At 70.2% G+C, this 57671-nt stretch carries 50 protein-coding genes (2 of these 50 cut by a window edge); 30 read left to right on the forward strand and 20 right to left on the reverse strand.

What is annotated here, in order from left to right:
• Positions 1–670: the 5' portion of a hypothetical protein gene (locus tag KGA66_RS01615; protein WP_211463667.1), read on the reverse strand. It extends 479 nt beyond the left edge of the window; 670 of the gene's 1149 nt are visible here — the first part of the coding sequence; its start codon is at positions 668–670; the stop codon falls past the left edge of the window.
• Between the two features lie 266 nt (positions 671–936).
• Here KGA66_RS01615 and purN point away from each other — a divergent pair, with 266 nt between their 5' ends.
• Both purN and purH read left to right on the forward strand, forming a co-directional pair.
• Positions 937–1566 (forward strand): phosphoribosylglycinamide formyltransferase, encoded by a 630-nt coding sequence (gene purN, locus KGA66_RS01620; protein WP_369015784.1) that lies wholly within the window; start codon positions 937–939, stop codon positions 1564–1566.
• Positions 1563–3131 (forward strand): bifunctional phosphoribosylaminoimidazolecarboxamide formyltransferase/IMP cyclohydrolase, encoded by a 1569-nt coding sequence (gene purH, locus KGA66_RS01625; protein ID WP_211463669.1) that lies wholly within the window; start codon positions 1563–1565, stop codon positions 3129–3131. The genes purN and purH overlap by 4 nt, the downstream gene beginning before the upstream one ends.
• A 121-nt stretch (positions 3132–3252) precedes the next feature.
• On the opposite strand, the gene KGA66_RS01630 is transcribed toward purH, so the two are convergent.
• On the reverse strand, positions 3253–3798 hold the full coding sequence (locus tag KGA66_RS01630) for a DUF4190 domain-containing protein (protein ID WP_211463671.1): 546 nt from the start codon (positions 3796–3798) through the stop codon (positions 3253–3255).
• Positions 3799–3955: 157 nt separating this feature from the next.
• On the opposite strand from KGA66_RS01630, the gene KGA66_RS01635 reads away from it, so the two are divergent.
• The gene (locus tag KGA66_RS01635; protein ID WP_211463673.1) at positions 3956–4807 is read left to right on the forward strand and encodes a bifunctional methylenetetrahydrofolate dehydrogenase/methenyltetrahydrofolate cyclohydrolase; all 852 of its coding nucleotides are present in this window, start codon (positions 3956–3958) and stop codon (positions 4805–4807) included.
• Positions 4808–4839: 32 nt separating this feature from the next.
• On the opposite strand, the gene glgB is transcribed toward KGA66_RS01635, so the two are convergent.
• Both glgB and KGA66_RS01645 read right to left on the reverse strand, forming a co-directional pair.
• Entirely contained in the window at positions 4840–7494 is a 2655-nt protein-coding gene (gene glgB, locus KGA66_RS01640; RefSeq protein ID WP_312886693.1) for a 1,4-alpha-glucan branching protein GlgB, read from the reverse strand.
• Positions 7495–7797: 303 nt separating this feature from the next.
• Positions 7798–8079: a LapA family protein gene (locus KGA66_RS01645; protein WP_211463677.1), complete on the reverse strand. Its 282-nt coding sequence runs from the start codon at positions 8077–8079 to the stop codon at positions 7798–7800.
• Positions 8080–8203: 124 nt separating this feature from the next.
• Here KGA66_RS01645 and KGA66_RS01650 point away from each other — a divergent pair, with 124 nt between their 5' ends.
• Complete coding sequence (locus KGA66_RS01650; RefSeq protein ID WP_211463680.1) at positions 8204–8512, forward strand: DUF3017 domain-containing protein; 309 nt, start codon at positions 8204–8206, stop codon at positions 8510–8512.
• Positions 8513–8696: 184 nt separating this feature from the next.
• Positions 8697–9914, forward strand: a complete 1218-nt coding sequence (locus KGA66_RS01655; protein ID WP_211463682.1) for an NADP-dependent isocitrate dehydrogenase — start codon at positions 8697–8699, stop codon at positions 9912–9914.
• A gap of 48 nt (positions 9915–9962) precedes the next feature.
• Here the strand turns inward: KGA66_RS01655 and KGA66_RS01660 are convergent, their stop codons facing one another.
• A complete protein-coding gene (locus tag KGA66_RS01660) occupies positions 9963–10502 on the reverse strand; it encodes an RloB family protein (RefSeq protein WP_312886686.1) in 540 nt (179 codons plus the stop codon).
• Between the two features lie 62 nt (positions 10503–10564).
• Positions 10565–11782, reverse strand: a complete 1218-nt coding sequence (locus KGA66_RS01665) for an AAA family ATPase (RefSeq protein WP_211463686.1) — start codon at positions 11780–11782, stop codon at positions 10565–10567.
• A gap of 284 nt (positions 11783–12066) precedes the next feature.
• Between KGA66_RS01665 and KGA66_RS01670 the strand changes: the two genes are divergently transcribed.
• The 3 genes from KGA66_RS01670 (at position 12067) to KGA66_RS01680 (ending at position 15571) form a co-directional block, all read left to right on the forward strand.
• On the forward strand, positions 12067–13056 hold the full coding sequence (locus KGA66_RS01670; RefSeq protein ID WP_211463688.1) for a malate dehydrogenase: 990 nt from the start codon (positions 12067–12069) through the stop codon (positions 13054–13056).
• Between the two features lie 176 nt (positions 13057–13232).
• On the forward strand, positions 13233–14936 hold the full coding sequence (locus KGA66_RS01675) for a DUF885 domain-containing protein (RefSeq protein ID WP_211463690.1): 1704 nt from the start codon (positions 13233–13235) through the stop codon (positions 14934–14936).
• 188 nt (positions 14937–15124) lie between these two features.
• Positions 15125–15571 (forward strand): cellulose binding domain-containing protein, encoded by a 447-nt coding sequence (locus KGA66_RS01680; RefSeq protein ID WP_246506875.1) that lies wholly within the window; start codon positions 15125–15127, stop codon positions 15569–15571.
• Positions 15572–15629: 58 nt separating this feature from the next.
• Here the strand turns inward: KGA66_RS01680 and KGA66_RS01685 are convergent, their stop codons facing one another.
• Positions 15630–16067 carry an Lrp/AsnC family transcriptional regulator gene (locus KGA66_RS01685; RefSeq protein WP_211463700.1) on the reverse strand — a complete coding sequence of 146 codons (438 nt, stop codon included), beginning with the start codon at positions 16065–16067 and terminating at the stop codon, positions 15630–15632.
• A gap of 243 nt (positions 16068–16310) precedes the next feature.
• Here KGA66_RS01685 and KGA66_RS01690 point away from each other — a divergent pair, with 243 nt between their 5' ends.
• The 5 genes from KGA66_RS01690 to KGA66_RS01710 all read left to right on the forward strand — a co-directional run bounded on the left by KGA66_RS01690 (position 16311) and on the right by KGA66_RS01710 (position 21391).
• Positions 16311–17864 (forward strand): CNNM domain-containing protein, encoded by a 1554-nt coding sequence (locus tag KGA66_RS01690; RefSeq protein ID WP_211463702.1) that lies wholly within the window; start codon positions 16311–16313, stop codon positions 17862–17864.
• A gap of 147 nt (positions 17865–18011) precedes the next feature.
• Positions 18012–19094, forward strand: coding sequence for a tryptophan--tRNA ligase (gene trpS, locus KGA66_RS01695; RefSeq protein ID WP_211463704.1), 1083 nt, complete (start codon positions 18012–18014; stop codon positions 19092–19094).
• Positions 19091–19621: a 2'-5' RNA ligase family protein gene (locus KGA66_RS01700; protein WP_211463706.1), complete on the forward strand. Its 531-nt coding sequence runs from the start codon at positions 19091–19093 to the stop codon at positions 19619–19621. Before trpS ends, KGA66_RS01700 begins: the two co-directional genes overlap by 4 nt.
• 277 nt (positions 19622–19898) lie before the next feature.
• Positions 19899–20819, forward strand: a complete 921-nt coding sequence (locus KGA66_RS01705) for a YihY/virulence factor BrkB family protein (RefSeq protein ID WP_211463708.1) — start codon at positions 19899–19901, stop codon at positions 20817–20819.
• Between the two features lie 38 nt (positions 20820–20857).
• Complete coding sequence (locus tag KGA66_RS01710; protein ID WP_246506879.1) at positions 20858–21391, forward strand: GrpB family protein; 534 nt, start codon at positions 20858–20860, stop codon at positions 21389–21391.
• Positions 21392–21393: 2 nt separating this feature from the next.
• Here KGA66_RS01710 and KGA66_RS01715 read toward each other — a convergent pair whose 3' ends face one another.
• Both KGA66_RS01715 and KGA66_RS01720 read right to left on the reverse strand, forming a co-directional pair.
• Positions 21394–22101 (reverse strand): hypothetical protein, encoded by a 708-nt coding sequence (locus tag KGA66_RS01715; RefSeq protein WP_211463712.1) that lies wholly within the window; start codon positions 22099–22101, stop codon positions 21394–21396.
• A 22-nt stretch (positions 22102–22123) separates the two neighbouring features.
• Entirely contained in the window at positions 22124–22984 is an 861-nt protein-coding gene (locus KGA66_RS01720) for a hypothetical protein (protein WP_211463714.1), read from the reverse strand.
• 132 nt (positions 22985–23116) lie between these two features.
• Between KGA66_RS01720 and KGA66_RS01725 the strand changes: the two genes are divergently transcribed.
• From KGA66_RS01725 to KGA66_RS01770, 10 genes are all read left to right on the forward strand, one after another.
• A complete protein-coding gene (locus KGA66_RS01725) occupies positions 23117–23407 on the forward strand; it encodes an SCO4848 family membrane protein (RefSeq protein WP_211463716.1) in 291 nt (96 codons plus the stop codon).
• 163 nt (positions 23408–23570) lie between these two features.
• Positions 23571–25193 carry an acyl-CoA mutase large subunit family protein gene (locus KGA66_RS01730; protein WP_211463718.1) on the forward strand — a complete coding sequence of 541 codons (1623 nt, stop codon included), beginning with the start codon at positions 23571–23573 and terminating at the stop codon, positions 25191–25193.
• A 196-nt stretch (positions 25194–25389) separates the two neighbouring features.
• Positions 25390–26679, forward strand: a complete 1290-nt coding sequence (locus KGA66_RS01735; RefSeq protein ID WP_211463720.1) for an amidohydrolase — start codon at positions 25390–25392, stop codon at positions 26677–26679.
• Between the two features lie 227 nt (positions 26680–26906).
• Entirely contained in the window at positions 26907–27992 is a 1086-nt protein-coding gene (locus KGA66_RS01740) for a BMP family lipoprotein (protein ID WP_211463722.1), read from the forward strand.
• Between the two features lie 146 nt (positions 27993–28138).
• Positions 28139–29791 carry an ABC transporter ATP-binding protein gene (locus KGA66_RS01745; RefSeq protein WP_211463724.1) on the forward strand — a complete coding sequence of 551 codons (1653 nt, stop codon included), beginning with the start codon at positions 28139–28141 and terminating at the stop codon, positions 29789–29791.
• Positions 29788–31038, forward strand: a complete 1251-nt coding sequence (locus KGA66_RS01750; protein WP_211463725.1) for an ABC transporter permease — start codon at positions 29788–29790, stop codon at positions 31036–31038. The genes KGA66_RS01745 and KGA66_RS01750 overlap by 4 nt, the downstream gene beginning before the upstream one ends.
• On the forward strand, positions 31035–32333 hold the full coding sequence (locus KGA66_RS01755) for an ABC transporter permease (RefSeq protein ID WP_211463726.1): 1299 nt from the start codon (positions 31035–31037) through the stop codon (positions 32331–32333). The genes KGA66_RS01750 and KGA66_RS01755 overlap by 4 nt, the downstream gene beginning before the upstream one ends.
• A 28-nt stretch (positions 32334–32361) precedes the next feature.
• Positions 32362–32799, forward strand: coding sequence for a cytidine deaminase (locus KGA66_RS01760; protein ID WP_211463727.1), 438 nt, complete (start codon positions 32362–32364; stop codon positions 32797–32799).
• Positions 32796–34106, forward strand: coding sequence for a thymidine phosphorylase (locus KGA66_RS01765; protein ID WP_211463728.1), 1311 nt, complete (start codon positions 32796–32798; stop codon positions 34104–34106). Before KGA66_RS01760 ends, KGA66_RS01765 begins: the two co-directional genes overlap by 4 nt.
• A 10-nt stretch (positions 34107–34116) precedes the next feature.
• Positions 34117–35226 (forward strand): adenosine deaminase, encoded by a 1110-nt coding sequence (locus KGA66_RS01770; protein WP_211463729.1) that lies wholly within the window; start codon positions 34117–34119, stop codon positions 35224–35226.
• Between the two features lie 125 nt (positions 35227–35351).
• Here the strand turns inward: KGA66_RS01770 and KGA66_RS01775 are convergent, their stop codons facing one another.
• The 3 genes from KGA66_RS01775 to KGA66_RS31335 are packed head-to-tail and all read right to left on the reverse strand — an operon-like array spanning position 35352 to position 38225.
• Complete coding sequence (locus tag KGA66_RS01775) at positions 35352–35936, reverse strand: hypothetical protein (protein ID WP_211463730.1); 585 nt, start codon at positions 35934–35936, stop codon at positions 35352–35354.
• Positions 35933–37531: an ATP-binding protein gene (locus KGA66_RS31330; protein ID WP_211463732.1), complete on the reverse strand. Its 1599-nt coding sequence runs from the start codon at positions 37529–37531 to the stop codon at positions 35933–35935. The genes KGA66_RS01775 and KGA66_RS31330 overlap by 4 nt, the downstream gene beginning before the upstream one ends.
• Before the next feature lie 7 nt (positions 37532–37538).
• Positions 37539–38225 carry a response regulator transcription factor gene (locus tag KGA66_RS31335; protein WP_211463733.1) on the reverse strand — a complete coding sequence of 229 codons (687 nt, stop codon included), beginning with the start codon at positions 38223–38225 and terminating at the stop codon, positions 37539–37541.
• A 251-nt stretch (positions 38226–38476) separates the two neighbouring features.
• On the opposite strand from KGA66_RS31335, the gene KGA66_RS01790 reads away from it, so the two are divergent.
• Both KGA66_RS01790 and KGA66_RS01795 read left to right on the forward strand, forming a co-directional pair.
• Positions 38477–39115: a SigE family RNA polymerase sigma factor gene (locus KGA66_RS01790; RefSeq protein WP_211463735.1), complete on the forward strand. Its 639-nt coding sequence runs from the start codon at positions 38477–38479 to the stop codon at positions 39113–39115.
• Between the two features lie 210 nt (positions 39116–39325).
• On the forward strand, positions 39326–40291 hold the full coding sequence (locus KGA66_RS01795) for a hypothetical protein (protein ID WP_211463737.1): 966 nt from the start codon (positions 39326–39328) through the stop codon (positions 40289–40291).
• An 83-nt stretch (positions 40292–40374) separates the two neighbouring features.
• Here the strand turns inward: KGA66_RS01795 and KGA66_RS01800 are convergent, their stop codons facing one another.
• The 3 genes from KGA66_RS01800 to deoC all read right to left on the reverse strand — a co-directional run bounded on the left by KGA66_RS01800 (position 40375) and on the right by deoC (position 43983).
• Entirely contained in the window at positions 40375–41229 is an 855-nt protein-coding gene (locus tag KGA66_RS01800) for an aldehyde dehydrogenase family protein (RefSeq protein ID WP_369015786.1), read from the reverse strand.
• A 277-nt stretch (positions 41230–41506) separates the two neighbouring features.
• Positions 41507–42934: an aldehyde dehydrogenase family protein gene (locus KGA66_RS01805; RefSeq protein ID WP_369015787.1), complete on the reverse strand. Its 1428-nt coding sequence runs from the start codon at positions 42932–42934 to the stop codon at positions 41507–41509.
• Between the two features lie 104 nt (positions 42935–43038).
• Positions 43039–43983: a deoxyribose-phosphate aldolase gene (gene deoC / locus KGA66_RS01810; protein ID WP_369015788.1), complete on the reverse strand. Its 945-nt coding sequence runs from the start codon at positions 43981–43983 to the stop codon at positions 43039–43041.
• Positions 43984–44388: 405 nt separating this feature from the next.
• On the opposite strand from deoC, the gene KGA66_RS01815 reads away from it, so the two are divergent.
• Positions 44389–45165 carry a PH domain-containing protein gene (locus KGA66_RS01815; protein ID WP_211463743.1) on the forward strand — a complete coding sequence of 259 codons (777 nt, stop codon included), beginning with the start codon at positions 44389–44391 and terminating at the stop codon, positions 45163–45165.
• Positions 45166–45168: 3 nt separating this feature from the next.
• On the opposite strand, the gene KGA66_RS01820 is transcribed toward KGA66_RS01815, so the two are convergent.
• From KGA66_RS01820 to KGA66_RS01830, 3 genes are read right to left on the reverse strand one after another with little or no spacing between them, the layout of a single operon-like run.
• Positions 45169–46830 (reverse strand): phospho-sugar mutase, encoded by a 1662-nt coding sequence (locus KGA66_RS01820; RefSeq protein WP_211463745.1) that lies wholly within the window; start codon positions 46828–46830, stop codon positions 45169–45171.
• 52 nt (positions 46831–46882) lie between these two features.
• Positions 46883–47704: a purine-nucleoside phosphorylase gene (locus KGA66_RS01825; protein ID WP_312886689.1), complete on the reverse strand. Its 822-nt coding sequence runs from the start codon at positions 47702–47704 to the stop codon at positions 46883–46885.
• On the reverse strand, positions 47701–49026 hold the full coding sequence (locus KGA66_RS01830; protein ID WP_211463747.1) for an MFS transporter: 1326 nt from the start codon (positions 49024–49026) through the stop codon (positions 47701–47703). Before KGA66_RS01830 ends, KGA66_RS01825 begins: the two co-directional genes overlap by 4 nt.
• Before the next feature lie 217 nt (positions 49027–49243).
• Between KGA66_RS01830 and KGA66_RS01835 the strand changes: the two genes are divergently transcribed.
• Positions 49244–50083, forward strand: a complete 840-nt coding sequence (locus KGA66_RS01835; protein WP_211463782.1) for an alpha/beta fold hydrolase — start codon at positions 49244–49246, stop codon at positions 50081–50083.
• A 188-nt stretch (positions 50084–50271) separates the two neighbouring features.
• On the forward strand, positions 50272–51666 hold the full coding sequence (locus KGA66_RS01840) for an NAD(P)H-quinone dehydrogenase (RefSeq protein WP_312886690.1): 1395 nt from the start codon (positions 50272–50274) through the stop codon (positions 51664–51666).
• A 24-nt stretch (positions 51667–51690) separates the two neighbouring features.
• Here the strand turns inward: KGA66_RS01840 and KGA66_RS01845 are convergent, their stop codons facing one another.
• Positions 51691–53460: an acetyl/propionyl/methylcrotonyl-CoA carboxylase subunit alpha gene (locus tag KGA66_RS01845; protein ID WP_211463751.1), complete on the reverse strand. Its 1770-nt coding sequence runs from the start codon at positions 53458–53460 to the stop codon at positions 51691–51693.
• Between the two features lie 272 nt (positions 53461–53732).
• Between KGA66_RS01845 and KGA66_RS01850 the strand changes: the two genes are divergently transcribed.
• Both KGA66_RS01850 and KGA66_RS01855 read left to right on the forward strand, forming a co-directional pair.
• Entirely contained in the window at positions 53733–54407 is a 675-nt protein-coding gene (locus KGA66_RS01850; RefSeq protein WP_211463753.1) for a rhomboid family intramembrane serine protease, read from the forward strand.
• 90 nt (positions 54408–54497) lie between these two features.
• Complete coding sequence (locus tag KGA66_RS01855; protein WP_211463755.1) at positions 54498–56378, forward strand: hypothetical protein; 1881 nt, start codon at positions 54498–54500, stop codon at positions 56376–56378.
• A 28-nt stretch (positions 56379–56406) separates the two neighbouring features.
• Here KGA66_RS01855 and KGA66_RS01860 read toward each other — a convergent pair whose 3' ends face one another.
• On the reverse strand, positions 56407–57671 hold the 3' portion of the coding sequence (locus KGA66_RS01860; protein WP_211463757.1) for a YVTN family beta-propeller repeat protein. 19 nt of this gene lie beyond the right edge of the window; the window shows 1265 of its 1284 coding nt (coding positions 20–1284); its start codon lies off the right edge, out of view — the gene reads right to left on this strand; it ends in the stop codon at positions 56407–56409.

Below are 57671 nucleotides of genomic sequence, written 5' to 3' on the forward strand. Positions count from 1 at the left end.
CCGGACGCTGGCCCGCCGGCGTGTACCGGTTGGGATCGTGCCAAGGCGCGGGCTGATGCGGGCTGCCGGTCGGGCCGAGAGCCGGTCCGGGGCTCTGACCGGGACTGCGGGGCGGTCCCGGGACGGGCGCGGGCGCCGCGTTCGGCTGGCGGTATGGCTCGACCTGCTGCGTCTCCGGCGACTGCGCCCCGTCCTGTTGCGACCCGGGCTGTCGGGTAGCGGGCTGGTGCGCACCGTCCTGCGGCGTACCGTCTTGCTGCGCGCCGGGCTGCTGATTCGGCTGCTGCGGCCGTGTGCCCGGCGCGTGGTTCGGCCAGTTCGCCTGGTCCGGCGTGGGCGGCGGCAGCGGAGGAACCGGGTACTGCGGTGCCGGGTACTGCGCTACCGGGTATTGGGCCGCGGGGTATTGGGCCACCGGATACTGGGGCACCTGGCCGGGCGGCACCGGCACCGGCACCGGCACCGGCGGAAAGTTCGGCGGTACCGGACCCGGCTGTCCGAGAAACCACGGAGCCGGCGCCGGCTGCTGCGCCGACCACTGCGGTACCGGAAGGTTCTGCGTCTGCTCTTCCCCGCCGCCGCCCGCGTTCCCCAAGCTGGATTCACCGATCTTCTGGTCGCCACTCCCATCGTCGGGGGTGCTGTCCTGGCGGGCAGGGGCGTCGGTCACAGTATTCGGCTCCGTTGTCACGGGAGGGATGGGCGCTGCGTCGTTACGGTATCGCCGACCGGTGTCGCGGATGGCTTGAATTGGTCTCCTCACCGTACCGCTAGCTATCGTTGGCCACATCCCGCTGGTCCGGCCTATGGCCGCCGCCGGGCGACATCACGTCAACTGATTGAAAGGACGCCGCGGTCGTGGCCTCCCCAACTCAGCAGTCAACGAACTCCCCTACCCGCTACCGACCCCCGTCATCGCGCCCGGCGCGCCTCGTCGTGCTGGTCTCCGGCAGCGGGACCAACCTCCAGGCGTTGCTCGACGCCGCCACCGACCCCGGATACGGCGCCACGCTCGTCGCCGTCGGCGCGGACCGGGACGGCATCCTCGCCCTCAAGCGCGCCGAGGACGCGGGCGTGCCCACCTTCGTGATCCGGTTGAAAGACCACCCCGATCGGAGCGCCTGGGACCGCGCGCTGCGCGACGAGGTCCGGCGGCACGCGCCCGACCTGGTCGTCTCGGCCGGGTTCATGAAGCTGGTCGGCCCGGACTTCCTGGCCGAGTTCGGCGGCCGGACGGTCAACACGCACCCCGCGCTGCTGCCCTCGTTCCCCGGCATGCACGGCGCGCGCGACGCGCTCGCGTACGGGGTCAAGGTGGCCGGCTGCACGCTGTTCGTCGTCGCCGAAGGCATCGACGACGGGCCGATCATCGCGCAGGCCGCCGTGCCGGTCGAGGACGGCGACGACGAGCAGAGCCTGCACGAGCGGATCAAGGCCGCCGAGCGCGCGCTGCTCGTCGAACAGGTCGGCCGGATGGCCCGCGAGGGGTGGACCATCACCCCGGCTCCAACCGCCGCGCCGGATACGCGCGGCACCGTCAGCAACCGGAAGGTGACCATCCCGTGAGCACACAGCTGCCCATCCGTCGCGCGCTGGTCAGCGTGTACGACAAGACCGGACTCGAGGAGCTCGCCCGGGGCCTGCACGCCGCCGGGGTCGCCCTCGTCTCCACCGGCAGCACCGCGGCCCGCATCGCCGCCGTGGGCGTCCCGGTCACCGAGGTGGCCGAGCTGACCGGGTTCCCCGAATGTCTCGACGGCCGGGTCAAGACCCTGCACCCGAAGGTGCACGCCGGGATCCTCGCCGACCGGCGCCTGCCCGAACACGTCAGCCAGCTCGAAGAACTCGGCATCGAGCCCTTCGACCTGGTCGTGTCGAACCTGTACCCGTTCACGCGGACCGTCGCCTCCGGCGCCGCTCCGGACGAGTGCGTCGAACAGATCGACATCGGCGGCCCGTCGATGGTGCGCGCGGCGGCGAAGAACCACCCGAGCGTGGCGATCGTGGTCGACCCGGCCCGCTACACGGACGTGCTGGCGGCGGTCGAGAGCGGGGGATTCACCCTGGAACAGCGCAAGCGCCTGGCCGCGGAGGCGTTCGCGCACACCGCCGCGTACGACGCCGCAGTCGCGTCGTGGTTCGCCTCGGCTTACGCGCCGGCCGACGAATCACCGTTCCCGGACTTCGTCGCGGCCACGTACAAGCGCAGCGCGTTGCTGCGGTACGGCGAGAACCCGCACCAGGCCGCCGCGCTCTACACCGGCGGCCCGGCGGCAGAGCAGGACAGTCTGGCCAACGCCGAGCAACTGCACGGTAAGGAGATGTCCTTCAACAACTACGTCGACACCGACGCGGCCCTGCGCGCGGCCCACGACTTCGCAGATCCCTGCGTCGCGATCATCAAGCACGCGAACCCGTGCGGTGTCGCGGTCTCGGTCAGCGGCGACATCGCCGAGGCGCACCGCAAGGCGCACGCCTGCGACCCGGTCTCGGCCTTCGGCGGCGTGATCGCGGCCAACCGTCCGGTGTCCGCCGAGATGGCCCGACAGGTCGCCGAGGTGTTCACCGAGGTGATCGTCGCCCCGGACTACGAGGACGGGGCGGTGGAGATCCTGTCCGCGAAGAAGAACATCAGGCTGCTGCGCACCGGCGCGAGCGGGCGGCGGGCCACCGACTTCCGGCAGATCTGCGGCGGCATGCTGCTCCAGGCCGGGGACAACTTCCAGGCGGCGGGCGACGATCCGGCGAACTGGAAGCTGGCCGCGGGGCCGGCCGCCGATCCCGGCACGCTGGCCGATCTGGCCTTCGCGTGGCGGGCGGTGCGCTCGGTCAAGTCGAACGCCATCCTGCTCGCCACGGATGGCGCCACGGTCGGGGTGGGCATGGGCCAGGTGAACCGGGTGGACTCGGCGAGGCTCGCGGTGAGCCGGGCCGGGGATCGCGCGGCCGGCTCGGTCGCCGCTTCGGATGCCTACTTCCCGTTCTCGGACGGCCTGGAGGTCCTGATCGCGGCCGGCGTCAGGGCAGTGGTGCAGCCCGGTGGCTCGGTGCGGGACGCGCAGTCGCTCGCGGTCGCGGAAGCGGCCGGTGTGACGATGTACCTCACCGGCACGCGGCACTTCGCGCACTGATCCGCACGCCGCGTTCGACGGCTGAAGAAAAAGACCGCGGCGGCGGGCCGGAAAGGCTCGCCGCCGCGTCCGCGTTGACGCCTCCCGGTCCGCTTCGTGCCGGTCCGCGTGGAAACCCGCGTCAGTTTCCGAAGAAGCCGCGCTGCAAGCACAGCTCGTACTGCGACGTTCCGGTGACCGGATCAGGCGTCGCGCTGTACTGGTGGCAGTTGGCCGCGGTGCTGACGAACCACACGATCACCACGATCTCGAGCACGTTGGCGATGATGGCCAGGATCGAGGTCACCAGCCCGGCGATCGCCATGCCCTTGCCGGCGGCCTGGCCGCGGCCGGCCTTGCGGATCGCGATGATCGAGAAGACGAGCCCGACGATCCCGACCACTCCGCCGACGTAGAACAGCGACGTGCACAGACCGACGATGCCGAGAACCATGCCGGTGATCGCCAGGCCGCGGGGCGGCGGCGCCATCGGCATCATCGGGTACGGATACGGATACCCGTAGGGCATCAGGCCCTGGTTCGGCGGGTAGCCAGGTGCGCCCTGGTCTCCCGGCCAGTGGGCGAAGCCGTCGCCCGGGTAACCCCCGGCCGGGTACTGCGCCGTCGGCTGGGATTCGACGGGCTGGTCGAGCGGCGCCTGTGCGGTCGGCATCGGTCCGCTCGGCATCTGCCCAATCGGTGGCGCGAGCGGTGGCGCCAGCGGTGGCGCGAGTGATGGCGGGGGCGTCGCTTCGGGTGATTCGGACAAGGCTCCCCCTGGCTCCGTTCTTCGGGCACGTACTTGGCGCGCGAGTCTACCTGTTGCGTCTGCGAGAATAGGGCGCATGACGGCGACGATTCTGGACGGCTGGCTGACCGCGGAGGAGATCCGCCAGGACCTGGCCAAGCGGGTGAGTGTACTGGCCGAGCGTGGCGTCGTACCCGGCCTCGGCACGCTACTGGTCGGCGACGACCCGGGCTCGCACGCCTACGTGACGATGAAGCACCGCGACTGCGCGAAGGTCGGCATCCACTCCATCGATCGCCGCCTGCCGGCCAACGCCACCCAGGAGCAGGTCGAGGCCGCCGTCGCCGAGCTCAACGCCGATCCGGCCTGTCACGCCTACCTGGTTCAGCTGCCGCTGCCGAAGGGGCTCGACGAGTTCCGTGTCCTGGAGCGGGTCGAGCAGGCCAAGGACGCCGACGGCCTGCACCCTCTCAGCCTCGGCAAGCTGGTGCTCGGCGAGCCGACGCCGCTGCCGTGCACCCCTTACGGGGTCGTGGTGCTGTTGCGCCGCTTCGGCGTCGAACTGAACGGAGCCGAGGTGGTGGTCGTCGGCCGCGGCATCACCGTCGGCCGTCCGCTCGGACTGATCCTGACGCGCAAGTCCGAGAACTCGACCGTGACGCTGTGCCACACCGGCACGCGCGACCTGGCCGCGCACACCCGCCGCGCGGACATCATCGTCGCGGCCGCGGGCGTGCCGGGAATCATCAAGCCGGACATGGTCAAGCCGGGCGCGGCAGTGCTGGACGTGGGCGTCTCGCACGTGGACGGCAAACTCACCGGCGACGTGGCCGCCGGCGTCGAGCAGGTAGCCGGCTACCTCTCGCCCAACCCCGGCGGCGTCGGCCCGATGACCCGCGCGCAGCTGCTCACGAACGTCGTCGAAGCCGCTGAGCGAACGCTGCTCTGACCCGCCCGCCGGTTGACCTGCCCGCCGTCCGGTTATCCGGTGCGGCGGCCGGACCGGGCGCGTGGCTTCACGGCGCCGGGGCGCTTCGGCGTGGCGCTCGGCCCACGCTCTGTCGCCGCGGTCTTGATCTTCGCAGCCTCGGTCTTCGCAGCCTCGGTCTTCGCAGTCTCGGTCTTCGCAGTCTCGGTCGCCGCGGGCTCCGGGACCTCGATCGGAGCCGGCGTGGTCGTGATCGGCTCGGCGTGGATGCCCGGCTCCGAGGTGATCGGCTCGGCGTGAATACCCGGCTCGTTCTCGGCCGCAGGCTGCTGCACCACGACGATCCGGGATTCGGATTCTTGCCTCGGCCCCGCCTCCAGCGCCGCCGACTCGCCGCGTTCGGCCGTCTCGGCCGGCCGGGGCTCCAGCCACAGCGCGCCGAGCGGCGGCAGCCGCAGCACCGCGCGCGCCGGCCAGCCGTCCTGACCCTCGTCGAGCGCGTACACCTGCCCGAAGTTTCCGACGCCCGAGCCGCCGTACTGCTCGGCGTCGGTGTTGAGCACCTCGGACCAGACCGGTGCCTGGCCGGCGCTCCACGGCAGCGGCAGCGAATAGCCCTCCCACGGCACCCCGGCGAAGTTCGCCACGCACACCAGCGGCCGTCCGTCGAAGCCCCAGCGCACGAACGCGAACACGTTGTGATCGCCGTCGTCCGCCTTCAGCCACGAGAAGCCGTCGCCGGAGGTGTCCCGCTCCCACAGCGCCGGGCGCGTCCGATACGCCGAGTTCAGGTCCTGCACCAGCCGGAACACTCCGCGGTGCGCCGGGTTGTCCAGCAGCCACCAGTCCAGTCCGGCCTGCTCCGACCACTCCGAGTCCTGCGCGAACTCACAGCCGGAGAACAGCAGCTGCTTGCCCGGATGCGACCACATGAAGGCCAGGTAGGCGCGCACGTTCGCCAGTTGCTGCCAGCGGTCGCCCGGCATCTTGCGCAGCAGCGAGCCCTTGCCGTGCACCACCTCGTCGTGGCTGATCGGCAGGATGAAGTTCTCGGTGAAGGCGTAGACCATCGAGAAGGTCATCCGGTTGTGGTGCCAGCGCCGGTTGATGGGCTGCTCGGACATGTAGCCGAGCGAGTCGTGCATCCAGCCCATGTTCCACTTGAAGCCGAAGCCCAGGCCGTCGTGATCCGTCGGCCTGGTCACCCCGGGCCACGCGGTGGACTCCTCGGCGGCCACCGTGACCCCCGGCACCCGCTTGTACACCGTCGCCGTCAGCTCCTGAAGGAACGAGACCGCCTCCAGGTTCTCCCGGCCGCCGTACGCGTTCGGGTGCCAGCGGCCGTCCTCGCGGGAGTAGTCGAGGTAGAGCATCGAGGCGACCGCGTCCACGCGCAGGCCGTCGACGTGCATCTCCTCGCACCAGAACAGCGCCGAGGCGACCAGGAAGTTGCGCACCTCGCGGCGGCCGTAGTCGAAGACCAGGGTGCCCCAGTCCGGGTGCTCGCCGCGCCACGGGTCGGGGTGCTCGTACAGCGGCGTGCCGTCGAACTCGGCCAGCGCCCAGGCGTCCTTGGGGAAGTGCGCCGGGACCCAGTCGATGATGACGCCGATCCCGGCCCGGTGCAGCGCGTCGATCAGGTGGCGGAACTCGTCCGGGGTGCCCAGCCTCGCGGTCGGCGCGAAATAGGACGAGACCTGGTAGCCCCAAGAACCCCCGAACGGGTGCTCGGTCGGCGGCAGGAACTCGACGTGGGTGAATCCGAGTTCGTTCAGATACGCGGGCAGTTGCTCCGCGAGACCGCGGTAGTCCAGCCCCGGCCGCCACGAGGCCAGGTGCAGTTCGTACACCGACATGGGGGAGTGGTACGCGTCCCACTTGGCCCGCTGCTCAAGCCATTCGTCGTCGTTCCACTCATAGTGCGTCTCGTCCACGATCGAGGCGTTCGCCGGCGGCATCTCGCAGCGGCGGGCCAGCGGGTCCGCCTTCTGCCGCCAGACGCCGTCGCGGCCCAGGATCTCGTACTTGTACCGGGCGCCCGCCTCGACGCCGGGCACGAACAGTTCCCACACGCCGCTCGACCCCATCGAGCGCAGCGGATGGCTGGTGCCGTTCCAGTAGTTGAAGTCGCCGACGACGCGCACCCCGCGCGCGTTGGGCGCCCACACCGCGAACGAGGTGCCGACCGGCGGGTCGAACGGCGAGCCCTCGGGGGAGTCGAAACGGCGCACCCGCGAGCCGAGCGCCTCCCACAGCTGCTCGTGCCGGCCTTCGCCGATCAGGTGCAGGTCGATCTCGCCGAGCGTCGGCAGGAAACGGTAGGGGTCGTCCAAAAGGATCGTCGCGTCGCCGTAGCCGACTTCGAGCCGGTAGTCGCCGAGGGCGTCCGGAAGGAGCGCGGCGAACAGGCCCTCGCCCTGCGGGATCAGCGGATACCGCTCGCCCGCCGCGGTCAGGACCGTCACGCCTTCCGCGAACGGTCGCAGTGCGCGTACAAGGGTGCCGTCGGCGCCGGAGTGCGCGCCCAGCAGCCGGTGCGGGTCGTGCACCGCCCCGTCCAGCAGGGCCCTGCGTTCGTCCTCCGCGAGCGGCGCGGCCGGGACGACGGCGCGGTCGGGCCCGTCGCCGGCTGTGTCGGCCTGCTTCCCGGTGGCCCGGCCCTCGCCGTCCTTGCCGGCCCGGCCTGCGATCCGCTGGTCGTCGCGCACGGTCAAAGCCCCACGTCCCTGTCTCGATCGAGCGGTCCCTCAACGGGCCCGTTTCTCCGTTTTCCACGATGTCATGCGTGGGCGTCGCGTGGTGGCGCGCAACGCCGCCGCCGGGCTCGCGTCAGGCGTCCGAGGGCGGATGATGACCGCAGCGAGACGTGGAGCCATCGCGGTTCGAGGCCGATTCCGGAGCCTGAAGCTCTGGTGATCCGCGCCGTGGCAGGTGCGATCGGCCGTTTTCATGCATTCGGGTGGGCCGCCGCCCGCTCCAGCTAACCGGCAGCTAACCGGGCGAGGGGCGTGTCACGCCCGCGGCTTGCGGTCGCGGGACCGGCGCCGCACGAGGTAACCGGCCAGCATCCCGGCGAGGAAGGTACCGGCCAGCACGAGCCACAACTGCGCGCTCACCCAGACCACCCAGAAGTGGATGCGCGTCCTGCTGGTGTTCACGAGGACGAACCAGGCGGCCAGGGCGATGATCACCAGTCCGGCAATGGTCTTCGGGCTGCGCAGCCGCGCGCCCAAGCCGCGCCGGCCCGTCCCGGACTCGTCGGCCCGTGCGCCGATGGGAGGTATGCCGCTCATCTGAACACTCCCTTCAGGAGATGGCACGCAACACGTACCGCGGGCGCACGCGGGTGCCGAGTGCGCATATTGCCATGGTCCCGCACGACTGCCCGCCGCGCCGCCGCCGTGGTTTCATGGCTTCATGGAAGTCGTCTCCCATCGTGGCGGAGCCCCGATCGGCCGCGCTCTGCGCGCCGTCGCGGTCGAGTGGCCGTTCTCCGTGGTCTTCGCCACCGCGACGATCGCGGTGATCATCGTCTCGTTCGGTGCGCTCAAGCACGGCCTGGTCCTGCTCGCCTCCGCGCTGCTGCTCGGCTCGGTGCTGCGTTTCGTGCTCTCTCCGGCGCGCGCCGGTCTGCTCGCAGTACGCCGCCGCGGCGTGGATGTGGTCACCATGGCGCTGCTCGGTGCGTTGCTGCTGTTGCTGGCGCTGTTCGCCGACACCGTCTGACTCCGGCGGTTCCGCGCGCTGAGCACAAACGGGACCGGCGCCCTGGGATTCGCCCGCGGCACCGTGCCGGGGTAGGCTCAGCCCCGGCGAACTATCTTGACGCCAAGATACCCCGCCGCGTGGAGCGTGGTGCCCAGCACGCCACGGCCGCGCCCGTGACCGCCGTGCGAGAAGGACCGTCCTCATGCCCAAGATCAAGGTAGCCAATCCGGTCGTCGAACTCGACGGCGACGAGATGACCCGGATCATCTGGCAGTTCATCAAGGACTCGCTGATCCTGCCGTACCTCGATGTCGACCTGAAGTACTTCGACCTCGGTATCGAGCACCGCGACGCCACCGACGACCAGGTCACGATCGACGCCGCGAACGCGATCAAGCAGCACGGCGTGGGCGTCAAGTGCGCGACCATCACCCCGGACGAGGCCAGGGTCGAGGAGTTCGGCCTCAAGCAGATGTGGAAGTCGCCGAACGGCACCATCCGCAACATCCTCGGCGGTGTGATCTTCCGCGAGCCGATCATCATGAGCAACGTGCCGCGGCTGGTGCCCGGCTGGACCAAGCCGATCGTGGTCGGCCGTCACGCGTTCGGCGACCAGTACCGCGCCACCGACCTGAAGGTCCCGGGCGCCGGCAAGCTCACCCTGACCTTCACGCCGCAGGACGGCTCCGAGCCGATCGAACTGAACGTCTTCGACTTCCCGGGCCCGGGCGTCGCCCTGGCGATGTACAACCTCGACGCCTCCATCCGCGACTTCGCCCGCGCCTCGATGCGCTACGGGCTGGACCGCAACTACCCGGTGTACCTCTCGACGAAGAACACGATCCTCAAGGGGTACGACGGCCGGTTCAAGGACATCTTCCAGGAGGTGTTCGAGAGCGAGTTCAAGGCCGACTTCGAGGCCGCGGGCCTGACTTACGAGCACCGCCTGATCGACGACATGGTCGCCTCCGCGCTCAAGTGGGAGGGCGGCTACGTCTGGGCGTGCAAGAACTACGACGGCGACGTGCAGTCGGACACCGTGGCCCAGGGCTTCGGCTCGCTCGGCCTGATGACCAGTGTGCTGATGACCCCGGACGGCCGCACCGTCGAGGCGGAGGCCGCGCACGGCACGGTCACCCGCCACTACCGCCAGCACCAGCAGGGCAAGGCGACCTCCACGAACCCGATCGCGTCGATCTACGCGTGGACCCGTGGCCTGGCGCACCGCGGCAAGCTGGACAACACCCCCGAGGTCACCGCGTTCGCGGAGACCCTGGAGCGGGTCTGCGTCTCGACCGTCGAGGGCGGTCAGATGACCAAGGACCTCGCGCTGCTGATCGCCCCGGACGCGCCGTGGCTGACCACGCAGGACTTCCTCGCCGCGCTCGACGAGAACCTGAAGAAGGCCACCGCCGGCTGAGCGCGTCGGCGAGTAGGGCCGTCGCCGGTTCACCGATCGGCGTCGGCCCTACGTGTCCGTCCAGCCCATCGCCTGAACCAGCCGCCACATGTTCGTCGACGGGTTCAGGTGTATCGCTTCGCCCGTCGGGTCCAGAGCCATCGCACGCCGCATCGCGTCCGGACAAGTCGCGGCGTAGTCGGCGGCGAAATCGATCAGGTGCTTGTCGTATCCCGGTACCTGCCTGCGCAACAGCGGTTTGAGTTGCGTATAGCCTCCGATCTGCCTGCGATGATCGGTGAAGTGCAGCAACAACCACAGCTCGAAGCAGGGGTTGGATACGACGACGGCCGCTTTCAGCGCGGTCGTCGTCGAGTCCCGGGCAAGCCTCACGGCTCTGTCCAGGTCGGTGAACTCGTCCACATCGACGACGCACCACACCTCGTCGTAAAGGTCGGAGGCGGCCAGGGCCTTTTTCAGGGCGTATCGGACGATCTGGCTCGGCGACTTGTCCCGGACGACGACGTCGATCAAGATCGCTGCATTCCGAAGATGACGTTTGAGGCCGCTGATGTACGCGGGCTCCGTCTCGCGCCCGCCGCACACCACGAGCAGGCGCTTGCGCGGCTCGCGTGAGGGAGCCGGCGGGAAATCCCGTGCTGAGGGGTTGGTCAGGCTTTCGGAAAGGTGAGGGCGAGTAGCGCGGCCTCGTCGTCGATGAACGGCACGGCGCCGTAGCTGCCGCCGAGGTATCTGCGCTCGGTGTTCTCCTTGTCCCGCGGTTTGAAGTCGCTCAGCGGATAGATGACCGACGCACCCGTCTGGTGCTTCTTCTCCACGAAGTAGATCTGGTCACGCTTGAGGATCTCGTTGTTGCTGCCCAGCAGCGATGTGTTGTGCGTCGTGAAGATCAGCTGTGCTCCCCGGAGATTGACCCTCGGATCCTGGAACAGCGCCACGATCCGCGCGGCCAGATTCGGATGGAGATTGGACTCCAGTTCGTCGATCAGCATCACGGAGCCGGCTTCCAGGCAGGAGAGCACGGGCGCGAGCTGCATGAGAAAGGTGATCGTGCCGGTCGACTGCTGACCGAGCGTCAGCCGCGCGCCCGGTTCGGCTCCCTTCATCCTGAAGGCGACTCTGGGCGCTTCGACCTGAACGGCGCGTACCGTCCCGGCGTCCGGCTCCTCGACCTCGATGTCGGCGATGCCGAAGTCCGCGAAGCTCAGCAGGTCGAGTACCTGCCTGCGCCGATTCGGCTCGTTGAGCAGTTCCACCAGCCGGTATTGGACGGTGCGGTTCTTCAGCGACGCCGCCTGTGAGAACTGGATCTGCCTGAGCCATCGGTAGACCGGTTGCACATCGGCGAGTTCGAATCGCGCCGCCGAGGTGAGGAACAGGATGCTCGGCGGAGTGATGTCGCTTGCCCGCTGGAGATTGGTACGGATGGTGGTGCCGAACCGAAAGTCGCCCCTTGAGCGCTCGAAGACGATCTGCCGGCGGCCGGTCGGATAGCGGTGCAACCATTCCTCGACGACCCCGTCGTCATCCACGCCGAAACCGTAGGTGTATCGGGTGCCGTCGATGACTGCGTCCGCGTCGAACCAGCTCGGCTGGGTCGCGAGCGCCGGGTCGAGAGCGAACGGATGACGGCGCAGGCTGTATCCGGGTTCGGATCGCCGGTCCGACTCGAGCGCGAGATCGGCGAAGTAGAGCAGGGCGTCGATCAGGTTCGACTTGCCGGACGCGTTCGCGCCGAAGATCGCGGCGACCGGAACCGCGGGCCACTTCGTGCCCGGAGCCCGATCGGCGGCGAAAACCGGCGCGAGGTTCAACTGCTGCTCGTCGCGCAGTGATCGATGATTGGAGACGCGGAAGGACACGAGCACGGACGATTCCTCCCGCACTGTGCGAGCAATTTGCGCGAGTAATTTGCACAAAATCGATTTTGGCTACAGATTACGGTACGCCGACCTTCGGCGCCAGCGCGACCGGAACCGGCGGCGCCGCCTGCTTGACGCGCGTGTCGCGCGGTTCACGGGGCCCGCGAGTCGCCGAGCGTGCCCGGCGGAGTACCGTTGGCTCAAGAACGCGCGCTGAGAGAAGACCGCAGGCATCCAACCCCGTCGACCGGCATCCGAGGTGACTCGTCGCCGGCTTGCAGGAGATCGCAATGACCCGCAACCCCGTCAACGTCACGGTCACCGGCGCAGCCGGGCAGATCGGCTACTCGCTGCTGTTCCGGATCGCCGCCGGCGACCTGCTCGGACCGGACATTCCAGTCAAGCTGCGGCTGCTGGAGATCCCGCAGGCCGTCAAGGCGGCCGAGGGCGTGGCCATGGAACTCGACGACTGCGCGTTCCCGCTGCTGGCCGGGATCGACATCTTCGACAACCCGGGCGACGGCTTCGCCGGGGCGAACGTCGCGCTGCTGGTGGGCGCGCGGCCGCGCACCGCCGGCATGGAGCGCGGAGACCTGCTGTCGGCGAACGGCGGCATCTTCAAGCCGCAGGGCGAGGCGATCAACGCCGGCGCCGCGGACGACGTCCGGGTCCTGGTCGTCGGCAATCCGGCCAACACCAACGCGCTGATCGCCGCGAGCCACGCCCCCGACGTACCCAAGTCCCGGTTCACCGCGATGACCCGCCTCGACCACAACCGCGCCGTCGCGCAGATCGCCAAGAAGTCCGGCGCCCCGGTCACGGAGATCGGCAACGTGACCATCTGGGGCAACCACTCCGCGACCCAGTACCCTGACCTGTACAACGCCAGGATCTCCGGCAAGAACGCCGCCGAGTACATCAACGACCAGGCGTGGCTGGAGAACTCCTTCATCCCGACCGTGGCCAAGCGCGGCGCCGCGATCATCGAGGCCCGCGGCTCCTCCTCCGCCGCGTCCGCCGCGTCCGCCGCGCTCGACCACGTCTTCACCTGGTTCCACGGGACCGCCGAGGGCGACTGGACCTCGATGGGCATCGTCTCAGACGGCTCCTACGGCGTGCCGGAGGGTCTGGTCTCCTCCTTCCCGGTGACCACCCGCGACGGGAACTTCGAGATCGTGCAGGGCCTGGAGATCAACGAGTTCTCCCGCGCCCGCATCGACGCCTCGGTCAAGGAACTCGCGGACGAGCGCGACGCGGTCCGCGAACTCGGTCTGATCTGACACGGCAGGCGTCGCGAACGCCTCTTGGCCAAGGCGGTGCACGCTCAGGCGGACGGCTCGCAAGAAGCATCGGAGAACCCTGCGTACGGTCGACGTGCGTAGGGTTTTCCCTCATCATGGCCGCCGAGCCGGATAGGGAGCAGTGCGCCGCGGGCAGTGAGCGCTAGCGTGCGGCCATGAGCGACATCAACGAGATCGCGGACGGGTACGTGGAGCGCGCCGCCGCGCTCAACCCGTTGGAGGCGACCTACTGCGGGGTGCCCGGCTATGACGAGCGCATGTCCGACCTGAGCCCCGACGGCTTCCGCGCCCGCGCCGACCTCGATCGCGAGACGATCAACGCGCTCAGCCACGGGGCCGCGCGGGACGAGGGCGAACAGGTCGCCAAGGACGCGATGCTGGAACGGCTCGGCCTGGCCGTCGAGTTCTACGACTCCGGCGAGGCGACCAGCGATCTCAATGTGCTGGCGAGCCCGTTGCAGGCGGTGCGCCAGGTGTTCGACCTGATGCCGATCGAGGGCGAGCAGGCGCAGCGCAACCTCGCTGCGCGCATAGCCGCCGTGCCCGAGGCATACGCGGGACTACGGCGCACTCTGCTCGAATCCGCGAAGAGCGGCCGGGTCGCGGCGCGGCGGCAGGTCCTCGCGTGCGCGAAACAGTGTGCTGAATGGGCGGGTATCGCCGGCCCGCAGCCGACATCCACGTCACAGAGCCCTGAAGGTGACGACGCAGCCGGCTTCTACGCCGGCCTGGTCGCCCGCACCGGAACTCAGGGCGCGCTGCGCGCGGAACTCGACCAGGCCGCGCAGTCGGCACGCGAAGCCACCGCGCAGTTCGGCGTCTTCCTCGAAACCGAACTGCTGCCGTACGCCCCCGAGCAGGACGCGGTCGGCCGCGAGCGCTACCGGCTGGCCTCGCGCTACTTCCTCGGCGCGGCCGTGGACCTCGACGACGCCTACGCCTGGGGCTGGTCCGAGGTCAAGCGCATCGAAGCCGAGATGAACCGGGTCGCCGGGCTGATCGTGCCCGGCGGCGTGGACGAAGCGGTCGCCGCGCTCGACACCGAGCCGCGGCGCCGGATCGCCGGCAGGGAAGCGCTCCGCGACTGGATGCAGGAGTTGGCCGACCGCACCATCGCCGAGCTGCACGGCCGGCATTTCGACATCCCCGAGCCCGCGCGCCGCATCGAATGCATGATCGCCCCGACGAACGACGGCGGCATCTACTACACCGGGCCGAGCGAGGACTTCAGCCGGCCGGGCCGGATGTGGTGGTCCGTGCCCGAGGGGGTCGAGGAGTTCTCGACCTGGCGCGAGGTGAGCACCGTGTACCACGAGGGGGTTCCCGGCCATCACCTGCAGGTCGCGCAGGCCGTCCACCAGCGCGAGAACCTCAACCGGTGGCGGCGGCTGATGTGCTGGGTCTCCGGACACGGCGAGGGCTGGGCGCTGTACTCGGAACGGCTGATGGAAGAGCTCGGATACCTGGACGATCCGGGAGACCTGCTCGGCATGCTCGACATGCAGATGCTGCGGGCCGCCCGGGTCGTGGTGGACCTCGGCGTTCACCTGCGGCTGCCGATCCCGGCCGGTACCGGCTGGCACGAGGGCGAGATCTGGAACCCCGAGTTGGCCTGGGAGTTCCTACGCGGCCACGTGCGTATGGGTGAGGAGATGCTGCGGTTCGAGCTCAACCGGTACCTCGGGTGGCCGGGCCAGGCGCCCTCGTACAAGCTCGGCGAGCGCATCTGGCTCCAGGCCCGCGAGGACGCCAAAGCGCGTAAGGGCCCGGCCTTCGACCTGAAGCAGTTCCACAGCCAGGCGCTCGCGCTCGGCGGCCTCGGCCTCGATCCGCTTCAGGCGGCGCTGGCGCGGATGTAGACGCCGGCGAGCGGACCGCGCGCAGCCGCGGAAGTGAGACTTTCACGGCTGCGCCCGCCGCCCGCCGCACCCAGCAGTGAGTCAGCGCTCGATCTCACCCGGCGGGCCGCCGGGCGTTGCCGCGCCGATTCGTCCCGCCTACCTTGCGTATCGGTGTGACGGCGCGAGCGATGGAGGGTTCGGTTGTGATGTACACGCGAGGCAAGCGGCGCGGCGCGCTCGCCGCCGCCGGCTCGATGCTCGCCGGACTGGCTCTGGTGCCCGCGACGGCGCCGGCGAGCGCCGCCGCGACGCTCTCGTGCCGCGCGATGGCCGCCTACCCGGCCAAGTGGACCGCCGGCTACGATTTCCAGTTCGCCGTCGTGAACACTGGAACGGAAGCCTTCAGCGCGTGGGTCATCACGTTCGACGTACCGCCCGGCGACGTGATCTACACCACCTGGAACGGGTCGGTTGTGCAGAGCGGGCAGCACGTGGTGGCACGCAGTTATACGAACACGTACAACGGCTCCCTCGCCCCCGGCGCGTCGGCCGAAAGTATCGGCGGCGTGGTCGAGGGCGATAGCGCCGGTGGCCTCACGAACATCACCTGCACTCCCGAAGCTCCCGCCGCTCCGGCCGGCCCGGCGGCTTGACGGCGGCTTGACAGCGACGTGGCGTGGCGGCGGCATGGCGTGGCGGGCGTTTCTCCCGCTATCTGCGGTCGATGAGGCGCGAGAGCACCAGCACTGATTTGGTCTGCTGCACGAAGGGCGCCATCCGCACCCGCTCCAGCACCGTCTCCAGGTGCGCGGTGTCGCGGGTCCGCACGTGCAACAGCGCGTCCGCCTCTCCCGTGACCGTGTAAGCCGCGATGATCTCCGGCTGGTCGGCCATGGCGGAGCGAATCGCGTCCGGCGAAGTGCGACCGGTGCAGTAGAGCTCCACGAACGCCTCGGTGGTCCAGCCGAGCGCGGCCGGGTCGACCAGCGCGGTGAAACCGGTGATCAAACCCCCGGCGCGCAACCGGTCCACTCGCCGCTTCACCGCCGGCGCGGACAGTCCCACCTGCGCACCGATGTCGGCGTAAGCGGACCGGGCGTCGCGCAGCAGGCAGCCGATGATCCGCTCGTCGGTCTCGTCGGTTCGCACGGCCGAATCCTAGTGTTCCGGCGCGGGACACCAGTGCGGCGCCGATCGTCGGCTCGGCGCCGGCCGCGGGAGCCGCGCAGGCGCCCGCACCCTGCCGGATCGCTAGACTTTTCTCATGGGCACAAACACCCACTCCAGAACCGGTGGCCTGGACCCCGGAGGACATAGACGGGCGTGCGCGCCACCTTCCGGCGTCCGGTGCGGCCGCGCACCGAAACCGAGCAGGCAGGTGCAGCGCACGCCGTGAACCCGACCGTCGTCTCCTGTCTTGTCGTCCTCGCTCTGATCCTGATCGAGGCACTGTTCGTGGCCTCGGAGATCGCGCTGGTCTCACTGCGCGAGGGGCAGCTGCACGCCCTGGCCGCCTCCGGTAAGCGCGGCGGCGTGGTCGCGCGCCTGGTGCGCGAACCGAACCGGTTCCTGGCCACCGTCCAGATCGGCGTGACACTCACCGCGCTGCTCTCCTCCGCGTACGGCGCGACCACGCTCTCCGAGAGCGCGAAGCGCGCCCTGATGCGCGCCGGGCTGACCTCCGGCCTGGCGGGCTTCGCCGGCCTGGTCGGCGTCACCATGATCATCTCCTTCGTGACCCTCGTGATCGGGGAACTGGCGCCCAAACGGCTCGCGCTGCAGCGCGCCGAGTCCACCGCCAAGGCGGTCGCGCCCTTCCTGCAGGGCATGGCCCGCCTCTGCCGGCCGGTGATCTGGCTGCTCTCCGTGTGCACCGACGGGGTGGTGCGCCTGTTCGGCGGTGATCCCGACATAGGCCGCGAGCAGGTCAGCGAGGCGGAACTGCGTCAGCTCGTGGCCTCCGCGGACACGCTGACCACCGACGAACGCCGCCTGATCGACGAGGTGTTCGGCGCGGGCGACCGGCAGTTGCGCGAGGTGCTGGTGCCGCGAACCGAGGTGGTGTTCCTCGACGGCGCGACGCCGGTGGCCGTGGCCGCCGAGATGATCGGCCGGCGCCCGCACTCGCGCTACCCCGTGATCGACGGTTCCTCCGACGACATCATCGGGTTCGTACACGTGCGCGACCTGCTCGCGCCGGAGACCGGGGCCCGGGCCGTGCGCGTCGCCGACCTGGCCCGCCCGGTGATATTCCTGCCGGAGACCAAGCACGTGCTCTCGGCGCTCTCCGAGATGCGCCGCGACTCCTTCCACCTGGCCGTCGTGCTCGACGAATACGGCGGCACCGCCGGGATCGTCACGCTCGAGGACCTGCTCGAAGAGGTCATCGGCGACATCCGCGACGAGTACGACGTGGCCCGAGCTCGGGTGACCAGGCTGCGCAACGGCGACCTCGAACTCGACGGGCTGATCAACCTCGACGACTTCCACGACGAGACCGGCGTCGAGCTGACCGACGGGCCCTACGAGACCCTGGCCGGTTACATAGTGGCCCGTCTCGGCCGGCTGCCCGTGGTCGGTGATCAGGTGGCGTTCGACGGGCTGAGGCTGACGGTGCACGCGCTGGACGGCCGCCGCATCGCCCGCGTCCGGCTCGCCCGCACCGTCTCGGCCGGCGCGGACCCGGCGGGCACGGCAAGTAACGCAGCTACCGCAGGTAACGCAGGCACCGCGGGCACGGCAAGTAACGCAGGCACCGCGGGCACGGCAAGTAACGCAGGCACCGCGGGCACGGCAAGTAACGCAGGCACCGCGGGCACGGCAAGTAACGCAGGCACCGCGGGCACGGCCGCGGACCCAGGGGCCGGCGAGCGCGAGCGCAAGCCGCCCGGCATGCGGGTCCCCGACCTCGCGCGCGACACCGCGCCAGGGGTGCGCCAGGACTGATCAGGCTTGCCGCCGAGCGACCTCCCTGGCGGCGCGCGGTCCCGGCTCCCGGCCCGGGTGGCGCGACCACGCGCGTGCCACCTTCGCGCCCTGGCGCGGCGCGGAGGCTGATGAATTCGGCAGACGCCGTCTGCGACAATGGAACACATGTCGTCCGATCAGTCGCCACAGTCGCAGACCGCCGCGCCGGCCGCCCGACCTCGGGTGTTCAGCGGCATCCAGCCCACGTCCGGTTCGTTCCACCTCGGCAACTACCTGGGTGCGGTCCGCAACTGGGTGGCGATGCAGGACGAGTTCGACGGGTTGTACTGCGTCGTCGACCAGCACGCGATCACGGTCGAGCAGGACCCGGCGGTCCTGCGCCGCCGTAGCCAAGTCGCCGCCGCGCAGTTGCTCGCCGCCGGTCTCGACCCGCAGCGCTGCACCCTGTTCGTGCAGAGCCACGTGCCCGGGCACGCGCAACTGGCCTGGGTGATGAACTGCATCACCGGGTTCGGCGAGGCCTCCCGGATGACCCAGTTCAAGGACAAGTCGGCCCGGCACGGCGTCGGCGCGGCCACGGTCGGCCTGTTCACCTATCCGATGCTGATGGCCGCCGACATCCTGCTTTACCAGGCCGACTACGTCCCGGTCGGCGAGGACCAGCGCCAGCATCTGGAGCTGAGCCGCGACCTGGCGCAGCGCTTCAACAGCCGGTACGGCGAGACCTTCGTGGTACCGAAGCCGTACATCATCAAGGACACCGGCAAGATCCTCGACCTGCAGGACCCGGCGTCGAAGATGTCCAAGTCCGCCGAGTCCGAGGCCGGCCTGATCGAGTTGCTGGCCGACCCGAAGGTCAACGCGAAAAAGATCAAGTCCGCGGTCACCGACGCCGAGCGGGAGATCCGCTTCGACGAGGAGAACAAGCCGGGCATCTCCAACCTGCTGCGCATCTACGCCGCGCTGGACGGCCGCAGCATCAAGGAACTGGAGCGCGCATACGCCGGCCACGGCTACGGCGACCTGAAGAAGGACCTGGCCGAGCTGGTCGTCAGCACCTTCGGCGCGTTCAAGGAGCGCACCGAGGCGATCCTGGCCGAACCGGACAAGCTGGACGCGATTTTCGCCGAGGGTGCGCAGCGGGCGCGCGCCCTGGCCGCCCCGACCCTGGACCTGGCGTATGACCGCCTCGGTTTCCTGCCCGCGGTCCCGTCCGCCTCCCGATCGGCTACTGTGCTGGCCCGATGACTACGATCGGCATACTTCTGGCGATCCCGGAGCCGTACGGCGGCGAACTGCGTGCGCGCCGCGCCGCCTACGGCGACACGCAGGCCCGGACGGTGCCGGCGCACGTCACGCTGCTGCCGCCGACCGAGGTGGAGCCGGAAGCGGTGCCGCGGATCGAGCGGCACTTGGCCGCCATCGCCGCGCGTGGTCGGCCGTTCACGATGCGACTGCGCGGCACCGGCACGTTCCGCCCGGTCTCACAGGTGGTCTTCGTGCGGGTCGAGCGCGGCCTGCTGGAGTGCGTCGAACTGGAGGCGCAGATGCGCTCGGGGCTGCTGGAGCGCGAACTCCAGTTCCCCTACCACCCGCACGTGACGGTCGCGCACGATCTCGGGCCCGCCGCCCTCGACGCGGCCGAGGGCGACCTGGCCGACTTCGAGGCCGAGTTCGAGATCAACGGGTTCGGCCTCTACCGGTTGGACCAGCACGGCTCCTGGCGCGCGGTGCGCACCTTTCCGTTTCCGGCCCCCGTCCGCGCCGCTGCCTGAGCCGGACGGTCACGGCGACGACGTACCGCCGGATCGGCGCGCCTAGGCGGTGTTGGGGAATGTATCAAGGCAACGATTCGACCGCCGCTTTGTCGGAATCGTCATGGCGAATCCGGTCAGCGACGAGCATGGGCGCGCGGCCGGAGCGTCCTCGCGCGTTCATGATTCAACACAGCGGTCGTCTGTGGACGTTTCGGCCGTGCGTCCAGGCGAAGTCGATCACCGGATTCGCCCCTTGAGGCATTCCCCAACACTGCCTAAGCCCTAACCTGAGCGAGTGCCGGGTGCTCGGGAGAAGAGGCGAAGGGACGCCGAAGGCCGCGCCGGGCTCATCGCCCGGATCAGGGCCCGCGCGCGGCCCCTGATCGCACGGACGATCGGGACGGCCGTCTACCGCGCATTCATCCGCTACCGCGTCCAGCGCGGCAGCCGGCTGGCCGCGGCGATCACCTACTCCGCGTTCCTCTCCCTCTTCCCGCTGCTCGCGGTCGCCGCGGCGATCGCCGCCGCGGTCCTCGGCGAATCGGGCACCGCGAAACTGCGCGCGCGGATCGAGCACAACCTGCCCGGCATCGTCGAGAAACTGCCGCTCGACGCCGTGGTGAGCCACGCCGCCACGATCGGCGTGGTCAGCAGCCTGTTGCTGGTGTGGACCGGGCTGAGCTGGGTGAACGCGGCCCGCGGCTGCCTGCGTACGATCTGGCGGGTGGAGGACATGCCCGGCGCGTTCGTCACCCGCAAGCTCGCGGACCTGGCGTCGCTGGTCGGCCTCGGCGCGATCGCCACGGTCTCGCTCAGCGCCGCGACGGCGTCGTTCGCGCTCGGCGGGGTGGTCCTGCGGGCACTCGGCTTCGCGGACACGCCCCCGGCGCGCGTCCTGCTCTGGCTGCTCGGCGTGGCCGTCGGCCTGGCGGCCTCGACCGCCATGTTCGCCTACCTGCTGGCCGGCATCCCGCGGCTGCACATCCCGCGCGGCGTGCTGCTGCGCACCGCGCTGGTCGCAGCGATCCTGTTCGAGGTGACGAAGAGCCTGCTGGCGGCCTACATCGGCCGGGTCGCCGGCAGGTCCCTCTACGGTGCGTTCGGCGTGCCCGTGGCGCTGCTGCTGTGGTTGGACCTCACCTTCCAGGCCCTGCTGTTCCTGTCCGCCTGGACCGCGACCCGCACGCTCGACCTGCTCGACCGGCCCGGTCAGTGACCTCCGGCCCGACACCAGGATGTGGCACCGTGGACGGCATGCCGATCGAGGTGCGCGAGTACGGCATCGACTGGCCGCGCCGTTTCGACGTGGAGCGGGTCGAACTGGAGCGGCTACTGGCGCCCTGGCTGAGCGGGGGCGTGCACCACATCGGTTCGACGGCGGTGCCCGGCCTGTCGGCCAAGCCGATCATCGACATGATGGCAGGTGTCAGGGACCTGACTCAGGCGCGCGCCGCGGTCCCGCTGCTGGAGGAGCACGGCTACCGCCACGCGCCGCATCGCGCCACCGCGCTCTGGTTCCACAAGCCCGAGTCGGACCAACTGCGGGAGCGCACGCACCACCTGCACCTGACGGAACCGGGCAGCGATCTCTGGCGCGAACGGCTGACCTTCCGCGACGCACTGCGCGCGGATCCCGCGCTGCGCGACGAGTACCAGCGACTCAAGCTGCGGCTCGCCGACGCGCACGGCGAGGACGTGAAGGCGTACACAGCGGACAAGCGGGCGTTCGTCTCGCGGGTCCTCGCCGCGCACGGCGTCACCCTCGGCTCGGGCCGCTCAGGCAGCTGAGGCTACTGCAGGACCGGCGCCAGTTCGCGCTCGGCACGCGAGCCCGGATCCGTGGCCAGCAGCGCGTGTGCGTATGCGACGGCCGCGGCGCCGTCCACTTGGCCCAGGTCCACGATCAGCCCCGCCACCTGCGTCGCGAGGTCGAAGCCGGTCTCCTGCGCCTCCTCAACACGGCCGAGGCCGCGCCGCACCGCCTCCTCGATCGGGCCGCGCAGTTCGGCGATGTCGGCGGTCAGCAGGCCCTGGACCGAGAGGTAGCGCTCGAAGTAGAAACGGTCGGCCAGGCCGAGCAGCGCGGTGAGCGCCGCGATGCGCTCGGCGGTGGTGCCGCGCTCCTGCGCCATGTCCAGGCTGTCGGACACCGCCTGGGCGAGCAGCGCGAAGGTGTTGTCGACGCTGAACAGGCGGTCGATCGACTCCTCCTTCCACGCGACGGCGTCCGGATCGGCCGCCGCCTGCGCCACCGCCGCGTATCCGGTCGGCGAGCCCCAGGCCACCAGAGCGGACAGCGCCAGATAGCGGTCGTACGGCTCCGCCGTCTCGTCGGCGAGCAGCGCCGCGGCCTCGGGTTCGCGTTCGACCCAGGCGCCGTCGAGGGCGTCGGCGATCGCGTCGTCCGGGCCGCACGGCTCGCCCGCGGAGTCGGTGTAGAACAGCCGCCGAGCGGCCTCGCCCGGAACGTAGGACTGTTCCGGCTCGCTCGTGCTCATCAGCGCATTCTCCTCGCGCGGGTCAGCGGACCGTCGTGATGTAGTCCTTGGGGATCGTACCCTTGATCAGCCATTCGCCGTCCCGCCTGGTGTTCGACAGGGCCGTGATCCGGGTGGACAGCTGGCTGGCTGCCCTCTTGCCCAGACCCTGGTCCGCGGCGACCTGTTTGGTCAGCGCATTGATCTGATCCTTGGTCAGCTCGCCCGGCGGCACGTGGACGTGCGTCCCGGCGGTACGGTCGATCTCGCCGCGGATGGAGGACTGGATGTCCGCCGGATTGAGTACCTTGACTCCGGAGACCTTGCCGGAGGCGATGTCGTCCTGCAGCCGGTTGTAGTCCACGTGGATCTCGTGCGCGCCGTAGATCTTCCCCGTGCCGTCCTCCGGCGCGAACGAGGTGAACGGGCTGTTGCCCTTGGCCACCTTGTCTCGGTTGCCCTCGACGTGCTGCAGGATGCTGGTGGTTCCGTTCGGGTTCGCCGGCTCCAGGTTGCCGTCGGCGTTCAAGTGGCTCTTGCGCACCCCGCGCGCCATCTCGGCGTCGAAGTCGTCGTCCTGCCGCTTGAGGTAAGCGGTCTTGTTCCCGCCGCCGGTGCCCGGGTCGAGCATCGACTTGAGCCGCGAGCGCAGGGCTTCCTGTTCGGTGGCCCGCTGCGCGTCGGAGACGCCGGTGCGGATGGCGTTGTGCTCCATCTTGTCCGCGATGGATTGCAGGTCGCCGGCGTTCTTCGCGTCGGCGCGCACGGTTCTCTCGATGACCCCGGTGAGCCGTCCGCCGGTGTCCTTGTAGAGCCCCTCGACCGCTTTGCCGGCATCTGTGCCCAGGCTCTTGGCGACTCTGGTCGCGGCATGTTCCAGTGCGGCGACAATGGCGTTGCTCATGCTGCTCAACTCCCCGCGCTCCCGGATCGCGCGCCTGTCGCGATCGAGCCTGCGGGCACCCTATCAGCGCTCTTCCGAATAGTGCGCCGCCCGGGCGAAATTGAGCCGCCGGATGCGGGTTAGCCTGGGAGTATGAAGCTCTCGCGCCGTGCCTCCTGGTTCCTGATCGTGTTCGCCGTGTGGTCGTGGTTCATCTGGGTGACCTTGGTCAAGAACATCTGGCAGGATCCCCGATCTTGGTCGCACGGCGCCACCGGCTTCCTCCTGGTCCACGTCGTCCTCGCCGGCGTCTCGCTCGTGCTCGGGTCGGCGATCGGCCGGCTGGGCTGGCGCGGGCTGCGTGCGACGCGAGGGGGAACCGAGGGCGTGCGGGCCGCGGCCGGCCGGTCACCCGAACCCTCCCAGGTGACCGGCCGCAGGTGACCAGCCGGGCATTGGGCACATTCACGGCGGCAGCGGACGGGGGTGCGATGTGATTCGCGACAACAGGGGTGTGCGGGCGCTGAGGCTTCGGCGATACTCACTTCCAGAGGCAGCAACCCCAGCGGGTGCCGACCCACCGATCTCCGAATACGCGAGGTAGCCCATGCCGTCCGACCGAGCGTCCGCCCAGACCCCAGCCGGTGAGCCCGAGTCACTGAGCGAGTCGGGCTTGCCGATCCGGCCCGTATACCGCCCGGCCGACCTCGACGGCTGGGATCCGCGGGTACAACTCGGCGAACCCGGCGGCTACCCCTATACCCGCGGCGTTTATCCGACGATGTACACCGGTCGGCCCTGGACCATGCGGCAGTACGCGGGCTTCGGCACGGCCGCCGAGTCGAACAAGCGCTACCAGCAGCTGATCGCGGCCGGGTCCACCGGCCTGTCCGTGGCCTTTGATCTGCCCACCCAGATGGGCTACGACTCGGACGAGCCGATCGCGCACGGCGAGGTCGGCAAGGTCGGCGTCGCGATCGACTCGATCGAGGACATGCGCACCCTGTTCGGCGGCATTCCGCTGGACAAGGTCTCCACGTCGATGACCATCAACGCCCCCGCGGCCATCCTGCTGCTGCTCTACCAACTGGTCGGCGAGGAACAGGGGGTCGCGCCCGCCGCGCTGACCGGCACGATCCAGAACGACATCCTCAAGGAGTACATCGCCCGGGGGACATACATCTATCCGCCCGCGCCTTCGCTGCGGCTGGTCTCCGACGTGTTCGCGTACTGCAACCGCGAGATCCCGAGATGGAACACGATCTCGATCTCCGGCTACCACATGGCTGAGGCCGGGGCGACGCCCGCGCAGGAGATCGCCTTCACCCTCGCCGACGCGGTCGCGTACGTGCGCGCCGCGGTCGAGTCCGGTCTCGACGTGGACAAGTTCGCCCCGCGGCTGTCCTTCTTCTTCGTCGCCCGCACCACGCTGCTGGAGGAGGTCGCGAAGTTCCGCGCGGCGCGCCGGATCTGGTCGCGGGTGATGCGTGAGGAGTTCGGGGCCAAGGATCCGAAGTCGCAGATGCTGCGCTTCCACACGCAGACCGCCGGCGTTCAGCTGACCGCGCAGCAGCCCGAGGTGAACATGGTCCGGGTCGCGCTCCAGGCGCTCGGCGCCGTGCTCGGCGGCACGCAGTCGCTGCACACGAACTCCTTCGACGAGGCCATCGCGCTGCCCACGGAGAAGGCCGCGCGCCTGGCGTTGCGCACTCAGCAGGTGATCGCGTACGAGACCGACGTGACCAAAACGGTCGACCCGTTCGCCGGCTCTTACGTGGTGGAGAAGCTGACCGACGACCTGGAGGCCGAAATCGGCACGCTGATGCGGCGCGTCGAGGAGCTCGGCGGCGCGGTCGCGGCGATCGAGCACGGCTTCCAGAAGGCGGAGATCGAGCGCTCCGCCTATCGCTTCGCGCAGGAGATCGACGGCGGCCGGCGGGTCGTCGTCGGCGTCAACCGCTTCGCCTTGGACTCCGAGGAGCCCTACGAGCCGCTGCAAGTGGACCCGACGATCGAGCTCCAGCAGGCCGACCGGCTGGCGAAACTGCGCGCGGACCGCTCACAGCACGACGTGGACCGGGCGCTGGACGAGGTCAAGCGGGCGGCTTCGAGCACTGACAACGTCTTGTATCCGATGCGTGAGGCTCTGCGGATGCGTGCTACGGTCGGTGAGGTTTCACATGCGCTGCGTAACGTGTGGGGTACGTATGTGCCGAGAGATGCGTTCTAGAGTGTTCTAGAGTCCCGCGCCGGCGGGCGAGGGCCGCGGTGTTCTCGCTCGCGCCGACGGCTCCGCGAGGCCTGCCTGGATTCGTAGTCATGAAGTGCCGGAAGGCATAGCCCGTAAGTGTCATCTTGGTCAACTTCAAGTTCCCATCTGGCGGAACCACTGTGATTCGCTGGATGAGACGGACTACCGTGGGGGAATGAGTCTAAGCCTCCCGCTGGGAACCACGGACCGAGCCGCTGACGACGCAGCGTCGTCGCGGCTCTCCGCGTTCCTGGGACAGCGGGAGCCCGAGCTGATCGCCTTCCGGCGCGACATACACGCGCACCCGGAGCTGGGCCGCCGCGAGCAGCGCACCACCGCCCGGATCGTCGAACGGCTCGAAGCCGCCGGCCTCACGCCGCGGATCCTGCCGATCGGCAGCGGCGTCATCTGCGACATCGACCCGGCGGGCCGGGCCGTGGCCGGCCGGCCCGGCCCGGCGCACCCGCGTGGGCGGCTGGCGCTGCGCGCGGACATAGACGCGCTGCCGATCCAGGAGGCCGGGGAGCTTTCCTTCCGCTCCGTCGTAGAAGGCGTTTCGCACGCCTGCGGCCACGATGTGCACACCACCGCCGTGCTCGGCGCGGGACTGTTCCTCGCCGAGGAGGCTCGGGCCGGCCGGCTGCCGCGCCCGGTGCGGCTGCTGTTCCAACCCGCCGAGGAACTGCTGCCCGGCGGCGCGGTGGACATGGTGGAGGCGGGGGCGCTGGACGGAGTCGGCGCGGTCATCGGCGTGCACTGCGACCCGAAGGTCGACGCAGGCAAGATCGGGCTGCGCCCCGGCCCGCTGACCGCCGCCTGCGACACGCTCACGCTGCGGCTGAGCGGTCCGGGAGGGCACACCGCCCGGCCGCACCTGACCGTGGACCTGGTCTTCGCGCTGGCCGCCCTCGTCACCCAGCTGCCTGCGGCGCTCTCGCGGCGCATGGACCCGCGCGCCGGGGTCTCGCTGGTCTGGGGCGCGATCACGGCGGGCAACGCGTCGAACGCGATTCCGCAGTTCGGCGAGGTGCGCGGCACCCTGCGCGCGATGGACCAGCGGGCGTGGAACCAGGCGCCGGACGTCATCCTGGAACTGGTCGACTCCATAGCGGCCACGTACGGCGCCAAGACCGAGCTCGAGTACGTGCGCGGCGTGCCGCCGGTCGTCAACGACGAGCACGTGGTGGAACTGATGCGCGAGGCAGCGCACCGTGTCCTCGCGGTGCCCGGAGGCGCGGGTGCCGACGGGATCGTCCCGGTGGAGCAGTCCATGGGCGGCGAGGACTTCTCCTGGTACCTCCAGAAGGTGCCCGGCGCGATGGCGCGGCTCGGCGTGCGCACCCGTGGTGACGCGACCCCGCGCGACCTGCACCAGCCGACCTTCCACGTGGACGAGGCCGCAATCGGGGTCGGTGTGCGTTTCTTCACCGAGGTGGCGCTCGCCGCCGACCGCGCCGCCGTGTGAGTCTCCGGGTTCGCCCGTTTACAGTCACCAGGAGTGCCGTGCCCTTGGCGTTGGGCGATGCTGACGGCATGGCCGCGACTGCCGGATCACGGTTTCATCTCGGGTTCCAACCGGACCCGTTGCGTTCCGCGCAGCGGGAAAGAACTTGCCGGGAAGGCCGTCCGCCGCGATCTATTCTCGCTTGATCGGCCGCACAACGCCGCAGTTCTTTCTCTCAGGAGGTTTCGGTGAAGCAGACCAGGTTCGTGGCGGCGCTCGCGGTGGTCGGTCTGGCCGCCGCCGCCTGCGGGTCAAAGCCGGTGACTACCACGTCCGGCGCGAGTGCCGCCGCGAGCGGCGGTGCGAGTGCCGGCAACTTCACCGCCTGTATGGTCACCGACACCGGCGGCATCGACGACCACTCGTTCAACAGCGCCGCCTGGGCCGGCATGCAGAAGGCCCAGTCGGACGGCAAGGCCACAGTCTCCTTCGTGCAGTCCGCCACGGAGAACCAGTACACCTCGAACATCTCCTCGCTGCTGAGCAAGGGCTGCAAGCTGATCGTCACCGTCGGCGGCCTCATGGCCGACGCGACCACGGCCTCCGCCAAGGTGCACACCAGCCAGGACTACACGATCGTGGACTCCGGCTCGGTGCCGCCGAACGTCAAGGGCCTGCAGTTCAACACCGCGCAGGGCGCGTTCCTCGGCGGCTACCTGGCGGCCGGGTACAGCAAGTCCGGGAAGGTCGCAACCTTCGGCGGGTTGAACATCGCCCCGGTCACCGTCTACATGGACGGCTTCTGGGAGGGCGTGCAGTACTACAACAGCAAGCACGCGACCCACGTGCAGGTGCTCGGCTGGAACGAGACCACCCGGCAGGGCTCCTTCGCCCAGTCCTTCACCGACCAGAACGTGGGCAAGCAGCTGGCCGCGGGCTTCCTGAGCCAGGGCGCCGACATCGTCTTCCCGGTCGCCGGCGGCACCGGCCTCGGCGCGCTGGCCGAGGCGCAGCAGTCCAACGGCGCGATGAACGCGATCTGGGTGGACACCGACGGCTTCACCGCCGCCCCGCAGTACGCCAACGTGCTGATCACCTCGGTGCTCAAGGGCATCTCCGACGCGGTCACCAAGTCCGTCGAGGACGCCGCGTCCGGCAACTTCAACGCGACCGCGTACGTCGGCACGCTGGCCAACGGCGGCACCGGTCTGGCGCCCTACCACAACTTCGAGGGCAAGATCCCGGCCTCGCTGACCTCCGAGCTGACGCAGGTCAAGCAGGGCATCATCAGCGGCTCCATCACCATCAAGTCCAAGGCCCAGCCGACCGGCTGAGCCGAGCGCACGGCGAGCGGCACGGGGCGCGTCCGGCCGGCGGCGACGGCCGTCGGCGGGCGCGCCCGCGGCATGCCCACGGCGCGCACACGTCGCGGGCCGCGGGAATAAGGTGTCCATACCGCTACGTACAGAAGGGCCCGAGGGTGCGCCTGGAACTGCGCGCGATCACCAAGCGCTTCGGCTCGCTGGTCGCAAACGACCGGATCGACCTGGTCGTCGAGCCGGGTGAGATCCACTGCCTGCTCGGCGAGAACGGTGCCGGCAAGTCCACGCTGATGAACGTGCTCTACGGGCTCTACCACCCGGACGAGGGCGAGATCCTGGTGGACGGCGAGGTCAAGCGGCTCCAGGGCCCGCGCGACGCGATCGCGGCCGGGATCGGCATGGTGCACCAGCACTTCATGCTGGTGCCCGTGTTCACCGTCGCCGAGAACGTCGTGCTCGGCGACGAGACCGTGACCGCGGGATTCGGCGGCCCGCTCGGCTGGCTCGATCGGCGCAAGGCCCGCAGAGAGGTGCGCGAGGTCTCCGAGCGCTACGGCCTGCCGCTGGACCCGGACGCCCGGATCGAGGACCTGCCGGTGGGCCTGCAGCAGCGGGTCGAGATCGTCAAGGCCCTGGTGCGTGACGCGCAGGTGCTGATCCTGGATGAGCCCACCGCGGTGCTCACCCCGCAGGAGATCGAAGAGCTGTTCACGGTCATGAACACGCTGCGGGAGGCGGGCAAGTCAATCGTCTTCATCACCCACAAGCTCAAGGAGGTCCTGGCGATCGCCGACCGGATCACCGTGATCCGCCGCGGACGCGTCGTGGGTACGGCCACCGCGCAGATGAGCGAGCAGGAACTGGCCTCCATGATGGTCGGGCGCGCGGTACAGCTGGTGGTGGAGAAGGGCCCGGGCACGCCGGGAGACAACGCCTTCGAGGTCAGCGACCTGACGGTGCTCGACCAGCACGGCAACCGCGCCGTGGACGGCATCTCCTTCGCGGTGCGCGGGGGCGAGATCCTGTGCATCGCCGGCGTGGACGGCAACGGTCAGTCCGAGCTGGCCCAGGCGATCCTCGGCCTGATCCCGGTGCAGGCCGGCTCGATCACGCTGGACGGGCGGCAACTGGTCGGCGGCGGCCCGCGGCGCACCCTGGACGCCGGCGTCGGCTTCGTGCCGGAGGACCGTTCCCGCGACGGGCTGGTGGCCGGCTTCACCGTGGCCGAGAACCTGGTGCTCGACCTCTACAAGTCCAAGCCCTTCGCCGGGGCGTTCTCGCTGGACCTGACCGCGATCGGAAAGAACGCGGAGGCGCGCATCGCCGAGTTCGACATCCGGCCCACGGACCCGGATCTGCCCGCGGGCACGCTGTCCGGCGGCAACCAGCAGAAGGTGGTCGTCGCCCGCGAGATGTCACGGCCGCTGCGGTTGCTGGTGGCCTCGCAGCCGACCCGCGGCGTGGACGTCGGCGCGCAGGAGTTCATCCACAAGCGGATCGTGGCCGAGCGCGACCAGGGCCGGCCGGTGGTCATCGTCTCCACCGAGCTCGACGAGGTGCTGGCGCTGGCCGACAAGATCGCGGTCATGTACCGGGGCAAGATCGTCGGCGTGGTGCCCCCGGACACCTCGCGGGAGCAGATCGGTCTGCTGATGGCGGGCATCACGGACAGCGCGGCGGCCGCGCAGCGGAGCGCGGCGCCGGCGGGCGGGACGGCGGGCGGGACGGCGGCGGACCACGTCGAGCCGGGCGAGGGGGCCGACGACGGCGCGGCCGGCCCGGACCGGAAGCGGGAGGGGACGGGCTCGTGACCACACAGAGCACTGAGCAGGAAACACCGGCCCCGGAGCCCTTCGGCGGTCTCGGACAGGCCGCCCGCAACGTGTTCAACGCCGAGAACTCGCTGCTGGTCACCTTCCTCGCGGTCGTGCTCGCGCTGGTCGCCGGGGCGATCTTGATGGTGGTCTCGGACACCGAGACGCTGAACAGGGCCGGGTACTTCTTCTCCGCGCCCGGCGACTTCTTCTCCGCCGCCTGGCACGACGTCTCCTCCGGGTACACCGCGCTGTTCAAGGGCGCGATCTTCGACCCGGCCACGGTCAACGGCACCCCGACGCAGTTCTTCGGCCCGATCACCAACACCCTGCTGATGGCCACCCCGCTGATCTTCGGCGGCCTGGCCGTCTCGCTGGCCTTCCGCGGCGGCCTGTTCAACATCGGCGGCCAGGGCCAGCTGATCGCGGGCGCGATCTTCGCCGCGTACGTCAGCTTCGCCTGGCATCTGCCGCCGGGACTGCACGTGCTGGTCGCCGTGCTCGCCGGCGCGTTCGGCGGGATGCTCTACGGCGCGCTGGTCGGCTGGCTCAAGGCCTGGCGCGGCGCGCACGAGGTGATCGTCACGATCATGCTCAACTACGTGGCCTTCTACTTCCTCGGCTACCTGCTCAACGCCAACGGCTTCCACAATCCGGACAAGCTCGGCCAGGCGGTCTCCAAGCCGGCCGACGCCGACGCCCGGCTGCCGCGGCTGTTCGGCGACTCGGTCAACACGGACGTCGGGCTGGTGATCGCCGTGGCCGCGACGATCGCCACCGCCTGGCTGCTGCACCGCTCCAAGCTCGGTTTCGAGGTGCGCGCGCTCGGGATCAACCCGCGCGCGGCGCGCATCGCCGGCATCAACGTCGGTCGCACCCAGGTGCTCGCGATGGCGCTCTCTGGCCTGCTGTTCGGTCTCGTCGGCGTCACCCAGACGCTGGGCACCACGAACCCGAACAACAACTCGCTGAGCCCCAACATCGACGCCGGCCTGGGCTTCGACGCGATCACCGTCGCGCTGCTGGGACGAAACCGGCCCTGGGGCATCGTCGCGGCCGCGCTGCTGTTCGGCGCCTTCAACGCCGGGGCCTCGGTGATGCAGGCCAGCGCGGGCCTGCCGGTCGACATCGTGAACGTCGTGAAGGCGATCATCGTGATCTTCGTCGCGGCTCCGCAGATCGTTCGGGAAATCTTCCGGTTGCGCACCCAGCGTGCGCCGCTGGCCACGGGAGGCAAAGCGTGACCGCCACCGCCGCCGAACTCACCGCCCCCGCCGCGCGGGGCCTGGACCGCGCGCGGCTGATCCCCGGCCTCGCGCAGGCCGCCGTCGGCGCATACGCGCTGTGGGCCTTCGGCCTCGGCGCGCGCACCGCGAGCGGCGCGAAGGCCGCCGTCGGCATGGCGCTCAACCCGAACGCCCCGGGGGCGCTGGGCATGCAGACCTTCCCGGCCGCGCCGGTCGCGATCGCGCTCAGCCTGGTCTGCGTCGTCTGCGGTGTGGCGCGCGCTTTCGCTCCGCTCGGCCCGGCCGCGCGCCGCGGGCTGACCGTCGGTTACGTCGTCTCGTTCGTGCTCGCGTTCCTGGTGTGGGCCTCGGCCGGCACCAGCACGCTCGGCGGCGTCAGCCTGCCGGGCGTGCTCAACAACACGCTGATCGTGTCGGTACCGCTGATCCTGGGCGCGCTGTGCGGGATCATCTGCGAGCGTTCCGGCGTGGTGAACGTCGCCATCGAGGGACAGTTCCTGTTCGGCGCCTTCTCCTCGGCGATGGCCGCGACGATGTCGGGCTCGGTGTGGATCGGCCTGGTGGTGGGCGCGTTGTCCGGGGCGCTGCTCGGCTCGCTGCTCGCGGTGCTGGCGAACCGCTACCACATCGAACAGGTCGTGCTCGGCGTGGTGCTGAACCTGTTCGCGCTCGGCCTGACCAACTTCCTCTACGACAAGCTGCTCTCGCCGAAGGCCGCGGAGTTCAACCAGCCGCCGGTGTTCCAGGCGATCCGCATCCCCGGGCTGGCGGACATCCCGGTGATCGGCCCGGTGCTCTTCGACCAGAACATCCTGTTCTACCTGACCTTCCTCATCATCGCGGTGCTCCAGGTGGGCCTGTTCCGCACCCGCTGGGGCCTGCGCACCCGCGCCGTCGGCGAGCACCCGAGGGCCGCGGACACCGTCGGCATCAAGGTGCTGGGTACGCGGTACCGCAACGTCGTCATGGCCGGGCTCATCTCCGGGCTCGGCGGGGTGTGGCTGACGATCGGTCAGGTCGGCTCGTTCACCACGAACATGTCCGCGGGCAAGGGCTTCATCGCGCTGGCCGCGCTGATCGTCGGGCGCTGGTCGCCGGTCGGCGCGCTCGGCGCGGCCCTGCTGTTCGGTTTCGCCGGCGGCCTGAACAACGCGCTCGCCCCGCTCGGTACGCCGCTGCCCGGCCAAGTGCTGTCCATGGCGCCTTATCTGGCGACCGTCTTCGTCGTCGCGTCGCTCGGAGGCATCGTGCGTGCGCCCGCAGCCGAGAACCAGCCGTACGTCAAGGACTGAACGGCGGCCTGAGATGACGAGTCCTGAGATGACGAGCGCTGAGTCGACCAGCCCTGAGATCGACTGGCCCGCGTTGCGCGACGCGGCGCGGGCGGCGATGGCCAGAGCCTACGCGCCGTATTCGCACTACCCGGTCGGCGCGGCGGCCGTTGTCGACGACGGCCGGATCGTCACCGGGTGCAATGTCGAGAACGCCTCGTACGGCGTGACCCTGTGCGCCGAGTGCGGCCTCGTCAGCGCGCTCCACCTGAGCGGTGGCGGCCGTCTGGTCGCCTTCGCGTGCGTGGACGGTCGCGGCGGAACGCTGATGCCGTGCGGACGCTGCCGCCAGCTGCTCTACGAGCACGGCGGCCCGGATCTGCTCGTGGACACGCCCGAGGGCGTGCTGACGATGGCCGGCATCCTGCCGCAGGCATTCGGTCCGCACCAGCTGGCGCCGCCGCGCCCCGGACAGGAAACCCCATGAGCGTCATCGATGTGATCCGGGCCAAGCGCGACGGCGGGCGGCTGACGGACGAGCAGATCGACTGGGTCATTCGGGCCTACACCGCCGGGGTCGTGGCGGACGAGCAGATGTCCGCGCTCGCGATGGCGATCCTGCTCAACGGAATGGACCGGCGCGAGATCAACCGCTGGACCGACGCGATGATCGGCACCGGCATCCGGATGGACTTCTCCGGGCTGCGGCGCCCCACCGCGGACAAGCACTCCACCGGCGGCGTCGGCGACAAGATCACGTTGCCGCTCGCCCCGCTGGTGGCCGCCTGCGGTGCGGCGGTCCCGCAGCTGTCCGGGCGCGGCCTCGGGCACACCGGCGGCACGCTCGACAAGCTGGAGTCGATCCCCGGGTGGCGCGCCCGGCTTTCCCCCGACGAGATGTTGCGCGTGTTGCGCGAGGTGGGCGCGGTGATCTGCGCGGCCGGGGACGAGCTGGCCCCGGCGGACCGCAAGCTGTACGCGCTGCGGGACGTCACCGGCACCGTCGAGTCGATCCCGCTGATCGCCTCCTCGATCATGTCGAAGAAGATCGCCGAAGGCACCGGTGCGCTGGTGCTGGACGTGAAGGTCGGCTCCGGGGCGTTCATGAAGGACCGCGCGCAGGCCCGGCAGCTGGCCTCGACGATGGTCGCCCTCGGCACCGACCACGGCGTGCGGACTGTCGCGCTGCTGACCGACATGCAGGTGCCGCTCGGCCTGACCGCGGGCAACGCGCTGGAGGTGCGCGAGGCGGTCGAGGTGCTGGCCGGCGCGGGTCCGTCCGACGTGGTCGAGCTGACCATCGCCCTGGCCCGCGAGATGCTGGCCGCCGCCGGGATCGACGGGGTCGACCCGGCCGCCAAGCTGGCCGACGGCAGCGCCATGGACGTGTGGCGGCGGATGATCCGCGCGCAGGGGGGCGACCCGGACGCCGAGCTGCCGCGGGCGAGGGAGCGGCACGTGCTGGCCGCGCCCGCCTCCGGGACGCTGACCCGGCTCGACGCCCTCGCGGTCGGGATCGCGGCCTGGCGGCTGGGAGCGGGCCGCACCCGCAAGGAGGATGCGGTGCAGCCGGGCGCGGGCGTCGAACTGCATGCCAAGCCGGGTGACACCGTCACCGCCGGGGCGCCGCTGCTCACCCTGCACACGGACACGCCGGAGCGTTTCGAGGCCGCGCTCGACGACCTGGCCGGCGCTGTCACTATCGGCACTGGCACCGTCGGCACGGACGGCTCCGCGGAGGGTGGCGAGGAATTCACGCGCCGTGCGCTCATCCTCGAGCGCGTTAGCGCGTAGGGTACTGCGGGTGACTGAAACGACATCGCTCACAGCGGACGAGATCAAGCAGGCGCCCAAGGTGGCCCTGCACGACCACCTCGACGGCGGCCTGCGACCGCAGACCGTCATCGAACTGGCTGATGCCTGCGGCTACACCGGCCTGCCGAGCCGCGACGCCGCGAAGCTCGGCGCCTGGTTCCGCGATGCCGCCGACTCCGGCTCGCTCCCGCGTTACCTGGAGACCTTCGACCACACCATCGCGGTCATGCAGACCGCCGACGCGCTGCGCCGAGTCGCGGCTGAAACGGTCGAGGATCTGGCCGCGGACGGCGTCGTCTACGCCGAGACGCGGTTCGCGCCGGAGCAGCATTTGCGCGCCGCGCTGACGTTGGACGAGGTCGTCGAGGCGGTCAACGCCGGCTGCCGCGAGGGCGAGGAGCGCGCGGCCGCCTCCGGGCACTTCATCAAGGTCGGCACGCTGGTCACCGCGATGCGCCAGAACATCGAGCCCGGCCACAGCCTGCGGATCGCGCAGCTGGCCGTGCGGCACCGCGACAGCGGCGTCGCGGGCTTCGACATCGCCGGCCCTGAGCTCGGCTTCGGCCCGGATCTTCACGCCGACGCGTTCAAGTACCTGCGCGAGCAGTTCTTCCGGTTCACCATCCACGCCGGCGAGGCGGACGGACCGTCGTCGATCGCCCAGGCGCTGCTCAACGGCGCGGACCGGCTCGGCCACGGCGTGCGGATCATCGAGGACATCGCGCTCAGCGACGACGACGCCAGGCTCGGCCGTATCGCCGCCTACGTGCGCGACAAGCGCATCGCGCTGGAGGTGTGCCCATCCTCGAACCTGCAGACCGGGATCGCCGCCAAACTCGAGGAGCACCCGATCCAGAAGCTCTACGAACTGGACTTCAACGTCACCGTCAACTGCGACAACCGGCTGATGAGCGGTACCTCGATGTTCCGCGAGTTCTCGCTGCTGGCCGAGAGCTTCGGCTGGGACCTGGCCGACCTGGAGCTGGTCGCGCTCAACGCGATCGACGCCGCGTTCCTCGCGCACGACGTGCGCGACGCGATCGCGGACCAGATCATCAACGGCTACTCGAACCTGCGCGGCGACGAAGACGAGGACTGACCGCCCGTTCTTGCGTGCGCCCCGCCGGGGTGCGGTGTCCGCTCTCATGCCCCGCGAGCTGGAGGTGCTGGGACCGGACGCCGCACCCCGGCGTGTTGCCGGCGGCGCCGTCGCCCGGGCCCGGGCTACTGCCCGCTGTTCGTCGCCGCCGGGACGGAAAAGTCCCCGGTGACCGGCATGGGGATGTACTGGCCCGTCGTGTCGCTGCACCCGAGCCAGGTCATGCTCGAATCGCCCACTTGGAGGCCGACCGAGAGGGTCTGGTCGTAGTACTGCATGGTGCACACGAACTGCGCTTTCGCGTGCGCGGTGAGCGGCAGGTTCAGCTTGTACGCGTAGCGCAGGCCATCGGCCTGGATACTCGCGGTCAGTGTCGCCGGCAACGCCGAGACGAAGCCCTTGGCCGCCGCGGTCTTGCTCGGGCCGTTGAGCAAGGCGTCGAGCACGTCCTGTTCGGTCGTGTCCGCCTTCGCGGGAAGGTAGAGCGGGGTGAGCCGGTCGTTGAGGTAGAAGAAGACCGGGAACTGGCCGCTGGAGCCGAAGGCCTGGCTCGGCTGCACCGCGGCGCCCACGGCGGCCGGAGCCTGGCCCAGGACGGTGATCCCGGTGGGCTGGATACCGCAGGCCGCGGCGGTGGGCAGCATGAGCGCGGCCAGCAGCGCGCCGAGCGCGACGGCGCTTCGGCGCTTCGCCCGCACGTCCGCGGTCACACGCTCACCCCCTGCGGCCTTTCGTACGATCCCGATCCCGATCCCGATCCCGAGTCCGTGCTCGTCGGAGTCTGCTCGACCGCGTCGGGGTCGGCTTCCGCGCCCTGGGCCGCCTTCGGGAACCTGAGCGTGAAGACGGCTCCGCCCTCCGGGCGGTTGCGGGCGGAAAGCTCGCCGCCGTGCATCCTGGCGTTCTCGAACGCGATCGACAGGCCCAGGCCGCTGCCCTCCGAACGGCCGCGCGCCTTGTCCGCCTTGTAGAAGCGGTCGAAGATGTGCGGCAGCGCGTCCGCGGGGATGCCCGGTCCCGAGTCCGCGACCTGCACGATCACGACGGGCCCGGTGTCGAGCACGCTCAGCGCCACCGGCTCCCCGCCGTGCTTGAGCGCGTTGCCGACGAGGTTGGCTATCACCACGTCCATCCGGCGCGCATCGATCCGGGTGGCCAGCAGCGAAGGCGCGTCCACCATCACCTTCGCGGTCCAGCCGCGGGTGGCCAGCGTCGCCTCGATCAGTTCCGGCAGGTTGATGTCCTCGATCCGCATCGCCGCCGTGCCCGCGTCGAAGCGGGAGATCTCCATCAGGTCCTCGACGAGCCGGGCCAGCCGCTTGGTCTCGTTGGCGATCAGGTGCGCGGCGGAGACCGTGGTCGGGTCGGCGTCCTCGACGTCCTCGAGCACCTCGGTCACGGCGGTCATCGCGGTCAGCGGGGTGCGCAGCTCGTGCGAGACGTCGGCGACGAAGCGGCGGGAGGCCGCGTCCATCGCGCGCAGTTCGGCTATCGAGCGGGCCAGCGCCTCCGCGGTCTCGTTGAAGGTGTGCGAGACGTCCGCGATCTCGTCGGTGCCCTTGACCTCCAGCCGCACGTCCAGATCGCCCTGGCCGAGCATCCGCGCGGCGTGGCCGAGGCGGCGGATCGGCACCAGCACGTTGCGGGTCGCCGCGAAGGCCACCGCGAACGCGCCGACCAGCGCCAGGCCGCCGGAGACCATGCCGATGGTCATCAGCTCGGTCAGGATCGCCTGCTCCGACTCCAGCGAGGTGAACAGGTAGACCTCGGGTCCGTTCGGGCTGATCCGTGTCCCGGTCAGCACGTACGGCGTGCCATATATGATCCGCCGCTCCTGTACTACCTGGGTCTGCGCGGCGTCCTGGAAGGACTTGGGGATGTCCTGGTTGCCGAACCGCAGGTCGCTGGGGGCGGTGCCGCGCGGAGTGATCAGAACGATCACGCCGCCGCCGTTCTTCGCCATCGTGTCGGCGATCGAGGTGTCGGTCTGGCCCGAGGTGGACAGCTGAAGCTGTTGGCCGTTCTGCTGCACGTCCGTGAGCAGCTGGGCTTTGGCGTTGCTGCCGGCCCGGGAGACCAGGGCGTCGCGGATCAGGAAATAGGAGGCGCCGGTGATGATTCCCGCGGTGATGACCGCCACGGCGAGGAAGCCCGCGAACAGGCGGGCACGCATCCCGGTCAGCCGCAGCCGGCGCCGGCGCACACCAGCGTGCCGGCGGTGCGCTTCGCGCACCCGTTCTCCCGTCGGGTCGCCCTCGTGGCGCAGCCCCACCATGCTCCGGCTCAGGTCGCTCTTCCGGCTCACCGGGCCGTCACCTCGGCGGATCCAGGCGGTAGCCGATACCGCGCACGGTCCGTATCAGCTGCGGCTCGGACGGCACCAGCTCCACCTTCGCGCGCAGACGCTGGACGCAGGCGTCCACAAGGCGCGAGTCACCCAGATAGTCGTGGTCCCACACCAGGCGCAGCAGCTGCTGGCGGGAGAGTGCCTGGCCGGGCCGGCGGGAAAGCTCGACCAGCAGTTTGAGCTCGGTGGGGGTGAGCGAGATCGGCTCGCCCGCCCGGGTCACCGTCATCGCCGCGCGGTCGACCACCAGGTCGCCGAACACGGCCGTGTCCCCGGCGTCAGGGCCGCCGTTGCCGTGCCGGCGCAGCACCGCCCGGATCCGGGCGTCGAGCACCCGGGGCTGGACGGGCTTGACCACGTAATCGTCCGCGCCGGATTCCAGCCCCACCACCACGTCGATGTCGTCGCTGCGCGCGGTGAGCAGGATGATCGGCACCTGGTCGGTGCGCCGGATGCGGCGGCAGATCTCGAAACCGTCGATGCCGGGCAGCATGACGTCGAGCACCACCAGTTCGGGGCGCTGGCTCTGCCACATCTCCAGGGCCTCCTCGCCGGTGGCCGCGGTCGCGACCTGGTGGCCCTGTCGGGTCAGCGCGATCTCGATGGCCATCCGGATGGACGGGTCGTCTTCGACGAGAAGGAGGCTCGGCACCTACCCATTCTTACCTACTTCACACGCACATGGTCGATACCACCGGCGGCTTTAGCAGTACTTCACACAATCGCGCAGTTGCCATGGTGAATGTGTGTTCGACTCGTGACGCCGGCGTGTGCCGCCGTGACTCTGTGTGGTGTCCGGGCTCTCGGTGCGGTCGGCTGGTGCGTACGGCCCCTGAGCGCCTGTGGCAAAGCTGTGACGCGAGGCGAACGCGACGATGAAATGCGGGGGCCAGGCTAATCACCATGAGCTTCCAGACTCTGGCAACCCTTCCGGCCCCCGCTTGGAAGGATGACGCGGATTCTTCCGCGCCCGGTTCCAGCCGCAGGGCCGCCGCCTCGGCGAACGCGCCCGCGGACTTCGCGGCTTATGTCGCGCAGCGGCGTTCCTCCCTGCTGCGTACGGCCCACCAGGTGGCGGGCGACCGAACTGAGGCGGAGGACCTGCTTCAGGAAGGCCTGCTCAAGACCTACCAGGCATGGCACCGGATCGAGGACAAGGCGGTCGTGGGCTCGTACCTGCGCCGCACGATGACCAACCATCAGATCTCCCAGTGGCGCAAGCGCCGGGTGGAGGAGTACCCGACCGACGAGTTGCCCGAACACGGCTACGACGGTGAGTCCATGGCGCAGGTCGAGATGCGCGTCGCGGTGGCGCGAGCGCTGATGCGGCTGTCCGCGCGGGACCGCGAGGCGCTCTCGCTGAGGTACTACGGCTCGTATACGGACACTGAGATTGCCGAGCGTATGGGCGTGTCGGTCGGCACGGTCAAGTCGGCGTTGTGGCGCGCGCTGCGCAAGCTGCGCGACGACCCGGCGCTGCGGCCGCTGGCCGGGTACGTTTCGCAGAGCAGCGAGTGGCTTACGGAGTCGCAGGCCGCGTAGGGCGCGGCACCGTGCGTAACCAGGGTTTGGTCACGAAGGCCCCGTTCGAGCGCTGATCCGGCGCGAGAAGGGCGCCGGCGGGCACGCGGACGGCGTTCTGCCCTTCAATCACGCTCGGTAATGTGGAAGTCTTGCGCCGAAAGACAATGCTGTCTCGAAAGACAATGCTGTCCAACGACAAGCGGACCGACACAGGAGCATCGCACCGCCATGCCTGAGACGTTGAAGAAGCTGCGCGAACCGGCGGCTCTTGCCGCCGTGCTGTTCGCGGGGCTGGCCCTGCTGGTCGCAGTGATCAATCTGCTGGCGCCGCCGTCCTCGAACGGTTTCTCCGAGCCCTTCGCCAACCGCGCGCACGACCAGGTGGGCTCGTTCCTGGACGTGGTGGTGGCGGCCGCGGCGGCGTTCGCCGTGTACCTGGCGCAGCACGTGGCGCCGGCGCTGGCGAAGGCGCGGCTGGTCACCATGGTCGCGCTCGCCGAGATGGGCGTCGCGCTGCTGTTCGGGGTCGTGACGGTGCTGGCGCAGTTCGGTGCGGACGGTGTCGGCGGGGAGGGCAAGTTCCTGACGTTCCTGCTGGCGCTCGGCCAGGGTGCGGTGGTCGCGGTCGCGGCGCTGTTCGTGTGGCAGACCTGGCAGATCCTCAACCCGCAGGCGCCGCGGCCGACGGTCGCGAGGCCCGGACAGTTCGGCGGCGGCTGGACCGGTGGCCCCGGCGGTCCCGGGCAGCAGCAGTACACGCAGCCCGCCCCGCCGCCCGGCGGATTCGGCTGGGCTCCCCAGCAGGGCGGGCAGCCGCAGCCGGGCCAGTCCGGTCCGACGGCTTTCGGCCAGCAGGCCCAGGGCGGCCCGGCCGCCGCGCAGACCGGTTCCGACCGCACCCAGTTACTGCCGCCGGTCCAGGGCCAGCAGAACCCGGCCTCGCCGGCCTTCCCGCAGCCGCCGATGCCGCCGCAGCCCGGTGCCGGGGTCTCCGGGACCGGGGCGCACGCTCCGCAGCCGCCTGCGCTGCCGATGCAGGATTACGCGGCCCAGCCGAGCCCGTGGTCGCCGGCCGGCACGGGCATCGCGCCGCCGGCGGCGCCGGCTCAGGGGCAGCAGATCCCCTCGGCCCGCGCCGAGGAGCCGGAGCAGCGCCCGGGGCCGTTCCAGATCGGCGACTGGCACGCCGAGTAAGCGCGAATCGCGCCTGCGCGGCAGCCGGCGGGGTCGGATCAGCATTCGACCTGTTCGTCGGCCTGGATGGGAACGCCGAGCGGTCAAACGCCGACCGGGTGCCAGACCGTCTTGGTCTCCAGGAAGGAGACGATCCGGTCAAGCCCCGGGTCGGCGGTCCAGTCCGGTTCCGGCTCGGGCCGGCGCACCCGCTTGAGGTTCTGCGCCGCCGCCCGTTCCAGTTCGGCGGCCAACCCCGGGTCCTCGACGCCCGCGAGGTCCAGGGCGTTCACATCCAGGTGCGCGGCCAGCGGCGGGGCGAGTTCGGCGATCCGTCCGGTCAGGATGTTGACCACGCCGCCGGGCAGGTCCGAGGTGGCCAGCACCTCGGCGAGCGTGATCGCGGGCAGCGCCGCCGCCCCCGGGGCCGCCACGACCGCGGTGTTCCCGGAGACGATGACGGGTGCGAGCACCGAGACCAGGCCGAACAGCGAGGGCCGTTCGGGCGCGAACACCGCGACCACTCCGGTCGGCTCGGGGGAGGAGACGTTCCAGTAGGGCCCGGCGACCGGATTCACCGTGCCGCGCACCTGACTGATCTTGTCCGCCCAACCCGCGTACCAGACCCAGCGGTCGATCGCGGCCTCGGCCTGCGCGAGTGCCGATGCCTGTGTCACGCCCTCGACCGCCGCGATCTCGGCGGCGAACTGGTCCCGGCGCCCTTCGAGCATCTCGGCGATGCGGTACAGGATCTGTCCGCGGTTGTACGCCGTCGCCCCGGACCAGCCGCCGAACGCGGAGCGGGCCGCCTTCACCGCGTCGCGCGCGTCCTTGCGGGAGGCTAATGCCGCGTTCGCGAGGAACGCGCCCTGCGCGGAGGTCACCTCGTAGCTCCGTCCGCTCTCAGACCGCGGGAAGGCCCCGCCGAGGTAGAGCTTGTAGGTCTTGCGCACTGCCAGACGTGGGCGCGGCGGGGTGCCGTCCTCTTCCGGCGGCGAGGTCGACGGCGGCGTCTCGGCGACGGCGGCACTCGTTTCAGCGCGCCTGGCCTCCTGCGCGGATACGGTCGCCGGGCGCGTGTCATGCTCCGCCGCGATCTTCTCCGCCGGCGGCTTCGCAGCGCTCTGTTTCGCAGCAGTCCGTTTCGCGGCGCTCTGTTTCGCAGCGCTTTGTTTCGACGCGCTCTTCCTCGCGGCGGCCTGCTTCGCCGCGGGCGCGGTCTTTCCGCGGGCCTTGTCAGACATCGAGGTACGCCTCCAGGCCGTGTGCGCCGCCCTCGCGGCCGTAACCGGATTCCCGGTAGCCGCCGAACGGCGACGAGGGATCGAACTTGTTGAAGGTGTTCGCCCACACCACCCCTGCCCGCAGCCGCTTGGCCACGGCCAGCATCCGCGAACCCTTCTCCGTCCACACCCCGGCCGACAGACCGTAGGGAGTGTTGTTGGCCTTCGCCACGGCCTCCTCGGGGGTACGGAAGGTGAGCACCGACAGCACGGGGCCGAAGATCTCCTCGCGGGCGATCCGGTGCGTGGCCGAGACGTTCGTGAACACGGTCGGAGCGAACCAGTACCCGGTGCCCGGCAGCTCACAGGGCGCCGACCACCGTTCGGCGCCCTCCGCCTCGCCCGCCGCCACCAGTTCGGTGATCTTCGCCAGCTGGGCCGCCGAGTTGATCGCGCCCACGTCGGTGTTCTTGTCCAGGGGATCGCCGACCCGCAGCGTCCGCATCCGCCGGCGCAACGCCTCCAGCAGTTCCGCCTCGATCGACTCCTGCACCAGCAGCCGCGAACCGGCGCAGCAGACCTGGCCCTGGTTGAAGAAGATCGAGTCGATCACGCCCTCGACCGCCTGGTCTAGCGGGGCGTCGTCGAACACGATGTTCGCGGCCTTGCCGCCCAGCTCCAGCGTCACCTTCTTGCGGCTGCCGGCCACCGCGCGCGCGATGCCGCGGCCCACCTGCGTCGAGCCGGTGAACGCGACCTTGTCCGCGCCCGGGTGCGCGACCAGCGCCGCTCCGGTCTCGCCCGCACCGGTCACGATGTTGACCACCCCGGGCGGCAGGTCCGCCTGGTTGCACAGTTCCGCGAAGGCCAGCGCGGTCAGCGGCGTGGTCTCGGCCGGCTTGAGCACCACGGTGTTGCCGCAGGCCAGGGCCGGGGCGATCTTCCACGCCAGCATCAGCAGCGGGAAGTTCCACGGGATGACCTGCGCCGCGACGCCGAGTGGCCGCGGATCGGGCCCGTAGCCGGCGTGGGAGAGCTTGTCCGCCCAGCCCGCGTAGTGGAAGAAGTGCGCCGCGACCAGCGGCAGGTCCACGTCCCTGGTCTCCCGGATCGGCTTTCCGTTGTCGATCGACTCCAGCACGGCCAGTTCGCGCGAACGCTCCTGGATCAGGCGGGCGATGCGGAAGAGGTACTTGGCCCGCTCGGAGCCGGGCATGCGGGACCAGACCTGCTCGTACGCGGCGCGCGCCGCGGCCACGGCGCGGTCCACGTCCGCGGCCGAGGCGACGCCGAACTCGGCGAGCACCTCCTCGGTCGCCGGGTTCACCGTCTTGAGCGCGCCGCCGGTCGCCGGTACGAACCGGCCGCCGATGAACAGGTCATAGCTCGGGCTTATCCTGACGATCGCGCGCGACTCGGGTGCGGGGGCGTATTCGAACACGTCGGCCGTGCCCGGTGCGCTGCGGGCGACCGCCGAGCCGGGGTCTGTCCCGCCGTCCTGCCGCGCCCGCGCCGAATGCCCGGGTTTCCGTTGTGCCATCGCAGTCAGTCCACCGTCACGTAGTCGGGACCGGAGTAGTAGCCGGCCGCCTGCTTCTGACGCTGCATCAGCAGGTCGTTGAGCAGCGAGGAGGCGCCGAACCTGAACCAGTCCGGGTCGAGCCAGTCCGGTCCGCAGGTCTCGTTGACCACGACCAGGTACTTGATCGCGTCCTTGGCGGTTCGGATCCCGCCGGCCGGCTTCATGCCGACCATGCGGCCGCCGGCGGCGCGGAAATCACGCACGGCCTCCAACATGACCAGCGAGACCGGCAGCGTCGCGGCGGGCGAGACCTTGCCGGTGGAGGTCTTGATGAAGTCGGCCCCGGCCAGCATCGCCAGCCACGAGGCGCGGCGCACGTTGTCGTAGGTGACCAGCTCGCCGGTCTCCAGGATCACCTTCAGGTGCGCGCCGCCGCACGCCGCCTTCACCGCCGCGATCTGCTCGAAGACCGCGCCGTAACGCCCGGCGAGGAAGGCGCCGCGGTCGATGACCATGTCGATCTCGTCAGCTCCGGCCGCCACCGCGAACCGGGTCTCGGCGAGCTTCACCTCCAGCGGGCTGCGCCCGGAGGGGAAGGCGGTGGCCACCGAGGCGACCTTGACCCCGCTGCCGCGCAGTTCCCGCTTGGCGACCTCGACGAGGTCCGGATAAACGCACACCGCGGCCACCGCGGGACAGCTGGGATCGGACGGGTCGGGTCTCCGGGCCTTGGCCGCCAGCGAACGCACCTTTCCCGCGGTATCCGCGCCCTCCAGCGTGGTCAGGTCGATCATCCGGATCGCCAGCTCCAGCGCACGGCTCTTCGCCGTGGTTTTGATCGACCGAGTGCCCAGGCGGGCGACCCGGGCCTCCGCGCCGACCTTGTCCACGCCCGGCAACCCGTGCAGGAAACCGCGTAGCGCGGTCTCGCTCCCGGTGGCCGCCGACAGGTCGAGCCGGTCGGGCACCGGCCGGTCGGGCACCGGGAGCGCCGCTGCCAGGTCGCGCGCCGGCGCGCCCTCTTCGCTCACGGCGGTTTCTCCCGCCGCGGCGCGGTCGCGCCCGGGCGGTCCGCCCGGTGCGCTGCCCGGCTCCGGGGCCGGTTCGGTGTGCGGCGCCCGCGCCGCTTCGGTGGTGCTGCTCACGCTGTCCACAGTAAACGGCGGCGCGGTCCGGTGCGGGAATCCGGACGTAGCTTGTGGAAAACTCGAGAGCCGGTGGCCACCGCGATCGGAACCGGGTCGTTATCGGGCTGTGACACCCGTCGCGTGTCGGTGGCAAGTGGCGGGCGCAGCGGCTGCTTCGACCGCGCGAGCATCGCCCGGCACACCTGACGTGGACCCGGTTCGGCGCGTGGGGCAGAATCCATGGTCATGACTCCGCTCGCCGCCGAAGCCCGCTCCACTTCTGAGAAGCCGACCGTGTACCGCGGTGCGGCCGCACTCATCGGTGGCGCGGCGGTCGTGCTGTTCTGCGGCCTCGGTTCGATCGACCTGCTGGTCGAGTCCGGCACCCGGGACCTGGTCGCCGCCGCCGTCCTGATGCTGGTCACAGTGCTGGCCGGTCTCTACGGCGTCTACCCGGTCGCGTTCTCCTGGACGGACCGGCTCGTCGTGCGCAATCCCTTCCGCACGGTGGTGCTGCCCTGGGACACGGTCACGGACTTGAGCGCCCGGCTTTCTTTCGTCGCCCACACCGAGACGCGCCAGTTCACCGTCTGGGCGATCCCGGTCTCGCTACGAGAGCGGCGCCGCGCGGAGCGCCACCGCATCCAGGAGTTGTCCTACGCCCAGCGCATGGCCAAGCGCGGCGTGTCCGCCGACATGCTTCAATCGCGTCCTCGGCGCCCGCAGGACCCGGCCGAGCGGTTGTCCTTCGCGGACCAGGCCATCGCCGAGATGAACGCACGTCGCGAGGCTCATCAGGTCCAGGCGCGGTTCAAGGCGAAGGCCACGCAAGAGGCCGCCGCCGCCGAGCAGACGGCGAACGAGGCCGGGAACGGTTCCGCGGTGGGCGATCCGGCGCCCGGCGCGCCGGCGACGGCGCCGCCCGCGGCGGCGCACTCGGCTGTCGCGCGCTGGTCCTGGCCCTCGTTCCTGCTCGTCGGAGCGAGCCTGATCTTCCTGATCGTCGCGATCGGCGTGCGCTGACGTTCAGCCGCCCAGCGCCTGCGCCAGCGCGCGCTTGAGCGCGTCGAGCCGCGCCGCCGCATCCGCGGCAGAGCCCTGCGTCACCACCTCGATGTAGCACTTGAGTTTCGGCTCCGTCCCCGACGGCCGCACCACGACGCGCGCGCCGCCTTCCAGCGCCAGCCGCAGCCCGTCGGTGGGCGGTACGCCGCTGGAGCCGAGCGACAGGTCGTCCACGCGCGCGACGGCCAGCCCGGCCAGCTCCTTCGGCGGCGCTGAGCGCAGGCCCGCCATCATCCGCTCGATCAGCTCCGGCTCGTCCACGCGGATCGAGAGCTGGTCCGTGGCGTGCCGGCCGTACTCGGCTGCCAGGCGCTCGAGCTCGTCTTCGAGACCGCGGCCGTCCGCCTTGAGCGTCGCGACCAACTCGGCGATCAGCAGCGCGGCGCTGATGCCGTCCTTGTCGCGCACGCCGTCCGGGTCGACGCAGTATCCGAGGGCTTCCTCGTAGGCGTAGGTCAGGCCCTCGACCTTGGCCAGCCATTTGAAGCCGGTCAGCGTCTCCCGGTAGTCGATGCCGTGCCGCCGCGCGATCTGCCCGAGCAGGGAGGAGGACACGATGGTCGTGGCGAAGACGCGCGCCCCGCCGCGCTCGGCCAGGTACGCCCCCAGCAGTGCCCCCACCTCGTCGCCGCGCAGCATCCGCCAGGCGGGACCGTCCCGGCCGGCCCGCACGGGAACCGCCACCGCGCAACGGTCCGCGTCGGGATCGTTGGCGATCACCAGGTCGGCGTCGCACTCCTCGGCCAGTGCCAGCGCCAGATCGATCGCGCCGGGCTCCTCCGGGTTCGGGAAGGCGACGGTATGGAAGGTCGGGTCGGGGTCCTGCTGTTCGGGCACCGGGACCGGTTTGGCGAACCCGGCCCTTTCGAACGCGGCCGCGAGTACCGCTCCGCCGACGCCGTGCAGCGCGGTGGACACGACCCGCAGCCCGCGTAGATCGGCCGCACCGAGCCGTTTCGCGTCGACCGCCTGCACGGCGCGGTCGAGATACGCATCGACGATCGAGTCGTCCAGCGTCTCCCATTCCGTGTCGCGCGGGATCGAGGCCATGGGTCCGACAGCCGCGATCGCCGCCGCGATCTGCTCGTCGGCCGGGGGAGTGATCTGCGAGCCGTCTCCGAGGTACACCTTGTAGCCGTTGTCCCGCGGCGGGTTGTGACTGGCCGTCACCATGACACCCGCACACGCGCCCGCGTACCGGATCGCGAACGCGAGCACCGGTGTCGGCAGCGGCTTCGGCAGCAACAGTGCGTGCAGTCCGGCTCCGCTGAGCACCTGCGCGGTGTCACGAGCGAACACGTCGGAGTTCTTGCGCGCGTCGTAGCCGACGACGACCGCTCCGTCGACATGGCCGTTGTCGCGCAGGTACCGCGCCAGGCCCGCGGCGGCGCGGCTGACGACGACACGGTTCATCCGATTCGGTCCCGCGCCCAGTGCGCCGCGTAGCCCCGCGGTGCCGAATTGGAGTGTGCCGGAGAACTGGTCGGCGAGCAGGCCACAGGCATCGGCTGCGGCCTCGTCGCCGGCGGCGCACGCATCGATCAGTGCCCGAAGTTCCTCGCGGGTCTCCGGATCGGGGTCCTCGTCCAGCCATGCGCGGGCGCGGGCGAGCAGGTTCTCCACGGCGACTCCTTAGGGCCTTTCAAGCCATCGGTTATACGCACCACCCGGCTTGCTAAAGACGGCTGAACACATCGCGCAGCAGCGCGCCCATGCGCGCCGCTGACGCGTTACCCGTCTCGATGACTTCCTGAGCGCTCAACGGCTGCCCGGTCATACCGGCCGCCATGTTGGTCACCAGAGAGATGCCCAACAGCTCAGCGCCCGCCTCGCGCACCGCGATCGCCTCAAGCGCCGTGGACATACCCACCAGATCCGCGCCCAGGGTGCGCACCATGCGGATCTCGGCCGGTGTCTCGAAGTGCGGGCCGGTCAGCTGGATGTACACGCCCTCGGCGAGGGTCGGGTCGACTTCCTTGCACAGCGCGCGCAGCCGCGCGGAGTAAAGGTCCGTCAGATCGACGAAGTTCGCGCCCACGATGGGGGAGTGCCCGGTCAGGTTGATGTGATCGCTGATCAGCACCGGCTGGCCCGCCGCGTATGCCGGGTTCACCCCGCCACAGCCGTTGGTCAGGACCACCATCGAACAGCCGGCGGCGACCGCGGTGCGTACACCGTGCACAACCCGTGCGACGCCGTGGCCCTCGTAGTAATGCGTGCGGCCGAGGAAGACCAGCGCGCGTTTGCCGGTGACCAGGCGTACCGACCTGACCCGCCCGGCGTGGCCGATGGCTTCGGCGGCGGTGAAACCCGGCAGTTCGGTGACCGGGAACTCGTGCTCCGGCTCACCCAGCGCGTCCGCGGCCGGCACCCACCCGGACCCGAGCACCAGCGCCACGTCGGGGGCGCCCCCGATCCGCGAGACCAGTGCCTTGGCGGCGTCCTGGGCGCCCTGGTACGCGTCCGCGTTCGACTCTGCTGTCACCTGTGTCGTCACGCATCAGACGATATAGCCGCGGCAGACAGCCCGCTCTGCGTGGCGGCGGATACCGTTCCCGCTTCAGACCCGGCCTCTCGGATCCGGAGCACCGTCGACGGGGTGTCGGTGCTGCGCCTGGTCCGGATGTCGCGCGACAACAGCGTCAGCGCGCTGGTGGCGACGATCAGCACTGCCGCGGCGTATTGCGTGCGCGAAACGCCGATGGCGGTGGCGATCGGCCCGGCGAGCAGCGCGCCGATAGGCATCGACATGACAGAGCCGAGCACGTCGTAGGCCGAGACCCGGGCCAGCTTCTCCGCGGGGATGTAACGGGCCATCACGACGTTCCACTGCACCATCATCGCTTCGATGGCGACACCGACGCCGAGGCTGGTCAAACAGATGAGCCACACCGGCCACAGCATCGCCAGCGCCAGCGACGGCAAGGCGATCGTCGCACCGATCAGCGCGACGAAGAGCATGGGTCGCCGCGGCGTGAACCGCAGCGCCACCAGGCCGCCGACGATCAACCCGATCGACTCGAAGGCCATGATGGCGCCCCAGGCCGCAGGCCCGCCGAGATGCCGCGCGGCGACCGCCGGACCGAGCACGCTGAATGAGCCATACCAGCACATCAGCACGATCGAGTACTGCACGACGATGCCCCAGAGCCAGGTGTGCGAACGGAACTCGTCCCAGCCCTCGCGCAGCTCGGTGAAAATGCCCGGCGTCTGCTCACGCGCGGTGGCGGCAGCCCGGATGAACAGGTTCGGCAGCACGGCGAAGGACATGCCGATCGCGTCGGCGACCAGCGCCCAGCCCGGCCCGACCGCGGCGACCAGGAAGCCGCCGGCCGCGGCGCCGCCCATCATCGCGCCGTTCATCACCAGCCGGCTGACCGCGTTGGCCTGCTGGAGTTCCGCGTCGGGAACCAGCTTCGGCAGCAGCGCCTGCGAGGCCGGGTAGAAGATCGCCACAGCGGTTCCGGTGCCCGCTTCGAGCAGGATCATCTGCCACAGCACCGCGTGGTGGGTGAGCACGAGCAGGCCGAGCGAACCCTCGCTCAGCGCGACCAGCAGGTTGGCGCACGCGATCACGTACTGCGGTGGTACGCGGTCCGCGATCACGCCGCCGAGCGGCGCGAAAACCAGGTTCGGTGCGATCTGCGCGGCGAGCACGTACGACAGGTCCGCGGTCGAGCCGGTGGCCTTGAGCACCGCGAAGGACACGCCGACCACGGAGAAGGCGAAGGCGGACGGCGCCAGGAACCGGTCGATCAGCAAGAGCCGGAAGTCGCGGTAGCGGAGCACGCCGAAGCGGTTCGGCATCGACGTTGACATGGCTATCCGCTCCCGAGAGTGCGGCGCCCTGTGGGGCACCGCTTCCGACGGTACCCAGGCGCTCCGGTAACCCGCCATCGGATTTTCGCCCGTGTCACCACGGCCGGGCGGGATGTCCGTGCGGCGGTCGTCAGACCGGTGCGATGAGTTCCCGGGCGCTGACTCGTCTGAGTTGATGACTGATTCGGCTGAGTTGATGACCACAAAGGAGCGGGAAATGCGGATCAAGGTCAACGGTGTCGAGTTGTGCGTGGAGACCTTCGGGAACCCGGCGGATCCGCCGGTGCTGCTGGTTGGCGTGACGATGCTCAGCTGGCCGGACGAGCTGTGCGCGGCGCTGGCCGGGCGGTATGTGGTGCGCTACGACCTGCGTGACGCCGGCGAGTCGACGTTCGTCGACCCGGATGCGCCTACCTACGACCTGCGTGACCTGGTGACCGACGCGGCCGAGTTGTTGGTGGCGCTGGATCTGGGGCGTGCGCACGTGGTCGGGATGGGTGTCGGCGGTTTCGTCGCGCAACTGCTCGCGCTCGACCATCCCGACCAGGTCGCTTCGCTGACGCTGGTCTCCACCCGGCCGGTCGCGCCCGGTCCGGTCGATCCTGACCTGCCCGGTCACGCACCGGAGATGATGGAGCTGTTCGGGCGTCCCAAACCGGATTGGACGGATCGGGGCAGCGTGGTCGACCACATGACCGGTTCCGCGCGGGTGATGTCCGGGTCGCGGGGATTCAACGAGCAGGACGCGCGGGCGGCAGCCGGGGCGGTCTTCGACCGAGCGGGACGCACGGCGAAGGCGCAGCGTGCGAGCCACCTCGGCACCATGTTCGCGGCCATCGATTGCCGGCCGCGGTGGCGCGAGCGGCTCGGCGAGATCACCGCGCCGACCTTGGTGGTCCACGGGGACGAGGATCCGTTCTTTCCGCACGGCAACGGCGTTGTGCTGGCCGCTGAGATCCCGGGCGCCACGCTGCTTACTCTGCCCGGCATCGGCCAGGGCGTGCCGCGCGTGACGTGGCCAGCCGTCGTGGACGCCTTGCTGCGTCACACCTCCTGACCGCCGCTCTCGACCAGGGGCGGGCCTTTCGGGGCATCGGACGCCCGCCATATCGCGGTCGTCCGACTCCGGCCTGTCCGGCGACGATCAGTCCGCCTTCGGTGGGACGCCCGGCGGGTCACGTGGGACAGGACACCGGGTGTGGAGGCGGCAACAGGGCCGGTACCTGGCGCAATTACACTGAGAACGTGACTCGAATTGCGATCATCGGTGGCGGACCCGGCGGTTACGAGGCGGCTCTGGTGGCCGCGCGGCTCGGCGCGGAGGTGACCATCGTCGACCGTGACGGCATCGGCGGCGCGGCGGTGCTCACCGACTGTGTGCCGTCCAAGACGCTCATCGCCACCGCCGACGTGATGGCCGCGTTCGAGAACGCGCCGGAACTCGGCGTCCGGGTCGGCGCGGGCGGCCCGCAACGCGCCACCGGTGTGGACTTGGCCCGGGTCAACGCGCGGGTCAAGGCGCTGGCCCTGAAGCAGTCCGAGGACATCGCCGAGGGCCTGGCGAAGGCCGGGGTCATCGTGGTGCGCGGCACCGGGCGGCTCGCGGACGGCGGGACGGCGGTCGAGGTCATCACACCCGGGGGCGCGCTGGAGCGGATCGCCGCCGACGCGGTGATCGTGGCGACGGGGGCGCGGCCGCGCGAACTGCCCTCCGCCCGGCCCGACGGCGAGCGGATTTTGACCTGGACGCAGCTTTACGACCTCGACGAGCTTCCCGAAGACCTGATCGTGGTCGGCTCGGGCGTGACCGGCGTGGAGTTCGCCGGCGCCTACCAGGCGCTCGGTTCCCGGGTCACGTTGGTCTCCTCGCGCGAGCGGGTGCTGCCCGGGGAGGACGAGGACGCCGCCCGGGTCCTTGAGGAGGTCTTCCAGCGGCGCGGTATGCGAGTGCTGAGCCGGTCCCGCGCGGCCTCCGTGACGCGGGACGGCGACCATGTCACGGTGACGCTTGAGGACGGTCGCACGGTGCGCGGCACGCACTGCCTCATGGCCGTCGGTTCGCTGCCTAACACGGATGATCTCGGCCTCGCCGAAGCGGGCGTCCAGACGACGTCTTCGGGGCACATCGTCGTTGATCGTGTGTCGCGTACGACCGCCGCCGGCGTGTACGCGGCCGGGGACTGCACGGGCCTGCTGCTGCTCGCCTCCGTCGCAGCGATGCAGGGCCGCATCGCGGTGTACCACGCGCTCGGCGAGGCGGTGTGGCCGATCAATCTCAAGCGGGTCTCGTCGAACATCTTCACTGCACCGGAGATCGCCACCGTCGGGCGTACGAGCTTCAACGCGGAGAGCGACGATCCCAAGTTCGATGTGGTCAAGCTCCCGTTGAACACCAATCCGCGCGCGAAGATGCTCGGTTTCCACGACGGATTCGTGAAGCTGTACGCGCGACCGGGCTCGGGGACGATCCTGGGCGGTGTGATCGTCTCGCCGCGCGCGAGCGAACTGATCCATCCGATCGCGCTCGCGGTCGACGTGCATCTGACGGTCGATCAGGTCGCGTCGGTGTTCACGGTCTATCCGTCGTTGTCCGGATCGGTCGCGGAGGCGGCGCGTCGGCTGCACCGGGACGAGGATTAGTACGACACGGCGCGTGCCGCCTGCTCAATCCTTGATTTCGCAGAGCACCGCGCCCGCGGTGACGGTGGCCCCGACCTGAGCGCCGAGGGAGACCACGGTGCCGCCCTTGTGCGCGGTGAGCGGCTGCTCCATCTTCATCGCCTCCAACACCAGGATCAGGTCACCGGCCGCCACCTGCTGCCCCTCGGCCACCGCGACCTTCACGATCGTGCCCTGCATCGGCGAGGTCAGCGCGTCCCCGGTCACCGCCACTGCTGCGCGCCCGCTTCCCGCGCGTCGGGGTGCCGCCCGCCGTGACGCCGCTGCGCCCGCGGCCGGCGCCGGGGCCAGATCGGCCGGCAGCACCACTTCCAGCCGCCGCCCGCCGACCTCCACCGTCACCCTCCGGCGCTCCTGCGGCGCCGCCGGGTCCTGCCCGGCCTGCCCGCCGTAGGGCTCAAGCCCCAGTTCCGCCGCGGTCTCGATCCACCGGGTGTGCACGGTGAACGGCTGCTCGGGGTCGGCCGGCGCGAACGCCGGGTCCCGCACCACGGCCCGGTGGAACGGCAGCACCGTGGCCAGCCCCTCCACCTCGAACTCGGCCAGCGCCCTGCGGGCGCGCGCCAGCGCGTGTGCCCGGTCCCGCCCGGTGACGATCAGCTTTGCCAGCAGCGAGTCGAACGCCTGGCCCACCACGCTGCCCGCCCGCACGCCCGCGTCGACGCGCACTCCCGGCCCGTCCGGGGTACGCCACGCCGTCACGGTGCCCGGCGCCGGCAGGAAGGAGCGCCCGGGATCCTCCCCGTTGATCCGGAACTCGATGCTGTGCCCGCTCACCGGCGGGTCGTCGTATCCCAGCGGCTCGCCGGCGGCTATGCGCAACTGCTCGACCACCAGGTCCAGGCCGGTGACCTGCTCGCTGACCGGATGCTCCACCTGCAGGCGGGTGTTGACCTCCAGGAACGAGATCGTGCCGTCCACGCCTACCAGGAACTCGCACGTGCCGGCCCCTACGTACCCCGCTTCGCGCAGGATCGCCTTGGATGCGCGGTACAACTGTTCGACCTGATCCGGGGACAGGAACGGCGCCGGGGCCTCCTCCACCAGCTTCTGGTGCCGCCGCTGGAGCGAACAATCCCTCGTGGAGACGACGACCACGTTCCCGTGGCTGTCGGCCAGGCACTGGGTCTCCACATGCCGCGGCCGCTCCAGATAGCGTTCCACGAAGCACTCGCCCCGCCCGAACGCCGCGATCGCCTCCCGCACCGCCGACTCGTAGAGCTGCGGGATCTCCTCCAGCGTGCGCGCCACCTTCAACCCGCGGCCCCCGCCGCCGAACGCCGCCTTGATGGCGATCGGCAGCCCGTGCTCCTGCGCGAACGCCTCCACCTCGTCAGCCCCCGCGACCGGCTCGCTCGTGCCCGCCACCAGGGGCGCTCCCGCCCTCGCCGCGATGTGCCGCGCCGAGACCTTGTCCCCCAGCGCCTCGATCGCACCGGGCGGCGGCCCGACCCAGGTCAGCCCCGCATCGATCACCGCCTGCGCGAACGCCGCGTTCTCCGACAAGAAGCCGTATCCGGGATGTACCGCGTCCGCGCCCGACGCGGCTGCCGCAGCCAGGACCTTCTCGATCGACAGGTAGGACTCCGCGGCGGTCTCGCCGCCCAGTGCGAAGGCCTCATCCGCTACGAGCACATGCAGTGCGTCCCGATCCGGCTCCGCGTAAACCGCCACCGAACCCAGGTCCAGGTCCAGGCACGCACGCGCCACCCGTACCGCGATCTCCCCACGATTGGCGATCAGCACCTTGCGCACGTCAGGCTCCCTCAATCGTCAAATACCGAGAAGACCCCTTGAGTGTAGGCAGCCGCAAAAGCCGCCGTGCCAGGGATCACACCGAAGGTGCCGTCACGACGTGGTGCGTGCGGCAGACAACCAATCCTGGTGTATAGCGCGTCTCGTTGTAATGAGCCGGGCGCTATGGTTCTTGTCACAGGGGACGTAACCCACGACGCGGAACGACGCCCCGGTGCTCAATCTGTCCGAAGCGAACAGTGTGATCGCCGCAACGTGGAGGGTGGCCGCGAGTGTCCATATCCGGCGGCTCGCTTGAGGCGAGCAGGACGGACCGGCTCAAGGCGCAGAGCGCCTCGATGCTGGCCGAACTGCGTGTCGCCGCCGAGATCACGGTCTTCGTGGTCGCACTGATGTGGCTGGTGCAGGCGTTCAACGTGGCGGACGGCTACCGGCTCGACGCCGAGTACGGCATCGTCTCGCGGAGTGTCTCCAGCTTGCCGCACATCATCACCGCGCCTTTCCTGCATCTCGGCCTTCAGCACATAGAGAGCAACACGCCCCCGCTGGCGTTGCTGACCTTCCTGGCCGCGCTCGGCGGGATCAAGCGGTTCCTGTACGCCGTCGCGTTGATCATCGTCCTCGGTGGCCTCGGCACCTGGATGGTCTCATCTTCTAATACGGTTACCGTGGGGGCGAGCGGTCTGATCTTCGGGCTGCTTGGTTATGTGGTGGTACGCGGTCTGTTCGCCCGTTCGCTGTTGCGCGCGGCCTGGCAGATCGCGGTCGGTGCCGCGGTTTTCGTCTACTACCAGTGGACGCTCGTGCTGCTGTATCCGTCCTCGACTGTCAACGCGATGCATATCTCGTGGCAGGGTCACCTGTGCGGCCTGATCGCGGGGGTCCTGGCCGCGGTCCTGGCCTGGCGCCGCGGCGGGCGCCTCGACGACGAACCGGGGCCGGCATGAGAAAGCCCTCGGTCCCGTTGCGCCGGATGCCCGTCAGCCGCCGCGTTCAGCTCAGTTCCCGATCAGCCCCGACCCGAAGTGGCGCCAGTCGTGCCCATACCTTCTGAAATCCTCTCGCGCGCGTTGCGCACCGCCCCGGGCAAGGCCGTGGCGGCGGCAGGCGCCGCGACCGCCGTCGTGGTCGGCGTCATGGTGGCGTTCCCGCCCATCGCGGCGGCGGCGTCCGGCTCACCGGATCTGGTCATACGGCCGACGCACTCGCGCATCCCGTTCCCGACCTTCAGCTTCCCGCTGCCGACCGCTACGGGCGGCCCGACGGGCGGCACTTCGGTGACCGTGCCGGTCCGGGTCAAGAAGTCCACCGGGACCGGGCAGTCGTCGGGCCAGTTCAACTACGTTTCCACCTTCTCGCCGGCCCCGGTCGCGTCGAGTTCGCCGGTGAGCACCGCCAGCGCCGCCTGTCTGCCGAACGGTCAGCCGGTGACCGGCCCCGGCGGGGCCCTCGACCTGCCGGGGATCAGCGGAACCTCGAAGGACCCGGGGCACGTCGGCGCGTTGCCGATCACCGATCTCGGCCCGATGGCGATGCTGCCGCCGCAGATCGACTCGACGAACCTGACCCAGTTGCGGATGACCCGGCCGGTGGACGCGGTCTCGCCGAACCTGTCGATGGTCGCGAGTTCCGGCTACCGCTTTCCGTGCGTGCACATCGAGGTCGGTGCGGGCCGTGGCTATGCGAACGCCGAATACGCGCTCGTGAATGCGGGGCTGGTGGCGGACGACCGGTCGGGCGGTAGCGAGATACTGACGTGGACGTACTCGACGATCCTCTGGTCGTATACGCTGCCGGGCTCCGCGGATGTGCATCAGGGTTCCGGGGAGATCAACGCGCAGCCCGATCATAAGGCGACCTCGCTGGCCACCGATTCCAAGAAGGTGGCGGCCGGAACGGTCGGTTTGGCGCTTCTGGTCGCGTTTGGACTCATCGCGTTGTACGTAGCCGGACGGCGTCGCAACCGGCAGCGGTACCGCACGCGCTACTACCGCCGTGCTGTGCTGCGCGCGCAGCGCGCAGCGGCGGTGGCGGGTGCGGCGGAAGCGGTCCCGTCGCAGCAGGCGGTGGCCGAGTCGCTTGTCGTCGAGCCGGATCGGCCCGCGCGGCCGGACCAGGAATTCGTCGAGGCAGTGGAGTCCGCCGAGGCAGTGGAACCTGTCGAGGTGCACTCCGATGAAGCCGCACAAGCGGCTGAGTCTGAGACGGAAGCCGCGGAGGCCGAGCCGGAATCGGAACCGGACCCTGAGCCGGTACCTGAGCCGGAGCCGGAGCCCGAGTCGATACCGGAACCGGAACTTGAGGCCGAGCCGGAATCGGTCCTGGAGCCGGAACCGGAGCCCGAGTCGATACCGGAACCGGAACTTGAGGCCGAGCCGGAATCGGTATCGGACTTGGAACTTGAGGCCGAGCCGGAATCGGTCCTGGAGCCGGAACCGGAGCCCGAGTCGATACCGGAACCGGACCCTGAGCCGGTACCGGAGCCGGAGCCGGAGCCGGAGCCGGCGGCCGCGGAAGCGGAAGCGGACTTCGTTCAGGGGGATGAACGCAGCGAGTCCGACTCTGTTGCGCTGGACTCCGCCGCTCCTGATCCTGACGCGTCCATCGTCGACGAGCGTGAGGCGGCCGATTCGAAGCGAGAATCGGGCGACAGCGCAGACGATGACGAAGCAGTGCGAGACGAAGCAGTGCGAGAAGCAGTCCGCGTCGTCGACCCGGACGGCGACGATGCGGATAGCGACGATGCGGACTCCAGCCTGCCGGATGGTTCAACCGAATCAGAGTCCGCCGAACCAGAGCACTCAAAGCCGGCGGCGTCCGCCGAGCCCGCACCGGCCGAACCCGCACCCGCATCAGCCAAGCCTGAACCAGCCGAGCCCGCACCCGCACCCGCGTCCGCGCCCGCCGCGGCGCGTTGACCACGCGGCCGGTCGGCCGCGCGCCGCGCTATCGGAAGATCCCGGTGTGGCCCAGGGAGTACCGCCCCGGCTGCGGGTATACGCACAGGCCGTGCGGACCTTTGCCGACCGGGATGCGAGCGATGAGATGCCCGTCAACCGTCGAGATGGCATACACATCAGCCGTGTAACGGCCGGTCAGCCACAGCACCGTGCCATCCGCTGACACCCCGCCCATGTCGGGAGTCGCCCGGCCCGGAATCCTCCACACCGCCTTAACCGAACGCGTCGCGAAATCGAGCACGGCGACCGAGCCCTCACCGCGGTTCGACACGAACAACGACCTCGAGTCCCGGCTGACATAGAGGCCGTGCGCCCCGAGCCCGGTGCGGACGAACCCGGTCACCCGGAAGCTGTCGCCATCCAGCATCCAAACGCCGTTCGCCTGCATGTCCGCGACATACCAGACCGAACCGTCCGGCGCGATCTTCACGTCCTGCGGCCTCGCACCAGAGCGCAACTCGATCACACCCAGCAACTTGTGCGTCGCCGTGTCGACCTTCACCAACTGCCCGGAGTACTCGCACGAAGCGATGAAGTACGTGCCGTCCGGGGAGAAATCGGCGTGATTCACACCCGAGCACGGCACCCTCAGGATGTCTTGCACCGCCATCGTGTGCGGATCGCGGAACGCGATCTCGTGCAGCGCCTCCGCCATCACCACCGCCGACTTCCCATCCGGGGTGAAATACAGGTTGTACGGATCGCTCACCGGCACCGGAGAGCCGAACACACCGGTCCGCGGGTTGATCGGCGTGAGTGAATTGCCCAGATCGTTGTTCACCCACAGCGTCTGCAGATCCCAACTCGGCACGACATGCTGCGGCTGCTGCCCTACCGGCACCGTGCGCACGACCTTGTACGTCGCGGGATCGATGACGGACACGGTGTTCGACTCGCTGTTGGGCACGTACACGTACGAGGGAACGCCGGCCACCGCGGCGGACAGCTGATTCGGCCGGTCCGCGAAGTACAGATCCGAAGGGTCGTACGGCGGCATCCCGGGAAGGCCGGAGCGCAGAGCCAGCGTCGGGCCGGGCGAAGAAGGAACTGCGTTACCTGGCCCGTTTCCGGCGGCTGCCCGCGATACGTCGCCCGAGACATTCCCGCCCGGAGGCACATGCGCCGAACCGGCCGCCGAAGTCGAACCGGTCGCGCCCGGGCCGAACAACGCGTATCCGCCGACGATGACGCCCGCCGTCACCGCGGACGCTGCGCCGAAGATCGAAATGAGGCGTCGCGACGGACGCTTGA

The sequence above is a fragment of the Actinocrinis puniceicyclus genome (genome assembly GCF_018283645.1).
Classification (GTDB): domain Bacteria; phylum Actinomycetota; class Actinomycetes; order Streptomycetales; family Catenulisporaceae; genus Actinocrinis; species Actinocrinis puniceicyclus.

Excerpts from the sequence above, each read along its gene's own strand:
- KGA66_RS01630 (WP_211463671.1), bottom strand. The coding sequence starts at position 3,798 with ATGCCGAGCGGACCGATGCCGACCGCACAGGCGCCGCTCGACCAGCCC.
- KGA66_RS01635 (WP_211463673.1), top strand. The coding sequence starts at position 3,956 with ATGACGGCGACGATTCTGGACGGCTGGCTGACCGCGGAGGAGATCCGC.
- KGA66_RS01645 (WP_211463677.1), bottom strand. The coding sequence starts at position 8,079 with ATGAGCGGCATACCTCCCATCGGCGCACGGGCCGACGAGTCCGGGACG.
- KGA66_RS01650 (WP_211463680.1), top strand. The coding sequence starts at position 8,204 with ATGGAAGTCGTCTCCCATCGTGGCGGAGCCCCGATCGGCCGCGCTCTG.
- KGA66_RS01655 (WP_211463682.1), top strand. The coding sequence starts at position 8,697 with ATGCCCAAGATCAAGGTAGCCAATCCGGTCGTCGAACTCGACGGCGAC.
- KGA66_RS01670 (WP_211463688.1), top strand. The coding sequence starts at position 12,067 with ATGACCCGCAACCCCGTCAACGTCACGGTCACCGGCGCAGCCGGGCAG.
- KGA66_RS01675 (WP_211463690.1), top strand. The coding sequence starts at position 13,233 with ATGAGCGACATCAACGAGATCGCGGACGGGTACGTGGAGCGCGCCGCC.
- KGA66_RS01680 (WP_246506875.1), top strand. The coding sequence starts at position 15,125 with ATGTACACGCGAGGCAAGCGGCGCGGCGCGCTCGCCGCCGCCGGCTCG.
- trpS (WP_211463704.1), top strand. The coding sequence starts at position 18,012 with ATGTCGTCCGATCAGTCGCCACAGTCGCAGACCGCCGCGCCGGCCGCC.
- KGA66_RS01700 (WP_211463706.1), top strand. The coding sequence starts at position 19,091 with ATGACTACGATCGGCATACTTCTGGCGATCCCGGAGCCGTACGGCGGC.
- KGA66_RS01710 (WP_246506879.1), top strand. The coding sequence starts at position 20,858 with ATGCCGATCGAGGTGCGCGAGTACGGCATCGACTGGCCGCGCCGTTTC.
- KGA66_RS01715 (WP_211463712.1), bottom strand. The coding sequence starts at position 22,101 with ATGAGCACGAGCGAGCCGGAACAGTCCTACGTTCCGGGCGAGGCCGCT.
- KGA66_RS01720 (WP_211463714.1), bottom strand. The coding sequence starts at position 22,984 with ATGAGCAACGCCATTGTCGCCGCACTGGAACATGCCGCGACCAGAGTC.
- KGA66_RS01725 (WP_211463716.1), top strand. The coding sequence starts at position 23,117 with ATGAAGCTCTCGCGCCGTGCCTCCTGGTTCCTGATCGTGTTCGCCGTG.
- KGA66_RS01730 (WP_211463718.1), top strand. The coding sequence starts at position 23,571 with ATGCCGTCCGACCGAGCGTCCGCCCAGACCCCAGCCGGTGAGCCCGAG.
- KGA66_RS01735 (WP_211463720.1), top strand. The coding sequence starts at position 25,390 with ATGAGTCTAAGCCTCCCGCTGGGAACCACGGACCGAGCCGCTGACGAC.
- KGA66_RS01760 (WP_211463727.1), top strand. The coding sequence starts at position 32,362 with ATGACGAGCGCTGAGTCGACCAGCCCTGAGATCGACTGGCCCGCGTTG.
- KGA66_RS01765 (WP_211463728.1), top strand. The coding sequence starts at position 32,796 with ATGAGCGTCATCGATGTGATCCGGGCCAAGCGCGACGGCGGGCGGCTG.
- KGA66_RS01790 (WP_211463735.1), top strand. The coding sequence starts at position 38,477 with ATGAGCTTCCAGACTCTGGCAACCCTTCCGGCCCCCGCTTGGAAGGAT.
- KGA66_RS01795 (WP_211463737.1), top strand. The coding sequence starts at position 39,326 with ATGCCTGAGACGTTGAAGAAGCTGCGCGAACCGGCGGCTCTTGCCGCC.
- KGA66_RS01815 (WP_211463743.1), top strand. The coding sequence starts at position 44,389 with ATGACTCCGCTCGCCGCCGAAGCCCGCTCCACTTCTGAGAAGCCGACC.
- KGA66_RS01830 (WP_211463747.1), bottom strand. The coding sequence starts at position 49,026 with ATGTCAACGTCGATGCCGAACCGCTTCGGCGTGCTCCGCTACCGCGAC.
- KGA66_RS01835 (WP_211463782.1), top strand. The coding sequence starts at position 49,244 with ATGCGGATCAAGGTCAACGGTGTCGAGTTGTGCGTGGAGACCTTCGGG.